The organism is Agrococcus sp. Marseille-P2731, from assembly GCF_900117395.1.
Lineage (GTDB): Bacteria > Actinomycetota > Actinomycetes > Actinomycetales > Microbacteriaceae > Agrococcus.
On the sequence record NZ_FPEG01000003.1, the window covers coordinates 561,926 to 619,596 of the forward strand.

Sequence of the window (57,671 nt, forward strand, 5' to 3'; positions counted from 1 at the left end):
CGACCAGGTGCTGCAGTCGAAGGGCGAGAGCTTCGAGGGCAAGCGGGTCGTGGTCTCGGGCTCGGGCAACGTCGCGATCTACGCCATCGAGAAGGTGCAGCAGCTCGGCGGCACGGTGATCGCGGCGAGCGACTCCGCCGGCTACGTGGTCGACGAGCGGGGCATCGACCTCGAGCTGCTGAAGGAGATCAAGGAGGTGCGGCGCGGCCGCATCTCGGAGTACGTCGACGCCCGCCCCCACGCCTCCTTCTCGTCGAGCGGCACCATCTGGTCGGTGCCGTGCGACATCGCGGTGCCCTGCGCGACGCAGAACGAGCTCGACGAGGATGACGCGGTCGCGCTCGTCGAGCACGGCGTCACGGTCGTCGGCGAGGGCGCCAACATGCCGGCGACGCAGGCGGCAGCGCGCGTCTTCGCGAGCGCGGGCGTCGCCTTCGTGCCAGGCAAGGCCGCGAACGCGGGCGGCGTCGCCACGAGCGCACTCGAGATGCAGCAGAACGCCTCGCGGGACAGCTGGTCCTTCGAGCACACGGATGCGCGCCTGCACGAGATCATGAAGGGCATCCACGACCGCTGCGCAGAGACGGCGGATGAGTACGGCCGGCCGGGTGACTACGTGGCCGGTGCGAACATCGCGGGCTTCAACCGCGTCGCCGACGCGATGCTCGCGCTCGGCGTCATCTGACCGGCTCCCCCGCCGGCTCGCCCACCGCATCCCGCCACCCGAACGCGATCGCGGTGGCGGCGATGACGATGAACGGCGCGGCGAGCTCCGGGCGCCCGGCGCTCAGCACCGCGACCGCGATCGCGACGCCGGCGGCGATGAGCTCGGGCGCGCGGCGGCGCACGACGACGGATGCGCGGCGCTCGGCCCGCTCCTTCGGCGTGATGCGGAAGCGGGCGCGGCCCGAGATCGCGACGGCGACCACTGCCCGTGCTGCGACGATCCCGATGGAGGCGTAGAGCATCGAGGCACGCGCTGTGAAGGCGAGGCCCCGGATGATGCCGCTGGTGCGGGCGCGGTGCAGCGCCTCCGGCAGCAGGGGCACGAGGCTCAGCGCCGCGAGCGGCAGCCCGAGCTGCCAGGGGAACGCCTCGACGCCGGTGGCCGCGCCGACGACCGAGTAGCCGAAGACGGCGAGCGGCACGACCGCGGCGAGCACGGGCACGAGCAGCTCGAGCGCCACGTCGACCCGCCGCCGCACGCGCAAGCGGGTGTCGAACATGCTGCGGCTCGAGCGTGCCAGCAGCTGCACCGCTCCTTCTGCGAACTTGCCGAACTGCACCGCGAAGGCGGTGTGGTCGACCGGGGTGTCCTCGACCGAGACGAGCTCGGGTGCCGCGACCACGGCTTGCCCGTGCCGCTCGAGCTCGACGGTGAGCGCGGTGTCCTCCATGACGACCTCCGGGAACCCTCCCGCGTCGCGCAGCGCGGCGACGTCGAGCATCGCTCCCCTGCCGCAGAAGTCGACGACGCCGAGCGCCGAGCGCGCCGCGAGCTTCGTGTCTGCGTGGCGGGTGAACAGGCCGGAGAAGTCGCGCGCGAAGGAGGTCTCGCCCGATCGCGATCGGATCCTGCCCTGCACGACCGCGGCCTCGGGGTGTGCGGCGAAGCGCGCCAGCGCCCCCGAGACGAAGCCGTCGCCCACCTCCTGGTCGGCGTCGAGCACGACGACGTAGTCGACCTCGTCGCCGTGCGCGTCGAGCCATGCGTTGAGGTTGCCGGCCTTGGCGCCGGTGCGGTCACCGCGGCGATGCACCTCGATCCCGCCGCTCCGCGCCAGCGCGCCGACGCGCTCGCGCGTCTCGGGCAGGGAGGAGTCGTCGAGCACGACGGTGCGGGTGTGCGGATGCGTCTGCCGCGCGCTGCGCTGGATCACGTCGGCGCGGAAGTCGTCGGCCGTCGGGTAGAGCAGCGCCACGCGCGCGCCGGCTGCAGGCAGCAGGCGTGGTGCAGGCGGTGCACGATGGACCTGCGCGGCGATGAGCAGCAGGAGCTGGCGGAGGCCGGCGAGGAGAGCGAGGCCCACGAGCGCGGCGGTGACGACGAGCGCGCCCCAGCCGAGCGCACCGGCCGGTGGGGCCAGCAGCGCGAGGAGCACGCCCGCGCCGACGGCGAGCGAGGACCACGCGGTCAGGAGCACGAGCACCGGGGCGACCGCGGCGAGCGGGCGCGCTCGCGCACGGCTCGTCGCAGCGGTTCCGACGCGGGTCACGGTCGCTTCCTCGAGGGAGCGGCGGGGGCGAGGCGCATGCTCGGAGGCTAGCGAGCGCACCTCCACGCGGAGTACAGATCTCCTGCGAGGCGCAGCGGCGCAGGCCTTCCCGTTCCATGTGAACGGTGTTAACATCGCCGCATGCTGCGCATCGATGCGACCACCCCGGCCCCGCAGGTCGTCGACAGGGAGGCGTGGATGCGAGCGCGCCTGGCACTGCTCGACCGAGAGAAGGCGCACACGCGCGAGGGAGACGCGATCGCGGCGGCTCGCCGCCGGCTGCCGATGACCGAGGTGCCGAACGTCACGCTCGTCGGCGAGCGCGGGCCGACGCCGCTGCTCGAGCTCTTCGAAGACCGCCCGCAGCTGGTCGTGTACAAGCACATGTGGCACGACGGCCAGCCCATCGAGGGCCAGTGCGAGGGCTGCACCGCGACGCTCTGGGATGTGCACGACGCCTCCTACCTCAACGCCCGCAGCATCTCGTTCGCCGTGCTGAGCCGAGGCGCGTGGAGCGAGCTCGCGCCCTTCCGTGCCTTCATGGGCTCCGCGCATCCGTGGTTCTCGAACCGCGAGGTCGACGACGCGATGCTGGGGCCCGAGACCGAGGGCGCGTACCTCGCGCTGCTGCGACGGGGTGACCGGATCTTCGCGACGAACTGGATCACGGGGCGCGGCGTCGAGGCCATGATGAGCCAGATGGCGGTCGCCGATATGACGGCCTACGGTCGCGGCGAGGAGTGGGAGGATTCGCCGGACGGCTGGCCGCAGGAGGCCACGTTCAGCGCCTGGCGCGTCGACGGGCGACCCACGGCGCAGTGGAGCCGGCCCGACGCGACGCCCGTGGACGCATCCGCGCAGCACCACCACTGACCGCAGCACGCACGCTGCCGACGAGAGGCACGACCATGACAGCGATGTCGATCTACATCTGGTTCCCGGGGACCGCGCGGGAGGCGCTCACCTTCTACCAGGGCGTGTTCGGCGGCGAGCTCGCACTGCACACGCTCGCCGACATGGGGCGCACCGACGGCCCGGCGGATGCCATCGGTCACGGGATGCTCGTCGGGCCCGTCTCCTTCTACGGCACCGACGCCGTCGGCGACGACGAGCCGCTCGACATGCGGGGCGCGAGCGTCGCGCTGCTCGGCACCGCCGACCCCGAGACCCTCGCGCGCTGGTTCGACGCGCTCAGCGAGGGCGGCACGGTGCTGGATGCGCTGCAGGAGCGCCCGTGGGGAGCGAGCGACGGGCAGGTGGTCGACCGCTACGGCATCCGCTGGCTCATCGGGTTCGAGCACGCCGGAGCCTGATCGCCCGACTCATCTCGGGGTACATCGCTCAGCCTCTCGGAGTAGCGTGCTCACACGCGCTCCGCGCCCGGGGCGACGAGCGAGAGGACACCCGGTGACGACGAGAGACCCGATCGACGCGACGCTCGACGCTGCCGACGCGCCAGCACCCGACCACGGGGCGAAGCCCGACGACCCGCCCAAGCTCGAGGGCGCCAGCTGGAAGTACGCGTTCAAGCGCGCCATCAAGGAGTTCAGCAGCGACGGCGGCACCGATCTCGCCGCGATGCTCACCTACTACATGGTGCTGTCGCTCGCGCCCGGCCTGCTGGCCGTCTTCTCCATCATCGCGCTGGTGTTCGCGAACAACGCGCAGACGGTGACGACCCTCGTCGACGACGTCGTGCAGCAGTACGTCCCCGCAGACGCGCAGCCGATCGTCGTGAACCTCGTCACGACCATGACGGAGTCCGCGACCGGCGGTGTCATCGCCCTCATCATCGGCATCGCGACCGCCGTGTGGTCGGCATCCGCCTACGTCAAGGCCTTCTCGCGCTGCATGAACATCGTGTACGGCATCGAGGAGGGGCGCGGCTTCATCAAGCAGACCGCCACGATGCTGCTGATCACCATCTCGGTGCTCGTCGGCATCGTGCTGATCCTCGTGTCGATCGCCGTCAACGACGCACTGGTGACCGGTGTCCTCGGTCCCATCGCCGAGCCGCTCGGGCTCAGCGACTTCCTCGCCTTCATGACGCAGACCTTCCTGCCCATCTGGGCGTGGGTGAAGTGGCCCGTCATCCTCGGCCTCGTCGTCCTGATGATCGCGCTGCTCTACTACCTGGCTCCCAACCTGCAGCAGCCCAAGTTCACGTGGGTGAGCATCGGCTCGATCGTCGCGATCGTGGGCATCGCGGTCGCCGCCGTCGCCCTGTCGATCTACTTCGCCTTCTCCTCCGGGTACGGCGCCTACGGCGCGATCGGTGGCGTCATGGCGCTGCTGTTCGCCCTGTGGATCTTCAACATCGTCCTGCTGCTCGGCGCCGAGGTCGACGCCGAGGTCGAGCGCGCCCGCGAGCTGCAGGCCGGCATCGAGGCGGAGTCGGCGATCCAGCTGCCGCCGCGCGGCACGAAGAAGGTCGAGAAGATGGCCGAGGCGCGCGACAAGCTCGAGGCCGAGGGTCGCGAGCTGCGCGAGGCGCACGCCGACGACGCGCCGGCTGAGGACGACGACTCGGACGACCACGACCACGACCGCGGCCGCGAACGCGCGAGCAGCCGTGGCCGGGACAGCGGCGACGGCGGCAGCGACGATCAGCACGCGCAGGCCGACGCGAAGGCCGGCCGCAAGGCGAGCCAGCGCGCCGTCCGCGCCCAGCACATCAGCGTGGTCGCCGCGACGCGCCAGCACGTCGAGCTCGGGCAGACCGGTCAGCCAGCGCAGCGCCCCCGCCGCTGGCCGTGGCAGCGCAAGGGCCGCTGACCCCGGCACCGAACACATACGAACTCACGGCCACGCCGAGCGCCGGCCGAGCGCCGCCGCGGCGAGGTCAGTCGATGAGGTCGTGCACCTGCACGATGGCCTCCCGGTCGGCGCCGACGCCGATGGCCGAGATGCGCGAGCCCGAGCGCTCCTCCAGGAAGCGCACGTAGGCCCGCGCGTTCGCCGGCAGGTCCGAGAGCTGACGAGCGCCGGTGATGTCCTCACTCCAGCCCGGCAGCGTCTCGTAGATCGGCGTGGCGTGGTGGAAGTCGGACTGCGAGATGGGCATCTCGTCGAAGCGCTGCCCGTCGACGTCGTAGGCGACGCAGACCGGGATCTGCTCGATGCCCGTCAGCACGTCGAGCTTCGTCAGCACGATGTCGGTGAGGCCGTTGATGCGCGAGGCGTAGCGCGTGATGACCGTGTCGTTCCAGCCGCAGCGGCGCGGCCGGCCCGTGGTGGTGCCGAACTCGAAGCCATTCTTGCGCAGCAGCTCGCCCCACTCGTCGAACAGCTCGGTCGGGAAGGGGCCGGCGCCGACGCGCGTCGTGTAGGCCTTGACGATGCCGATGACGCGGTCGAGGCGGCCCGGCGCGATGCCTGAGCCGAGCGCCGCCCCGGCGGCGGTCGCGGTGGAAGAGGTCACGAAGGGGTAGGTGCCGTGGTCGATGTCGAGCATGGTCGCCTGACCGGCCTCGAACACGACCGTCCTGCCCGCATCCATCGCCTGCGACAGCTCGAGCCCGGTATCGGCGACCATCGGGCGCAGCCGCTCGACGTAGGAGACGAGGTCGTCGAAGACCTCGTCGCTCGTGACCGCTCGGCGGTTGTAGACCTTCGTCAGCAGGTGGTTCTTGTTGTCGAGCGCGCCGTCGATCTTCTGGCGCAGGATCGACTCGTCGAACAGGTCCTGCACGCGGATGCCGACGCGGTTGATCTTGTCCGCGTACGCCGGACCGATGCCTCGGCCGGTGGTGCCGATGGAGCGCTTGCCGAGGAAGCGCTCGGTCACCTTGTCGAGGGTGCGGTGGTAGTCGGTGATGATGTGCGCGTTCGCCGAGACGCGCAGCTTCGAGACGTCCACACCGCGCGCGGAGAGCGCCTCGAGCTCGTCGAAGAGCACCTCGAGGTCGATGACGACCCCGTTGCCGATCACGGGCGTGACGCCGGGGGTCAGGATGCCCGACGGCAGCAGGTGCAGCGCATACTTCTCATCGCCGACCACGACGGTGTGGCCCGCGTTGTTGCCGCCGTTGAACTTGACGACGTAGTCGGTGCGGCTGCCGAGCAGGTCGGTGGCCTTGCCCTTGCCCTCGTCGCCCCACTGGGCGCCGACGATGACGATTCCTGGCATGGGAGCTTCCCTTCGACGGGTTCGCGTACACCCCACCCTATCGAGCGCCGGACGCCCTCCGACGCGGGTGCGTAGGCTGGCGGGGTGAGCTTCGCAGCAGCGACGCCCTCGAGGCGTGAGGAGGTCGTCGGCGGCACCCCCGCCGGCGGCAGGTAGTCGCCGCACCCGGTCCGCCTGCGTGGCAGACCGGCACGCGGCACCGCGACGGCCCGGCCGGGCCCGCGTCGCTGTGCCCTCCTCCACCATCCATCGCCGGCCCCCTGCGCCGGCTCTCGAGAGGCGATCCCTCATGCTGCCCATCACCGCCACCGACCTCCGCGCCACCTTCGTGAACGCGAGCCGCAAGGAGGCCACCAGCATCACGCTGCCCGACTGGTTCGACGACACCGACTGGGGTGCGCTCGACTACCTCGGGTGGCGCGATCCGAAGATCGCTCGGCGCGCCTACGTGATCGCGCCCTCCCTCGACGGTGCGCCGGTCGGCATCCTGCTGCGGCGCGCCGACGCCGCGCCTCGCGCCAGGGCTCAGTGCTCGTGGTGCCAGGACGTGCGCCTGCCGAACGACGTCGTCTTCTACAGCGCGAAGCTCGCGGGCCCCGCAGGCCGCAACGGGAACACCGTCGGCACGCTCGTGTGCGAGGAGTTCGAGTGCTCGCGCAACGTGCGCAGGCTGCCGCCGCTGGCCTATGAGGGCTACGACCTCGAGGCAGCGCGGCTGCGCCGCATCGACGAGCTGCGGATGCGCGCGGCTGGCTTCGCGGACGCGGTCGCGCGGCAGCGCTGACGGCTGGGACGCCGACCGTCCCGCCACGGCGCGCTCCCTGGCGGCTTCCCCTCCCGCCCCCTGGACCGCTCGGCACCGAGCGGCTCCTCCGAGCGTCGAGTGGCGCCTCCCGCCATCGAGTGGCGGCTCCCGCGATCCAGTGGCGGCTCCCGCGATCCAGTGGCGGCTCCCGCGATCGAGAGGCGGCTTCCAGCATCCAGTGGCGGCTCCCGCGATCCAGTGGCGGCTCCCGCGATCCAGAGGCGGCTTCCAGCATCCAGTGGCGGCGCGCGCGGCCGACGGCTGGCAACGACACCTGACGCCGCGGCTGGGCATCGCGACTCGATGGCGGTGGGTGCCGATCGAGGCTGGAGGGCGCCACTCGACGCTGGGAGGCGCCACTCAACGCCGGAAGGCGCCACTCAACGCCGGAAGGCGCCACTCGATCGCGGGAGGCGCCACTCAACGCCGGGAGGCGCCACTCGACGCTGGGAGGCGCCACTCAGGGCCGGAAGGCGCCACTCAGGGCCGGGAGGCGCCACTCGATGTTGGAGGGCGCCACTCGGAGCGTCGGCGGCAGGGGCCTGGGCGGCGGGCGGGGCGTGGGCGTGGGCGGCGGGCGGGGTCAGCGCTGGACCGGGTCGCCTCCGTCGAGCAGTCGGGCGATCGCGGCACGGTCCGGCGCCGCCTCCCAGTCCCCAGGTGCGGTGCACGCCAGCGCCCCGCATGCAGCGGCGGTGCGCAGCCGCTCAGCGACCGGCGAGCCTGCGAGCAGCTCGCAGAGGTAGCCGGCGACGAACGCGTCGCCCGCCCCGACGGTGTCGACCGCCTGCACCGGGAAGGCGCTCTGCTCGGCCAGCTCGCCGTCGACCAGCGCGATCGCCCCCTCGGCGCCGCGCTTGATGACGACCTGGCCGGCGCCGAGCGCCGCGATCGCCGCAGCCTGCTGCCGGGGGTCGCGCTCCCCCGTCACCAGCTCGGCCTCGTCCTCACCTGCGAAGACGACGTCGGCGCGCGCGACGAGCGCGCGATAGGCGGGCACCGCCTCCGCTGCGCCCCACAGCCGCGAGCGGTGGTTGACGTCGAACGAGACGACCGTCCCGGCCTCCTGCGCCGCATCGAGCGCCGCGTCGAGCGCCGCGCGCGGCGCGTCGCCGAGCGCAGCAGAGATGCCGGTGACGTGGAGCACGCGCGCACCGCGGATGCGCTCGAGGTCGAGGTGCTCGGGCGCGAGCCGCGAGCCGGCGCTCCCCGCCCGGTAGTAGCTCACCGAGCTCGCGCCCGCGGCGGGCCGCTCCTTCAGCATGAGCGCGGTGGGCGCCTGCTCATCGAGCGTGACGGAGGTCGTCACGCCCTCCGCCCGCAGCTGCCGCACGATGAGCCGGCCTAGCGCGTCGTCGCCGAGCCTGCCCATCCAAGTCACGGGCGTACCCAGCCGGGCGAGGCCGACGGCCACGTTGCTCTCGGCGCCGCCGAAGCCGAGGTCCATGCTCGGCACGAGCTCGAGCCTCCCGATGCGCCCGGCGACGAGCAGCCCGAGGGACTCGCCGATCGTGACGACGCTCACGGCTGCGCCTCGACGATCGCGACGGCCTCGCGGGCCGCTGCGGCGATCGCCTCGGGGCCTGCCGCGACGCGGTCGGCCGAGGCGATCCATGAGCCGCTGGCTGCGAACACCGACGGATGCGCGAGGTAGTCGGCGAGGTTGGCGGGCTTCACGCCGCCGGAGGGCATGAAGCGCACCTTCGGGAAGACCGGCGCGAAGGCGTCGATGAGCCCCAGGCCGCCCACGGCCGCCGCGGGGAAGAGCTTCAGCCGGTCGAGGCCGAGCCGCAGCCCGCGCTGCACCTCGCTCGCCGTCTGCACGCCCGGCAGCACGGGGACGCCTGCCGCGAGCGCCGCCTCGACGATCTCCTCGTCGAGCCCGGGCGAGACGATGAAGCGCGCCCCCGCGTCGAGGCTGCGCTGCAGCTGCCCGACCGTCAGCACGGTGCCGGCGCCGACCACCACGTCGCCGCGGGCGGCGATGCGCGCGATGCCCGCGAGCCCGAAGTCGTTGCGCAGCGCCACCTCGATGACGGGCAGACCACCGGCGACGAGGCCCTCGGCGATGGCGTCGGCGGCGGCCTCCCCCTCGACGGTCGCGAGCGGGACGACGCCGCTCAGGTCGATCGCCACCGCGCTCATCGCGCCATCCAACCACCGTCGACCGGCAGCGTCACGCCCGTGACGTACGCCGCCGCGGGGCTCGCGAGGAACACCGTGGCGCCCTGCAGATCCTCGGGCCTGCCCCAGCGCCCGGCCGGGATGCGCTCGAGGATCGCCCGCGAGCGGTCCTCGTCCTCGCGCAGCGCAGCGGTGTTGTCGGTGGCGATGTAGCCGGGCGCGATGGCGTTGACGGTGACACCGCGAGCCGACCACTCGTTGCTCAGCGCCTTCACGAGACCGGCGATGCCGGACTTCGCGGCGGTGTAGCCGGGCACGTTGATGCCGCCCTGGAAGCTCAGCAGGCTGGCGGTGAAGATGACCCGGCCGTGACCGCGCTCGAGCATGCCGGCGCCGATGGCCTGGGTCAGCACGAACTGGTTGCGCAGGTTGACGTCGAGCACCTCATCCCACCACTCGAGCGGATGCTCGGCGGCCGGTGACCGACGGATGGTGCCGGCGTTGTTGACGAGGATGTCCGCGCGGCCCTGCACCGCCTGTCCGAAGGCGAGCACCGCCTCCCGGTCGGTGAAGTCGACGCGGTGGCCCTCGAACGCGCGGCCGAGCTCGCGCACGCGCGCGCCGATGGCGCCGCCGTCGGCCTCCTGGCTCGCGCTTGCGGCGATGATGTCGGCACCCGCTGCTGCGAGGCCCTCGGCCATCGCGAAGCCGATGCCGCGCCGTGCCCCGGTGACGACGGCGGTGAGGCCGGTGAGGTCGAAGCTGATGGTCATCGGTCTGCTCCCTGCACGTCGACGAGGATCTTCATGGCTGCGGCCGAGAGCAGCGCGTCGAACGCCGCCATCGTGTCGTCGAGCTGCACGACCCGGCTGATCAGGGCGGCCGCAGGCACGGCGCCCTGGTCGAGCAGCACGATCGCGCGCTCGAAGTCCTCGCGCTCGTAGACGCGGGCGCCGAGCACCTCGAGCTCGCGCCAGAAGATGCGGTGCAGGTCGACGGGCACGGGCTCCGGGTGAATGGCGACGAACACGACGCGACCACGGGTGCGTGCGTGCCGGGTGGCGTCCAGCGCGGTGCCCTTCGTGCCGGCGACCTCGAAGACGACGTCGGCGCCGGCGCCGCCGGTGCGCTCCTCGACGATCGCCGCGAGATCCTCGCTGATCGGGTCGACCGCGATCGAGCCCTGCGCAGCGGCGAAGGCACGGCGCTCGGCGTCGGGCTCGGCGACGATGACGGTCGCGCCCGCTGCCCTGGCGACCACGGCGATCAGCTGGCCGATGGGGCCGCCACCGATGACGACCGCCGTCTCACCCGCGGTCAGCCGTGAGCGCCGCACGTCGTGCACGGCGACCGCGAGCGGCTCGACCAGCGCCGCGTGCTGCAGCGGGAGGCCCTCCGGCAGCGGCACGACGATCGAGGCAGGCACGGTCCACAGCTCCTGCAGCGCTCCGGGTGAGTCGATGCCGACGAAGTCGAGGCGCTGGCAGATGTGGGTGTGACCGGCGGCGCAGGAGGCGCACTCGCCGCACCAGCGCAGCGGCATCACCGTGACCGGCTGCCCCACCGTCAGCGAGTCGACCCCGCCACCGATCGCGTCGATGACCCCGCTCATCTCGTGGCCGATGACGGCGGGCGCGTCGACTCGCGCATCCATGTGCCCCTGCACGATGTGCAGGTCGGTGCCGCAGATGCCGTTGTAGGCGACGCGGATGGTCACCTCGTCGTCCGCCGGGGTGCGGGGCTCGGCGGTGCCGACCTCCATGCGACCGCTGCCGGTGTATCTCGCTGCTCGCAACGCCATCTCCTCTTCGAGGTCGTGCAGCGCGCCGATGAAACTTGCTTCCATTTGGAGTTCCGTCTGGCGCAACTGAGTTCTATCTGGTTAGAGTAGCCCCTGACCCCGCCACGGGCGCAAGCCCGAATGCCACATGGCTCTCAACGAGGAGGAACTCATGCAGGGACGACGAATGCTGGGCGCGCTGAGCGTCGCAGCGGTCATGACGATCGGTCTGGCCTCGTGCTCAGGCGCCGGAGGGGACGGCGAGCAGCCGGCGACCACCTTCCGCGTCGCCTTCAACCAGGATGCCGAGCACCCGCAGGCGCAGGCGCTCGCGCAGCTCTCCGAGGAGCTCGAGTCGCGCACCGACGGCCAGTACTCGCTCGAGCTCTACACCGACGAGACGCTCGGCGACCAGGCCGAGACGATCGAGCAGGTGCAGTCGGGCACGATCGACTTCGCCATCGTCGCCGGCAGCCTGCTCGAGAACTTCGAGCCGGACATGTCGGTCGTGAACCTGCCCTACCTCTACGAGTCGCCCGAGCACCAGATGAGCGTGCTCAACGACCGCGAGATCGTCGGCGAGCTCTACGACGCGCTGCTCGACGACAACATCCAGGTCATGACCGCCTACCACGGCGGCGTGCGCAACGTGTACTCGAGCGTCGGCCCGGTGCAGTCGCCCGCTGACCTCGGCGGCCAGAAGATCCGTGTCATCGGCTCGGACACGAACGTGCGGATGATGGAGCTCATGGGTGGCGTCGGCACGCCGATGGCCCAGGGCGAGGTCTACACGGCCATCCAGTCGGGCGTGCTCGACGGCGCCGAGAACAACGAGCTCATCTTCTCGACGCTGTCGCACGACGAGATCGCGCCGTACTACTCGCGCACGCAGCACCTCATGATGCCCGACTACCTGATCGCGAGCCCCGCGGTCTGGAGCGGCCTCGACGAGGAGACGCAGAGCATCTTCCAGGAGCTGCTCACCGCATCCACCGACTCCGAGCTCGAGCTCTTCAGCACGGCGGTCGACGAGGCCGTCGCCGCTGCAGAGGAGGCCGGTGCCGAGTTCAACGACGTCGACGTCGAGGCGTTCCGCGAGGCCGTGCTGCCGCTCCACGAGGAGCGCGTCACGACCGAGATGACGCAGTCGATCTACGACGCCATCGAGGCGGCGCGCGGCTGATGGCTGCCAGGAAGCTCATGACGACGGCCAGGACCTGGCTGGACACGACGCTGCGCACGCTGTGCGTCGGCCTCTTCGCCCTGCTCGTGGGGCTGGTCGCCTGGCAGGTCTTCACCCGGCTCGTGCTCGGCGCACCGAGCGCGTGGTCGGAGGAGGCCGCACGGTTCACCTTCGTCTGGGTGAGCCTCATCGGGATCGCGATCGCGGTCGGCGAGAAGGCCGACGTCGTCATGGACTTCCTCGTCGAGAAGCTCCCCCTCCGGCTGCAGCGGGTCGCCGACATCCTCGCCTACCTCGCGACGCTCGCGTTCGTGCTGTACGTGATGGTGTTCGGCGGCCTGCAGCAGTCGATGATGGCGTGGGGCCAGACCAACCCGCTGCTGCCTCTGTCGCAGGGCCAGCTCTACCTGGCGCTGCCCATCTCGGGCGCGCTCCTCACCGTCTACCTGCTCATCCACCTCGCCGGGACCTTCACGAGCCGCTACGTCGGCCACGTGGGTGACCCCGACGAAGACCTCGAGGCGGCGGCACTGTGATCGACCCCGGCACCATCAGCGCCATCCTCATCGGCGGCCTCGTGCTGCTGCTGGCGATCGGCGCGCCCGTCTCCATCTCGATCGCGCTGCCCAGCGCGCTCTGCATGCTCCTGATCGTCGACTTCGACCGCGGCGCCATCACGGCGGCGCAGCAGATGTTCGGTGGCGCGAACTCCTTCGCCCTGCTGGCGATCCCCTTCTTCATCCTCGCCGGGGTGATCATGAGCAACGGCGGCATCGCCGAGCGGCTCATCAACCTCGCCAGGGTGCTCGTCGGACGCACGCCCGCGCCCTACGTGCAGACGAACGTGATCGCGAACACGATCTTCGGAGCGGTCTCGGGCTCCGCCGTCGCGACCGCCGCGGCGGTCGGCGCCACGATGTCGCCCATGCAGCGGAAGGCAGGCTACGACCGGGCCTTCAGCGCAGCGGCGAACATCGCCTCCGCACCGGCAGGCATGCTCATCCCGCCGAGCAACACGCTCATCGTCTACTCGCTCGCCGCGGGCGGCACCTCGGTCGGCGCGCTCTTCATCGCCGGCTATGTGCCCGGCGTGCTATGGGCGCTCGCGTGCGCCGCGGTCGTCTTCGTCTACGCGCGCCGCCACCCGGAGCTGAAGGGCGAGCCGTGGCCGCCGCTGCGCGTCGTGCTGACGACCTTCTGGCGCGCCGTGCCGTCGCTGGGCCTCATCGTCGTCGCCATCGGCGGCATCGTCGCCGGCTTCTTCACCCCCACCGAGGGCTCGGCGATCGCGGTCATCTACGCGCTCGTGCTCTCCTTCATCTACCGCACCATCTCGGTCAAGGACCTGCCGCGCATCCTCTACGAGGCGTGCCGCACGAGCTCGATCGTGATCTTCCTGATCGCGGTCTCGACGATCATGTCCTACGTCATGACCTACGCTCGGCTCCCGCAGCTCATCGCCGAGTCGCTGTTCGGCTGGACCGACTCGAAGGTCGTCGTGCTGCTGATCATGATGATCGTGCTGCTGCTCATCGGCATCCCGCTCGACCCGACCCCGGCCATCCTGATCTTCACGCCGATCTTCCTGCCGATCGCCGTCTCCTACGGCATCGACCCCGTGCACTTCGGCATCATGATGGTCTTCAACCTGTCGATCGCGGTCATCTCACCGCCCTCGGCGCCCGTGCTGTTCGTCGGCGCGCAGGTGGCGAAGGTCAGGCTGGAGCCCGTGATCGTGAAGCTCGTGCCGTTCCTGCTGGTGCTCATCGCCATGCTGTTCGTCATCGTCTTCGTCCCGCAGCTCTCGCTGTGGCTGCCCGGCCTCCTCGGCCTCCTCTGATCCCTCGTCGAAAGGACCTCATCATGACCGCGATCTTCGGACCCACGTCGCCCGAGCAGGTGCCCGGCGCCTCGCAGCAGCAGCTGCGCGACCGCTACCTCGTCGAGGACCTCTTCACGCCGGGCGCCGTGCGCACGGTCGTCACCCACTACGACCGGGTGGTCGCCGTCGGCGCTGTGCCGACGGATGCGCCGCTCGCGCTCGAGGCGGTGCCGGAGATCCGCTCGGAGCGGTTCCTCGACCACCGCGAGATCGGCATCGTCAACATCGGCGCCGCCGGCACGGTGGTCGCCGACGGCGAGCACTTCGCGATGGCGAACGGCGCGTGCCTGTACCTCGGTCGAGGTGTCGGCGACGTGACCTTCGAGAGCGACGACGCCGCGCATCCGGCCCGGTTCTACGGCTTCTCCGCGCCCGCCCACACCACCTACCCGACCGCCCTCGTCGAGCCCGGCCAGGGTACGGTGCGCGAGCTCGGCGATCCGCTGACCTCGAACCGCCGCACGCTCAACCAGTACATCCACGAGAACGGCGTGCGCTCCTGCCAGGTCGTCATGGGCGTCACGCAGCTGCACCCGGGCAGCATGTGGAACACGATGCCGGCGCACACGCACGACCGGCGGACCGAGTTCTACGTCTACTTCGACGTCGCAGAGGACGCGCGCGTCGTGCACCTGATGGGCGAGCCGCAGGAGACGCGGCACCTGCTCGTCGGCGACGGCGGCCTCGTGCTCTCGCCCTCGTGGTCCATCCACTCGGGCGTGGGAACATCGAACTACTCGTTCGTGTGGGCGATGGCCGGTGAGAACCAGTCCTTCGACGACATGGACGGCGTCGCGATCGTCGACATGAGATGAGGCAGACCATGACTGCTGAGGCGAAGGTGCTCGACACGAGCGCAGCCCCCTCCGGGGGTGCGAGCGAGAAGACGCTGCGCGTGCTCGAGGCCGCGATCCTCCACGACCGGTTCACCGACATCGTGGAGGAGTCCGGGCTCGCGAAGGCGACCGTGCACCGGATCCTCGCGACCCTCGTCGAGCAGGAGTTCATCACCGGCGACGCCGAGCGCGGCTACCAGCCAGGGGCCCGCTTCCTGCGGATCGCGGGGCGTGCCGTCTCGCACATCGACATCTCGGCGATCGCCGGCCCGATCGTCGATCGGCTCGTCGCAGAGGTCGACTGCACCATCCACGTGGGCATCGCGAACGGGTTCGAGATGGTCTACGTGGTCCGCAAGGACTCCTCGAAGCCCTACCGGATGGCCTCGCGCGTGGGGCTGTCGATGCCGATGCACTGCTCGGGCATGGGCAAGGCGGTGCTCGCGGGGTGGCCCGCCGAGCGCGTCGACCAGCTGATCGCTTCGGTGGGGCTGCCCGCCCGCACCGAGGACACCATCACCGAGCCGGCGCTGCTGCACGAGGAGCTCGCGCGCGTGCGCGAGCGGGGCTACGCGCTCGACCTGGGCGAGAACGAGCGCGGCACCGTCTGCGTGTCCGCTCCGATTCGCGACCACCTGGGCCGCACGACCTACGGCATCTCGATCTCGTCGATCGCGCTCGAGCACCCGGGTTCCAGCATCGAGCAGCTCGCGCCGCAGGCGATCGCCGCAGCGGACGCGATCTCGCGCGCGCTCGGGGCGCCGACCGCCTGAGCCGGGCTGGATCCGGCGGCCTACCGGCCGGCTTCCCGCTGCCTGCCGAGCTGGTGCCGCAGCGCATCCTCCAGTCGCGGTCGGCGGAAGCGGTGGCCGATCGCCGCGAGCACCTCCGGCACCACGTGCTGGTTCGCGAGCGCCAGCTCCTGCATGCCCTGCTGCCCGAGCAGGATGCGCGGCCCGAGCGCAGGCGTCGGCAGCAGCGCCGGGCGATGCAGCACCGATGCCAGCACCGACGCGAACTCCTCCTGCCGCACCGGCTCGGGAGCGACCGCGTTCACCGGCCCCTCGAGATGCGCGTCGACGAGCGCGCGCACGTAGATGTCGACGAGGTCGTCGAGGTCGATCCACGACTGCCAGTGGGCGCCACCCGCGAGCGGCCCGCCGAGCCCCGCCTGGTAGATCGGGCGCAGCACCTGCAGGATGCCGCCGCGGGGCGAGAGCACCAGCCCGGTGCGCACCTGCACGCTGCGCATCCCGTGCCCGGCCCGGGACTCCGCCTCCCAATCGGCGACGACCTCCGCGAGGAAGCCCTGCCCGCCGCCGCTCGTCTCGGCGAGCGTCGACTCGCCGCGATCGCTGCCGTACCAGCCGATGCCGGATGCGCTGACGAAGGTGCGCACGCCGCTCGCGGCCGCGAGCTCGGCGAGCCGGCGCGTCGGGCCGACGCGGCTGCTGCGGATGCTGTCTCGGTGCCCCGCGTCGAAGCGGCCGAAGATCGAGGCACCGGCGAGGTGCACCACCGCGTCGACACCGTCGAGCAGATCGTCGGCCGGCGCAGCCGGATCCCAGCGCCGCTCCCCCGGCCCGGCCTCGCGCCGCACGAGACGGATCACGGTGTGCCCACCCGTGGTGAGGAACGCGCGGAGCGCGGTGCCGATGAGACCGCCGCCGCCCGTGACCGCGACGGTGAGCGGCTCCATCCCGAGCTCCCGGTGCCGTCGGATGTCGTCGGCGAGCTGCTGGTGGCGGTAGGCGAACATCGGCCGCAGCACCTGCGAGCCGACGGGGGTGTCGACGATGTCGTGCATCCGGGTGCCGACGCCCGCGGGCAGGTCGACCGCCTCGAAGCGATGCTCGTGATGCCAGCGCACGGGCGACAGCGCAGCAGAGGTCACGCCCTCGTCGATGCGCTCGTCGACGAACGCACGACCGGCCACGTAGCCCTCGGGGTCGTGCTGCGCCACCCAGATCTGCCCGCCGGGGAGCGCGAGCTCTGCCCGGCCGTCGGCGAGCGATTCGGCCTCACGACGAACCCGCCCCGGCAGCCACGGCGGCATGAGCCGCTGCAGCGCACCGGGGCGGGTGTGCCAGTCGAAGACCTCGTCGAGCGGTGCGGCGATCGTGCTCCAGTGCTGGATGCCCATGGCGGCACCGTACTCGCTGCGCCTCTGCGCTCCCTCGGTCTTCGGGAGTCGACCGGGGCTAGTGCCCGGTGCTGTCGGCCGGGCGCTCGATGTCGCCCTCCCAGCCCGAGTTCGCCGCGTGCTCCGCGGGCGCCTGCTCGGCGAGCTCCTTGAAGGTGCGCAGATCCTTGCCGATCTGCAGGTCATCGATCTGCAGCAGCGCGCCGGCCTTCTCGACGATGCCCTGCGGCTTCCAGTCGAGCTGCAGCGAGACGCGCGTCTGGTCGTCGTCGATGCGGTGGAAGGTCACGACGCCGGCGTGGGTCTCGCCGTCGGTCGAGGTCCAGGCGACGCGCTCGTCCAGGTGCTGCTCGGTGATCTCGGCGTCGAACTCGCGCTCGACCCCCGCGATCGAGACGACCCAGTGGAGGCGCTTGTCGTCCAGCTGCGTGATGGATTCCACGCCGCCCATGAACTTCGGGAAGTCCTCGAACTGGGTCCAGAGCGCGTAGACGGCGCTGATGGGTGCGTTGACATCGATGGAGTCGGTGAGCTTGGGCATGTCTGCATTCCTCTCGGTCGGACGATGGATCAGGCGCGGGCAGCGCGATCCGCGAGGACCGCGTGCCCGACGTTCAGGCGGCTTGGGCCGGCAGCGCCGCGGCCGCTCGCGCCTCGGCGAGCGCGCGGAACCGCTGGAGGTCGCAGCGGATGGTGAGCTCGTCGAGCTCAGGGGCTCCGGCAGGCGAGCGGTCGTCGCCCCTCGGCGCCCAGATCACCCGGACGGTCATGAGGGTCCGATCGGCGCCGAGGTCAGCGAGCTCGACCCACCACCCCATGGTGGTCAGGTCGACGCTCTGCCAGGCGATGCGCTCGTCGGGGACGCGCTCGGTGACCAGTGCGTAGAACGACGGCTCGACGCCGTCGATGGCGACTCGCCACCGCAGTCGCACCGCGGTCTCGGCGAAGACGGACTCCACGCCGGTCATGAAGTGCGGGAACTCGTCGAACGCGCTCCAGAGGCGGAAGACCTCCGCTCGCGGAGCCGCCACCTCGATCCGTTCGTCGACCTGCATCGCCCGTCTCCCCTGCGCCGTGCCCCTGCCCGGATACCGGGCCGGGATACGCAATCTGTACCCCGTTACCTCAGCGTGACATACGCCCCAAGGGCCAACAATGGGCGGACTCCCAGGTTGCCCGCCAGCCGCTTCGGCCACCGGAATCAGGCCCGCGCATCCGGAATAGGATTGAGGCATGTCCAAGGTCCTCTCCTCACTCCCCGTCGGCGAGCGCGTCGGCATCGCCTTCTCGGGCGGGCTCGACACGTCGTGCGCCGTCGCGTGGATGCGGCACAACGGCGCCGTGCCCTTCACCTACACCGCCGACATCGGGCAGTACGACGAGCCCGACATCGACGCGGTCCCTGGGCGCGCCACCGAGTACGGCGCAGAGGGCTCGCGACTCGTCGACGCCAAGGCCGCGCTCGTCGAGGAGGGCCTCGTCGCCCTCGCGACCGGCGCCTTCCACATCCGCTCCGGCGGTCGCACCTACTTCAACACCACGCCGCTCGGCCGCGCCGTCACCGGCATGCTGCTCGTGCGCGCCATGAAGGAGGACGGCGTCGAGATCTGGGGCGACGGCTCGACCTACAAGGGCAACGACATCGAGCGGTTCTACCGCTACGGGCTCATGGCGAACCCGGGGCTGCGGATCTACAAGCCCTGGCTCGACGCGCGCTTCGTGACAGAGCTCGGCGGCCGCAAGGAGATGTCGGAGTGGCTCGTCGAGCACGGCTACCCCTACCGCGACGCGACCGAGAAGGCCTACTCGACCGACGCCAACATCTGGGGCGCGACGCACGAGGCCAAGACGCTCGAGCACCTGGACGAGTCGATGGAGGTCGTCGAGCCCATCATGGGCGTCAAGTTCTGGGACGAGTCGGTCGCGATCCCGACGGAGGACGTCGCGATCCGTTTCGAGGCCGGTCGCCCCGTGGCGATCAACGGCACGACGTTCCCGGATGCGGTGGCGCTCGTCATGGAGGCGAACACGATCGGCGGCCGCCACGGCCTGGGCATGAGCGACCAGATCGAGAACCGCATCATCGAGGCGAAGAGCCGCGGCATCTACGAGGCGCCGGGCATGGCGCTGCTGCACATCGCGTACGAGCGCCTGCTGAACGCGATCCACAACGAGGACACCATCGCGACCTACCACGAGCAGGGCCGCCGACTCGGGCGCCTGATGTACGAGGGCCGCTGGCTCGACCCGCAGTCGCTGATGCTGCGCGAGTCGATCCAGCGCTGGGTGGGCTCGTCGGTCACCGGCGAGGTCGTGCTGCGACTGCGTCGCGGCGAGGACTACTCGATCATCGACACCCGCGGCGAGGGCTTCTCGTACCACCCCGACAAGCTCTCGATGGAGCGCGTCGGCGATGCCGCCTTCGGACCGGAGGACCGCATCGGCCAGCTGACGATGCGCAACCTCGACATCGCCGACTCGCGCTCCCGCCTGGAGGGCTACGCGGCGGCAGGCCTCGTCGAGGGCGAGACGGCGAAGCTGCTCGGTGCCCTCGAGGCAGGTCGCGCGGCCGAGATCATGGTCTCGCCCGATGCCGACCCCGAGGCGGTCGAGCAGTGGAACGACCGCGCGGCGATGGATCTGGGCACCGACTAGGCACCGCACGCCGCCTCGACGGCGGCTGGCCCGGCTACGGCTGGCCCAGCGCGGCGAGGTAGGAGGCGAAGCCGCCCTCCACGCGGCTGCGCGTGCGCGCTGAGGTGCGCACGGGAGGCCGCTGCCGGTCATCGATCACGGCGCCCGCCGCGCGCATCCGGGCGACCAGATCGACATCCTCGTGCAGGCGCATCGGCGCGATCCCGCCCACGACCTCGAGCGCCGAGGCGCGCACCCCGAGGTTCGCGCCGTGCACCGCGGCACCGACAGGGAGCCGGTCGTGCGCGGCGTGCCACGCCGCGAGCACGGGCGCGCGCAACGGCCCGTGCGGCACCACGCGCCCGACGAGCAGGTCGCATCCGCCGTCGGCCGCAGCCAGGTGGTCGAGCAGCCACGAGTGCGGCACAACGCTGTCGGCATCGGTGGTCGCCACCCAGGTCGCCGCGAGCGCGTCGGCCGCCGGCCAGCGGGCGAGCCCGTGCGCGATGCCCTCGCGCCGCGCTGCGCCGACCGAGGCGGCATCGATCTCGAGCACCTCGGCGCCCGCGCTGCGCGCGACGCCCGCGGTGCCGTCGACGCAGGCGTCGGCGACGACCAGCAGCCGCGCCTCGACGTGCGGCGAGCGAGCGGTGAGTCGGTCGAGCGCTGCCGCGACGCTCTCGACGCACGCGCCGACGCTCGCGGCCTCGTCGCGGGCGGGCACGACCACGAGCACGCGCTCGATCGGCACGCTGCTCATCCCCGCGCTCACGACGGCCGCGCTCACGACGGCACCAGCACATCGAGCAGGAACGCCGCGTCGCGGTGCTCGACCACGCGCCGCATGCCGGTGGTGCCAGCCGCGAGCGCATGCACCTGCTCGGCGGAGGCGAGGAGATCCTCGCCCTCGCCACGCCAGTGGCAGAGCACGACCTGCGCACCGGCGTCGCGCGCCTCGTGCAGGATGCCGCGGAGCGCATCCGCCTCGACGTAGGAACCGATCTCGCTGAGCACGATCAGGTCGACATCGGCTCGCGGCAGGCCGTCGTGGACGGCTCGGTGCTCGACCCACGCGTTCGTGCGCCCGGCGATCGTGCGCCGCGCCTCGGCGAGCGCCGGCAGCGAGGCGTCCACTCCGAGCGCGGCATCGCAGCGCGTCGCGAGCTCAGCCGTGAGCATCGCGGTGCCGCAGCCCACTTCGACCGCGAGCCGGTAGTGCTGCTCTGGCAGGGCGGCGAGCACGAGTGCGCGCTTGCGTCGCTCGTACCAGGCGGTGCGCGTCGACCAGGGGTCGCCCTCGTCGGCGTAGCGCTCGTCGAAGGGCATCGGTCGGGCGGGCGGCGCGAGCACCAGCCACTCGTCACCGGCAAATCGGGCGAGCATCGAGGGACTGAGCACGGCGCGATCGGCAGGATCCGGCGACAGCGCCGCGATCTGCGAGCGGTGGGCCGCGATCGCGCGCGCCTTGACCTCGCGGGCGTCGGCGTCGAGCGGCAAGCGGTGCAGCGCGACGTCGTCGAGCAGGCCGGGCTCACCCCAGAGCCACGCCCAGATGGGCGCCCATGCGCACTCGCGGCCCGCTTCTCGCGCGATGGCCGCGACCGCGTCGCCGACGAGCTCGTGATCGGGGTGCCCGTCGCGCGCCCAGGGCGCGATCACGCGCGCGTCGCTCGGCAGCGCGGCGATGAGCGGCGCGATGGCTGCCACCAGCTCGCGGCGGTGGCGCCGCAGCGCTCCGTCGGGAAGCCCGAGTCGGAGGATGTGTGCCCCGGTGCCCGCGAGCGCCGCCTCCTGCTCGGTGCGACGCTGCTGCGCGAGCGCTGCCTGCGACAGCGTCGGCGAGCCGGGGTGCGAGCCCTCGCCGTCGCTCGCGACCACGACGGTGACGGGGATGCCGCGCCGGGCAGCCTCGTGGATCGAGCCGAAGGCGCCGAGCACCTCGTCATCGGGGTGCGCGGCGACGACGAGCAAGGCGCCCGGCTGGCGATCGAGCACGGGCGCGGCGCGCAGCGCTGCGCTCTCGAGCCAGGCCTCGTGCGGCGTGCCGGCGTCGTCGCCCTCGAAGCGGGGCGCGCTCACCACTGCTGCGATCCGGCCGCCGCGCGAGCGGCGATCGCGGCACCGAGGGATGCCTGGTCGCGCTCGGCGTGGTGCTGGCGCACATAGAGCTGCAGGTCGGCGACGCGGCGCGCGTGCTCGGCTTCGAGCGCGAGCGGCGCGGGGCCGAGCGCTCGGCCGACGCGCTCGAGCACCTCGTCGACGGCTCGCGCGACGATGCCGCGCGTGCGGAGCGCGAGCGTGGCGGGATCCACCGAGGCATCACCCGCGTCGATGCGCCGGGCGGCGTCGGCGAGCGCGAGGCGGGATGCGGTGAGCGCCTCGTCGACGGCGCCCAGGTGCGCCAGTCGCAGCGGCGCATCCGCCGTCGCTCGCAGCAGTCGGCGCGCGATCGCCACGGCGCCGCCGTGCCAGCACGCCGCGACCCCGATGCCGCCCCACGCGAAGCCGGGGCGTCGCAGGTACCAGCCGGGCTCGCCGACCGGCTCGGCGGCCGCGCGGTCGAAGCGCACCGGGCCGGACGGGATGCCGGCGAGGCCCCGCGCATGCCACGCATCCGCCATGACCTCGACGCCCGACTGGCGCAGGTCGACGTCGACGAGCACGCGCTCCTCGCCCGACCACGCGGAGACCAGGGCGCGATCGAGCCGGTCGGCGAGCGAGCACCACGGCTTCTCGCCCACCAGCCGCCCCTCGCGCAGCTCGAGCCGCGCGCCGGGCCCCTCTGCCGCGAAGACGCCGTATGCGCCGGGGGCGGGCTGGATCCCCGCCTCGGCCAGGATCGCCACCGCGTCGAGGTGCGGCTCGATCGCCCGCGCGACCTCGAGATCGCGCGCGCCGAGGGTCGCGAGCGCCTCGAACCGCGCTGCGGTGCGGCCGGCGGCCGGGAGCGATGTGCTGGCCGCGAGCGCGGGGGCCGCGGCGAGCGCATCAGCGACGCTCGCGGGCAGCGATCCGAGCGCGGTCAGCAGCGCCTGTGCGCCCGTCCCGTCCTCGATCGTCACTGCCCCGGCCTCGATCGGTGTTGTGGCGGGCACGGGCTCTGGCATTGCTCCATTCTCCACCGGCTGTCCCCCAAGGCTGCTGTGCTGTACTGAGCGGATGAGCGATGGGCTCGAGCAGTTCTCCCCCGCGACCCGAGCGTGGTTCGCGGGAGCGTTCCGTGCTCCGACGGCGGCACAGGCCCAGGCGTGGGCCGCCATCTCGCGCGGCGAGCACACGCTCGTGGTCGCGCCGACCGGCTCCGGCAAGACGCTCGCCGCGTTCCTCTGGTCGCTCGACAAGCTGCAGCGCGAGGATGCGGAGCCGCACGAGGTGCGCGAGCCGGGCGTGCGCGTCCTCTACGTCTCGCCGCTGAAGGCGCTGGCCGTCGACGTCGACCGCAACCTGCGTGCACCGCTGGCCGGCATCGCCGCACGCGGCCGCGCCGACGGCGCAGAGCCACCTCAGATCAGGATCGGCCTCCGCACCGGCGACACGCCCCAGGAGGAGCGTCGAGCGCAGGCGAAGCATCCGCCCGACATCCTCATCACCACGCCCGAGTCGCTCTTCCTGCTGCTGACGAGCAAGGCTCGGGAGACGCTCCGCACCGTCGAGACCGTCATCATCGACGAGGTGCACGCAGTCGTGCCCACCAAGCGCGGCTCGCACCTGGCGCTGAGCCTCGAGCGGCTCGACGCACAGCTGGCGAAGCCGGCGCAGCGCATCGGCCTGTCGGCGACGGTGCGCCCGGCGGAGGAGGTCGCCGCCTTCCTCGGCGGGCCGGCGCCGGTGACCGTGGTGGCGCCGCCGAGCGAGAAGCGCATCGAGCTCACGATCACCGTGCCGGTCGACGACATGACCGACCTGCGCGGGCCAGCGCGCGAGGAGGCGGCGCCCACCGGCAGCGCGTTCGGGTCGACGAAGCCCGACCAGCCGTCGATCTGGCCGCACATCGAGCGCGAGCTGCTCGAGCTCGTCGACCGGCACCGCTCGACCATCGTGTTCGTGAACGCCAGGCGAGCGGCCGAACGGCTGACGGCGCGGCTCAACGAGCTCGATCAGGAGCGGTTGGATGAGGCGGAGGGGTCTCGTGACGCGAGCGCCTCCGGCGCGCGCTCCTCGACCAGCGGCGGTGACGCGAGCGCCTCCGGCGCGCGCGCCTCGACCAGCGGCGGCGACGACGGCGGCAGCCGCGTGATCCTGCGCGACGTGTCGGAGCACATCCGCCTGCGCCTCGCAGAGCGCGCCGCGGCGCGCGAGGCGGCGGGCACCGACGAGGCCGAGGTGCCGCCGCTCGCGCGCGCGCACCACGGCTCGGTGTCGAAGGAGCAGCGCGCCGAGATCGAGGATCAGCTGAAGTCGGGGCGGCTGCGCTGCGTGGTCGCGACCTCGAGCCTCGAGCTCGGCATCGACATGGGCGAGGTCGACCTGGTCGTGCAGGTCGAGGCACCCCCGAGCACCGCGAGCGGCCTGCAGCGCGTCGGCCGTGCGGGACACAACGTGGGTGACGCCTCCCGCGGTGTCATCATCCCGAAGCACCGCGCCGACCTGCTGCACGCGACGGTGGTCGCCGATCGCATGGCGCGCGGCGAGCTGGAGCCGATCCGCATGCCCCGGCACCCGCTCGACGTGCTCGCCCAGCAGACCGTCGCGGCCGCCGCGATGGATGAGCTGGTCGTCGACGAGTGGTTCCAGACCGTGCGGCGCGCTGCGCCCTTCGCGCAGCTCTCGCGCGGCGCCTTCGACGCGACCCTCGACCTCGTGGCGGGCGTCTACCCGAGCGACGAGTTCGCCGAGCTGCGACCGCGCGTGATCTGGGACCGCGACGCAGGCACCATCGCCGGCCGCCCGAGCGCCCAGCGCATCGCCGTCTCGAGCGGCGGCACCATCCCCGACCGCGGGCTGTTCGGCGTCTTCCTCTCTGGGCAGGAGGGCAAGCCGGGCGCGCGCGTGGGCGAGCTCGACGAGGAGATGGTCTACGAGACGCGCAACGGCGACGTCTTCGCGCTCGGTGCCACGAGCTGGCGGGTCGTCGACATCACGCACGACCGCGTGCTCGTCGTGCCCGCGTTCGGCGAGGTGGGCAAGCTGCCCTTCTGGCACGGCGACAACGAGGGCAGGCCCGCCGACCTCGGCGCCTCCATCGGCCGCGCCACCGCGGAGCTCGCCGCCGGGCTGAGCGATGGCAAGGCCGTCGACCTCCCGCACTCCGACGAGCGGGCGCGCCGCAACCTCGAGGCCTACGTGCGCGACCAGCTGGCCGCCACCGGCGCCGTGCCCACCGACCAGCAGCTCGTCGTCGAGCGCTCCCGCGACGAGCTCGGCGACTGGCGCCTCATCGTCCACTCCCCCTTCGGCCGACGCGTGCATGCGCCGTGGGCGCTCGCGATCGACCGGCGGCTGCGCGAGGACAAGGACATGGGGGCCGCGGCCATGGCCTCCGACGACGGCATCGTGATCCGCATCCCCGATTCTGACGCCGATCCGCCCGGTGCCGACCTCATCCGCTTCGAGCCCGAGGAGCTCGAGCGCGTCGTCGAGACGGAGGCGGGTGGCACCGCGCTGTTCGCGAGCCGGTTCCGCGAGTGCGCGGCGCGAGCGCTGCTGCTGCCCAAGCGTGACCCCGCCCGGCGCGCGCCGCTCTGGCAGCAGCGGCAGCGCGCGGCGCAGCTGCTCGACGTCGCCAAGCGCTACCCCGACTTCCCGATCGTGCTCGAGGCGCTGCGCGAGGTGCTGCAGGACGCCTACGACCTGCCGGCGCTGCGCTCCATCGCCGAGCGGCTGCAGCACGGCGACCTTCGCGTCGTCGAGGTCGAGACGCCGAGCCCCTCGCCCTTCGCCCACCACCTGCTGTTCGGCTACGTGGGCGCCTTCCTCTACGAGGGCGATGCACCGCTGGCCGAGCGGCGGGCCGCTGCCCTCACGCTCGACCCCACGCTGCTCGCCGAGGTGCTCGGCACGACGGCGCTGCGCGAGCTGCTGGACCCGCTCATCGTGGACCGGATCGAGCTCGAGCTGCAGCGGCTCGCCCCCGACCGTCGCGCGCGCGGTGTCGAGGGGGCCGCCGACCTGCTGCGGCTGCTCGGCCCGCTCACCGTCGACGAGCTCGCCGCCCGCATCGAGGGCGCCGACGACGCCGCGCTCGATCGCGATGGCGCGGCGGCGATCGCCGAGCAGCTCGTCGATGCCCGGCGCGCGGTGCGGGTGCGCGTCGCCGACGAGGAGCGCATCGCCGCGATCGAGGACGTCGCCAGGCTGCGGGATGCGCTCGGTGTGCCCCCGCCGCCCGGGGTGCCGTCAGCGCTCCTCGACACGGTGCTCGACCCGATCGGCGACGTCGTGGCTCGCCACGCCAGGACCCATGGCCCCTTCACCGTCGAGGACGTCGGGGCGCGCCTCGGCCTCGCGCCGGCCGTCGCGCGGTCGGCGCTGCGCGCGCTCGAGGCGCAGGGCCGCGTGCTCTCCGGCGCCTACCGGCCCGGCGGCTCCGGCGAGGAGTGGATCGACGCCCAGGTCCTGACGAAGCTCAAGCGTCGCAGCCTGCAAGCGCTGCGCAGCGACGTCGAACCGGTGGACCATGCCGTCTTCGCCGACCACCTGCTCGCGCACCAGCACGTCACGCGGCCACTGACCGGCGCGGACGGCCTGCTCGAGGCGCTCGACGGCCTCGATGGCCTGCCGCTGCCCCTCAGCGCGCTCGAGACGCTCATCCTGCCCTCGCGCGTGAAGGGCTACCGCCCCTCGATGCTCGATGAGCTCACCGCGAGCGGCCTCATCAGCTGGGTCGGCGCCGGTGCGCTCGCCGGCAAGGACGGGCGGATCGTGCTGCGCGCGGCCGACACCGTCGCGCAGCGACGCGACCTCGACCACGACGACCCGGAGGCTGCGGCGATCCTCGCGGCGCTCGGCGAGGGCGGTGCGCTCTTCGCCCGCCAGCTCGGCGACATGGTCGCGCTCGATCCGGCGCGGCTGGCGGATGTGCTGTGGCCGCTGGTGTGGGCCGGGCGCGTGACCAACGACACGATCGCGCCGATGCGCGCGCACCTGCTGGGCGTGCGGGCGCGCACGGCACCCGCGCCCAGCCGACGCTCGGCACCGGCGAGTCGCCGCCGCATCGGGCTCGCCCGCCCCTCCCGCACCGACGCGATGCCGCTGCTCGCGGGCCGCTGGCTGCTGGCGTCGAGGCCGGCGGGCGCCCCGACCGAGCTGGCCGCCGCCACCGCCGACGCGCTGCTCGCGCGCTACGGCGTCGTCACGCGCGGCAGCGTCGTCGCCGAGGACGTGCCGGGAGGGTTCCACGGTGTCTACCAGGTGCTCAAGGCCTTCGAGGAGGCCGGGCACACGCGCCGCGGGTACTTCGTCGACGGGCTGGGCGCCGCGCAGTTCGCGGACTCCCCGGTGGTGGATGCGCTGCGGGCCCGGCAGTCGAGCGGCCCCAGCGACGCGATCGCGACGGTCTCGGCCGTCGATCCCGCGAACCCCTTCGGCGCTGCGCTGCCGTGGCCCGAGGCGCGCGGCGACCACCGTCCCACCCGACGGGTCGGGTCGCTGACGACCATCGCCTCCGGGCGGCCGGTGCTGCACCTCGAGCGCGGCGGCAAGTCGCTGTTGACCTTCGCCGAGGACGACGACCTGCTGGTGCGAGCGCTCGAGAGCCTCGCGGATGCGGTGGCGCGGCTCGGAGGCCGTCGGCGCGTGCTCGAGCAGGTCGACGGTCGCTCCTCGCTGGAGGCCGACCTGGCGCCCATCTTCGAACGGGCAGGCCTGCGCCGCACGCCCCGCGGCTACCGGATCGGGCCGTGATGCGCTGCGCGATCGCGGCGGCACGCTGATGCCCGAGGGAGACACGATCTACCGCGCCGCCGTGCGCCTGGGCGCGGCGATGGCCGGGCGCGAGCTGCTGCGGAGCGACTTCCGGGTGCCCTCGCTCGCCACCGCCGACCTCGCCGGGGAGCGCATCGACGAGGTGCGAGCGGTCGGCAAGCACCTGCTCATGCGCGGCGAGCGCTTCACGATCCACTCCCACGCCGGCATGGACGGGCTGTGGCACGTGCTCGAGCCCGGTCGCCGCGCGCCCGTCGCGACCCACACCATCCGCGTCGTGCTCGCCACCGACCAGCACGAGATCGTCGGGTCGAGCCTGCCGGTGCTCGAGCTGCTGCCGCGCGCGGGCGACCTCGAGACGCTCGGCTACCTCGGCCCCGACCTGCTCGACGAGGGATGGGACGAGGAGATGGCCGCGGAGGCCGCGCGGAGGCTGCGCGCGACCGGGGCGCCGGTGGGCGTCGCGCTGCTCGACCAGCACGCCGTCGCCGGGCTCGGCAACGTGTACCGCGGCGAGCTGTGCTTCCTGCGCGGCGTGCACCCGGCGACGCCCGTGGGCGAGGTCGATGTGGAGCGGCTCGTCGCGCTCGCGAGGCGGCTGATGGTCGCCAATCGCGAGCGCACCGAGCGCACGTTCACGGGCGACACGCGCAACGGCCGGCGGACGTGGGTCTATGGGCGCGGCGGCCAGCCGTGCAGGCGGTGCGGCACGCGCATCAGGGATGCGCAGCTCGGGCTCGAGGACGGGATGCTGCGGCAGGTGCAGTGGTGCCCCAGGTGCCAGCCGGAGCCGGCAGCCGCGTAGCGGCTCTGTCCCGCGGCGCGCCCTCCCGACGGCCGTCCGCACAACGCAAGCCCGGCGACGAGGAACAGCGGGCTGCGGGGGCCAGAAGCGGCGTTCGCCCCGCGAGAGGGCTGCGGTGCTTGCGTTGTGCTCGGGCGGAGCGGGGCGGGGCGGGGCGGGGGCTTCGAGACGGCTGTGGGCTGCGCCCGCGGCCTCCTCAGCCAGCGGAGGCGGGAGGGACGGCGGCGTGCGCGCGGATCCACTCGTGCATCACGATGGCGGCTGCCGCTGCGGCGTTGATCGAGCGGGTCGAGCCGAACTGGCGGATCGCGACGTGCGCATCCGCGGCCGCGACCGCCGCCTCGGTCAGCCCCGGCCCCTCCTGGCCGAACAGCAGCACGCAGCGCTCCGGCAGCGGCGCCGCGTCGACGGGCACGCTGCCCTCGGTGTTGTCGACGGCCACGACGGTCAGGCCCGCACCGCGCGCCCACGCGGTGAACGCATCCGTCGTCTCGTGGTGCAGCACGTGCTGGTAGCGGTCGGTGACCATGGCGCCGCGGCGGTTCCACCGGCGCTTGCCGATGATGTGCACGGCGGATGCGGTGAACGCGTTGGCGGTGCGCACGATCGACCCGATGTTGAGGTCGTGCTGCCAGTTCTCGATCGCGACGTGGAAGGGGTGCCGGCGCGTGTCGAGGTCGGCCACGATCGCCTCGTGCCGCCAGTAGCGGTAGCGGTCGACGACGTTGCGCCGATCGCCATGCTCGAGCAGCTCGGGGTCGAGGCGCTCGTCGCTCGGCCACTCGCCCGCGAACGGCCCGACGCCGACGGCCAGCTGGGGCTCGTCGGCGTCGGGGCGTGTCACCGGTGGCTGCATGCCTCCAGGCTACGGGCGGCGACTACAGGAGCGGCTCCTGGTCGTCGCGCGCCCGCCGCGAGCGCCACACGAGCAGCCCACCGAGGAGCAGCAGCAGCGCGGCACCGCCCGCGATCAGCGGGATCGGCACCTCCATGCCCGTCTGCGGCAGGCCCGTGCCCGGGTGCTCGGGGCTCGGCACGTCGACCGTCGCGGAGGCGCCGTCCGTCGGCGGCTCCATGCCGGTCGGCGGCGTGCCCGTCGCCGTCGCGTCGTTCACGACCGTGTCGCCCTCGATGTCGGCCGCGGTCAGCGCATAGGTCGCCGTCGCCGCGACCGTCTCGCCCGGCAGCAGCACGCCCGCCTGGCCCGGCCAGGTGTAGGCGATCTCGGACAGGCCCGGCATCGCATCCGCGATCGACACCTCGGTCAGCGTCGTGCTGCCCGTGTTCGAGACCTCGAACGCGTAGGTGATGCGGTCGCCGACCTCGCCGATCGCGCCCTCCTCCACCGCGCCGACCTTGGTCAGCTCGATGCCGGTGGTGCGCGGCAGCTCGGTCGTGGTCTCGTCGCCCGGCGTCAGCGGCGCGGGGACCGGCGCCCCCGGTGCCGTGGGCGGCGTCGCCGTGCCGGTGGCCGCGTTGTGCACGGCGCCTGCGTCGAGGTCGGCCTGCGTCAGCGCATACGTCGCCGTCGCCGTCGCGACCTCGCCCGGCAGCAGCACGCCGGGGCGCGCCTCGTCAGGCCAGGCGTACTCGATGGTCGACAGGCCCGCGAGCTCGTCGATCACCGCGACACCCGTGAGCGTCGTCGTGCCAGCGTTCTCGAGCCGGAAGCCGTAGGAGATCGTGTCGCCCACCGAGGCCGGCGCGCCGAACAGCGGCGCCGCGTAGCCCGCGGTCTTCTCGAACAGCAGCTCGGAGCGCTGCTGCAGCGGCGTCGTCGTCTCACCCGGCTCATCGGGCCCGTCGGTCGATGCGAGTGCGGCGTTGCGCACGAAGCCCGCATCGATGTCGGCCTGCGTCACCGCATACGTCGCCGTCGCGGTCACCGTCTCGCCCGGCGCCAGGACGCCGGCCTCGCCCGGCCACGCGTAGGCGAGCTCCGACAGTCCCGCCATGGGGTCGTCGATGCCGACGCCGGAGAGCGTGCGGGTGCCGTCGTTCGTCACCACGAAGGCGTAGGTGATGACATCGCCGGGCTGCGCGTCGCCCTCAGCGTCGAGCGTGCCCGACTTGGTGAACGTCAGCGAGCCGAAGCCGGGCGTCGGGGTCGTCACGGAGTCCTCGTGCTCGACGGGCCCGCCGCCGGGCACCTGGCCACGGACGACGACCGAGTTCTCGACCGATCCGCGATCGAGATCGGCCTGGGCGATCGCGTAGGTCGCGGTCGCCGTCACCGTCTCGCCGGGCGCCAGCACACCGGCCGCACCGGGCCAGTCGTAGGCGATGTCGCCCAGCCCCTCGAGCTCGTCGCTCAGCGCCACCCCGGTCAGGGTCACGGTGCCCGTGTTGGTCGCCGAGAACGCGTAGGCGATCTCGTCGCCCACGAGCCCGGCACCGGTCACGGTCGACGACTTCTCGACGTCGAGGGCGCCGCGCTGCTGCGTGCCGACCTCTGCCGAATCGCCGTCGGTGACCGTCTCGCCCGTGGGCGAGGCGGCGGATGCGGTGGCGTCGTTCACGACGCGGCCCGCGTCGATGTGGGCCTGCGTGAGCACTGCGCTCGCGCTCGCCGTGACGGCCTGCCCCGGCGCCAGCACGCCGGACTCGCCCGGCCAGGCGCCGAAGGCGATGTCGCTCAGCCCCGGCAGGGGGTCGTCGATGGCCACGCCCGTGAGCGTGACGTCACCGGTGTTGACCACCTCGAAGGCGTAGTCGACGCGGTCGCCCGCGACGCCGGCGGCGCCGGGCGCGAGCGTGCCGAGCTTCGCGAGCCGCAGCGACGGGTGCCGGTCGATCTCGACCTGCTCGGTCGCGCTCGGCTCGAGGGTGTCGCCGTCGGGCGTCGTGCCCGTCGCGGTCGCCGTGTTGTCGACCGTGCCGGCGTCGACGTCGCCCTGCGTGATCCCGTAGGTCGCGGTCGCGGTGACCGTCTCCCCCGGCGCGAGCACGCCGACCTCACCCGGCCAGGAGTACTCGAGCGGGCTCAGCCCCTCCATCGCGTCGTCGATGGCGACGCCGCGCAGGGTGGTGTTGCCGGTGTTGGTGACCTCGAAGGTGTACGTGACGGTCTCGCCCAGCGCGGGCGCGGCATCCGTCGACGCGGTCTTCGTGAACGCCATGCTCGGCGACTGCACGATCGTGACCACCGCCGTCGCGTCGTCGTCGACGGGGCCCACGGGCGAGCTGCCGCTGGCGACCGCCGTGTTGTCGACGCGCCCTGCGTCGACGTCGGCCTGCGTGAGCACGTGCGTCGCGGTGACCGTGAGCGTCTCGCCGGGGGCGAGGCTGCCCTCGGTCGTGGCGCCGCTCCAGTCGTAGGCGAGCGCGTCGGCGGCGAACATCGGGTCGTCGACCGTGACGTCGTCGACCGTGACGGTGCCGTCGTTGACGACGACGATCGTGTAGTCGACCGCCTCGCCGACCGCACCGGTCGAGCCTTCGGGCAGCTGGGCGCCCTTGTCGGTGGTGAGGCTCGGCAGCTGCGGCAGCGGCAGCGTGCTCGAGTCGCCGGCCTCGATCGGCTCGCCGCCGTCGGGGGTGGCGGATGCGGTGGCCTCGTTCACGACGGAGCCCGCGTCGACGTGGGCCTGCGTGAGCGTGAGCGTGGCGGTCGCGGTGACCGTCTCGCCCGGCGCCAGCTCGCCCTCGACGGCCGCGGTCGACCAGTCGATCACGGGCGCCGAGACGCCCTCGAGCGCGTCGACGAGCGCGATGTCGCGCAGCGTCACCGTGCCCTCGTTCGCGAGCTCGAAGCGGTACTCGACCGCCTCGCCCACGGCGTCGGCGTCGTTGACGACGCGCTTGTCGAGCGTCAGCAGCGGCGTGCCCTCGAGCGCGACGGTCGCGGAGTCGCCCGCCTCGACGGGGTTGCCTCGCAGATCGGCGGCCGCGACGGTCGCCGTGTTCTCCACCAGCCCGGCGTCGACGTCGGCCTGCGTGAGCGTGTAGTCGGCGGTGGCGATGACCTGCTCGCCGGGGGCGAGCTGCCCCTCGATGGCGGCGGTCGACCAGTCGATCACGGGCGCGCTGAGGCCCGGCAGCGGGTCGCTCAGCACGATGGAGGTGAGCGTGCGCGAGCCCTCGTTGGCGATCACGAGCTCGTAGGCGACGGTGTCGCCCGCGACGCTCGCGGCGCCGGCGGAGGCCACAGCCGACTTGTCGAGCGAGATGCCGATGGTGCCGGGCGTCAGCAGCCGCTCGTCGTCGTCGACCGCGATGCGGTCGCCCGACGGCGGCTGTGCGGAGGCGGTCGCCGTGTTGTCGACGAAGCCAGCGTCGACGTCGGCCTGCGTGAGCGCGTAGGTCGCCGTCGCCGTGACCTGCTCGCCGGGCGCCAGCTGCCCCGCGGTGCCGGGCCACTCGCCGAACGCGATGTCGCTGAGCCCCGCCAAGGGGTCGGTGAGCTCGATCGTGGTGAGCGTGACGTCGCCGTCGTTCCGCACCACGAGCGTGTAGGTGACCTCGTCGCCCGCGACGCCGGCCGCACCGTCCTCGAGCGTCGCGGCCTTGTCGAGCACGAGCGCGGGCTGCGTGGTGATCGGCACCGTCACCTCGTCGGTCGGCCGCACGGGCTCGCCGACGGGCGGCGCGCCGACAGCGGCCGCGCTGTTGGTGACACCGCCGGCATCCACGTCGGCCTGCGTGATCGTGTAGGTGGCGGTCGCCGTGGCGATCTCGCCCGGCAGCAGCACCCCGGCGTCGCCGGGCCAGCTGTAGTCGAGCTCCGAGAGGCCAGGCAGCGGGTCGCTGACCGCGACGCCCGAGAGCGTCACGTTGCCGGTGTTCTCGAGCTCGAAGCCGTAGGTGACGACCGAGCCGAGCGCCGGCGCGTCGACCTGCGCCTCCTTCGCGAAGCGCAGCGAGGGCGAGGCCTCGAGCGTGTCCGTGACGGATGCGTCGTCGCGGGCCACGACGCCGGCGGCGGCGCCGCTCGGCGCGGTGCCGACGGCGGTCGCCTCGTTCGCGATCGAGCCGCGGTCGACGTCCGCCTGCGTGAGCACGTACCGGGCCGTGGCGGTGACGACGTCACCGGGAGCGAGGACGCCCTCGGTGCCCGGCCACTCGCCGAAGACGATGTCGCCGAGGCCCTCGAGCTCGTCGCTCAGCGCGACGTCGGTGAGCGTCACCGTGCCGGTGTTCTCGAGCGTGAAGGCGTAGTCGACGCCGTCGCCGGCGCTGGAGCCCCCGAGGACCGAGGTCTTCTCGAGCGAGATCGACGGCAGCTGTGCGAAGGGCACCGTGTCGGTGACCGTCTCGCGCAGCGGCTCGCCGGCGGGCGGCGTCGCGGCCACGACGGCCTCGTTGACGACGCTGCCGGCGTCGACGTGCGTCTGCGTCACGACGAGGTTCGCGGTCATGACGACCGACTCGCCCGGCAGCAGCACGCCCTCGGCGCCATCCCAGGTGGTGCCGGTGATCTCGAGCCCGTCGAGGGCATCCGTCACCTCGACCTCGCGCAGCGTGACGTGGCCGTCGTTCGTGGCGACGATCGTGTAGGGCACGGTCTCGCCGACCACGAAGGCCGAGCCCTCGTGCGACTTCTCGATCGTGATCGAGGGCGCCGCGCCGAGCGGTTGCGTGTGCGCGGCCTCGTCGGCGACCGGGCCCGCTGTCGCCGTCGTGCCCGTGACGGATGCCTCGTTGACGACGGCGCCCGCGTCGGCGTCGGCCTGCGTCAGCACGTAGGCGGCGCTCGCCTGGACGGACTCGCCCGGCGCCAGCGCACCCGGCTCGCCCGGCCACTCGCCGAAGGCGATGTCGCCGAGACCCTCGAGCTCGTCGCTCAGCTCGATGCCCGAGACCGTGACGGTGCCGTCGTTCGTGATCGTGAACGCGTAGTCGATCGTGTCGCCCGTGACGCCGAGCGCGCCATCGCGCAGCTCGCCCGTCTTCTCGAGCGCGATGCTCGCGCGCTGCAGCAGCGGCACGCGGTCGTCGTCGGTCGTCACCGGCGGCGTGATGCCGTCGCGCGGCGGGGCGCCGGTGACGCTCGCCTCGTTCAGGATCTCGCCGGCGTCGACGTGCGCCTGCGTCACCGCGAGCGTCGCGGTCGCCGTGACCGACTGGCCAGGCAGCAGCGTGCCGGCGGTGCCGGACTCCCACTCGCCGTAGGCGATGTCGCCGAGGCCCGTGAGCGCATCCGACACCGTCACGTCGGTGAGCGTGAGGCCGCCGACGTTCTCGACCAGGAATGTGTAGGTCACGTCGTCGCCGACCGCGAGCGGGCTCGCGGGCGCTTCGTGCGACTTCGTGAGCTCGAGCAGCGCAGTCGCGCCCAGGCCCTGCGTGTGCGCGGCCTGGTCGTCGACGGGGCCGGCGGGCGTGGTGCCCGAGGCGGATGCGTCGTTGACGACGGTGCCGGCGTCGGCATCCGCCTGGGTCACGACGTAGACCGCTGTCGCCTCGACGGACTCGCCGGGCAGCAGCGTGCCCGACTCGGCCGGCCAGTCGCCGAAGGCGATCTCGCCGATGCCGGGCAGCGCGTCCTCGAGCTCGATGCCCGAGACGGTGACGTTGCCGTCGTTCGTGATCGTGAAGGTGTACGTGAGCGCGTCACCGGCATCGCCGATGCCCGCGAGCTCGCCGGTCTTCAGCAGCTCGATGCTGGCGATGCGCTCGAGGGCGACGCGATCGGTGTCGCTGTCGCTCGGGTCGTCGCCGCGAGGAGCGGTCGCCGTCGCGGATGCCTCGTTCAGGATCTCGCCGGCATCCACGTGGGCCTGCGTGACCGTGAGCGTCGCGGTCGCCGTGACCGACTCGCCGGGCAGCAGCACGCCCTCGGCGGCCGGCCACTCGCCGTAGGCGATGTCGCCCAGGCCCGGCAGCTCGTCGGCCACGGAGACGTCCGCGAGCGTGAGCCCACCGGTGTTCGTGACGAGGAAGGCGTACTCCACCTCGTCGCCGACCGCGAAGGTGCCGGCGGTGTGCGACTTGTCGATCTCGATGGCCGAGACCGAGCGCAGCTCCTGCGTGTGCTCGTCTGCGTCGGAGACCGGCTGGCGCGTGGGCGTGAGCCCCGACGCGGTCGCCTCGTTGTCGATGGAGCCGCGATCGGCGTCCGCCTGCGTCACCGCATACGTCGCGGTGGCCGTGACCGACTCACCGGGAGCGAGCACGCCGTCGATGCCGGGGAACGGGCCGAAGGCGATGTCGCTGAGGCCCTCGAGGTCGTCGGCGAGCGCGATCGCCGCGATCGTGACGTTGCCCTCGTTCTCGATCTCGAAGGTGTAGGTCACCGTGTCGCCCGCGTTGCCGACGCCGCTCGTCAGCGCGCCCGTCTTCGTGAGCGTCAGGCGCGGGGTCGGCTCGAACGGCACCGTGTCGGTGTCGTCGTCGGAGACCTCGGTGTCCTGCGGTGTCGTGCCGACGACCGAGGCGGTGTTGTCGATGGCACCGGCGTCGATGTGCGCCTGCGTCACGACGAGCGTCGCCGTCGCGGTGACCGACTGCGTCGGTGCGAGCACGCCGGCCTCGCCCGGCCAGGTGCGGTAGGCCAGATCCGACAGGCCCTCGAGCTCGTCGCTCGCCTCGACGCCCGTGAGGGTGAGGTCACCGGTGTTGGTGACCACGAACGAGTACTCGACGGTGTCGCCGACCGCATAGTCGCCCGCGGGGTGCGTCTTGTCGATCGACAGCGCGCCGACGGCGGGCAGCGGCTCGACGTGCCGCGCGCTGTCGCCGACGTCGCCGGCGGTCGCGGTCGTGCCGGTGGCGGATGCCTCGTTCACGACCTCGAGCGCGTCGGCGTCGGCCTGGGTCAGGACGAGCGAGGCGGTCGCGGTGACCGCCTCGTCGGGCGCGAGGACGCCGGGCACGCCCGGCCACGTGCCGAAGGCGATGTCCGTGATCCCCGCGAGCTCGTCGCTCAGCGCGATGTCCGAGACCGTCACGTCACCGTCGTTCGTGATCGTGAAGGTGTAGTCGATGCGGTCGCCGGCGACGCCGTCGACGAGGTCGACGAGCGAGCCCTCCTTGACGAGCGACAGGCTCGGCGACTGCGCGAGCACGACCGTGTCGTCGTCAGTGACCGACGGCGTCGGCAGCGTCGCGCGCGGCGGCGTGCCGGTCGCGGTGGCCTCGTTCTCGATGAGCCCGGCGTCGAGGTGCGCCTGCGTCACCGCGAGCGTCGCGGTCGCGGTGACCGACTGGCCCGGCAGCAGCGTGCCCTCGGTGCCCGACTCCCACTCGCCGTAGGCGATGTCGCCGAGGCCCGGCAGCGCATCCGCCACCGTCACGTCGGTGAGCGTGACGTCACCCGTGTTGGTCACCAGGAAGCCGTAGGGCACGACGTCGCCGACGCCGAAGCCTGCGCCGGTGTGGGACTTGGCGATCGAGAGGCCGGGCGCGGCGCCGAGCGCCACGGTGGCGTCGTCTGCATCGGCCACGGGGCCGGCGGTCGCGGTGTCACCCGTGACGTCTGCGGTGTTGTCGACCAGGCCCGCGTCGGCGTCGGCCTGCGTGACCGCGTAGGTCGCGGTGGCCGTGACGACATCGCCAGGTGCGAGGGTGCCGGGCTCGCCCGGCCAGAGCGCGAAGACGGGCTCGCTGAGGCCGTCGAGCTCGTCGGTCAGCTCGACACCGGTGACGGTGACGTTGCCGTCGTTGCGGATGCTGAACGCGTAGGTGATCACGTCGCCCGCGACTCCGGTCGCGCCCTCGGTGAGCGCGCCGGTCTTGACGAGCGTCAGCACGGGATCCTGCAGCAGCGCGACCGTGTCGGTGTCGGTGCCGCTCGGGGCCGGGCCGCGGGGCGCGGTGGCCGAGGCGGTCGCGACGTTCACGATCTCGCCCGCGTCGAGGTGCGCCTGCGTCACGGTGAGCTGCGCGGTCGCGGTGACCGTCTCTCCGGGCAGGAGCACGCCATCGGCAGCGGGCCACTCGCCGTAGGCGATGGCGGTGAGGCCCGGCAGCGCGTCGGCGATCGAGACGTCGCTGAGCGTGAGGCCGCCGGTGTTCTCGACCACGAAGGAGTAGTCGACGACGTCGCCCACGGCGAGGCCGTCAGCCGTGTGCGTCTTGTCGATCGTCAGCGCGCCGACCGAGGCGAGCGGCTGCTCGTCGGTGTCGGTCGCCTCGACCTCGCCGTTCTCCTGCGTCGAGCCCGTGGCGGTCGCCGAGTTGTCGACCGTGCCGGCATCGGCATCGGCCTGCGTCACCGCGTAGCTGGCGGTCGCCTCGACCGACCCGCCCGGCGGCAGCTCGCCCTCGGTGCCCGGCCAGGTGCCGAAGGCGATGTCGCTGAGCCCCTCGAGCTCATCGGCGAGCGCGATGTCGCGCACGGTGACGGTGCCGGTGTTCGTGATCGTGAACGTGTAGTCGATGGTGTCGCCGGGGTTGCCGACGCCGCTGAGCGCGCCGTCCTTGACGAGCGTCAGGCTCGCCGTGCCGGGCAGCGGCACGGTCGCGTCGTCGGTGTCGCTGACCGGCTCTGCGTCGTTCGGCGGGGTGGCGGATGCGGTGGCCTCGTTCACGACGCCGTTGGCGTCGAGGTCGGCCTGCGTCAGTGCGCGCTCGGCGCTCGCCGTGACCTGCTGGCCGGGCGCGAGCGTGCCGGGCGCGGCAGCGTCGGGCCAGGCGCCGAAGGCGACGCCGGCCGGGAACATCGGGTCGTCGATCGAGACACCGGTGACGGTGACGTCGCCGGCGTTGCGCACGACGAAGTCGAACTCGACCACGTCGCCGACCGCGCCGGTGCTGCCCGTCGCGAGCGACGCATCCTTCGTGAGGACGATCGATGCGTCGGTCGAGAGCTGCACGTCGCCGTCGGCGCTGTCGGAGACCGGCTCGCCGCGAGCCGGGGTGCCGGAGGCGGCGGCGGTGTTCTCGACCACGCCGCGGTCGACATCGGCCTGCGTCACCGTGTACGTCGGGCTGGCGGTGACGCGCTGGCCCGGCTGCAGGGTGCCGGGAGTGCCCGGCCACGTCAGCGTGAAGCCCGTGAGGCCCGCGAGGTCGTCGGTGAGCGTGACCCCGGTGAGCGCGACGTTGCCGGTGTTCTCGGCGACGATCGCGTAGCTGATGGTCGCTCCTGCGACGCCCTCGCCCGAGAGCGTCGGGGTCTTGGTGACCGTGATGCCCGGCGCGGCGGGCAGCTCGACGCGCTGCTCGTCGGAGTCGCTCGTGCTCTCGCCCTCGAGCGAGGATGCGAAGACGGTCGCGGCGTTGTCGACGAAGCCGCGCTCGATGTCGGCCTGCGTGAGGACGTAGGTCGCGGTCGCGGAGACCGACGCTCCCGGAGCGAGCGTCGCGGGCTGCTCGGGGTCGGGCCAGGCGCCGTACTCGATGGCGCTGATGCCCGGGAGCGCGTCGACCAGGACGACGCCGGAGAGCGTGAGCGGGCCGTCGTTGACGATGTCGAAGCCGTAGGAGATCGTGCTGCCCACGACGGCGCCGCCCGTGAGCGCGCCCGTCTTCGTGAGGGCGATGCTGGGCTCGACGACGATCGGGAGCGAGTAGTCGTCGATGACGCTGGTGCTGGCACCATCCGGCGTCGTGCCGGAGACGATCGCGGTGTTCTCGCGCGTCAGCGCGTCGACGTCGGCCTGCGTGAGCGTGTAGGTCGCGGTGAGCTCGACCGACTGGCCGGGCAGCAGCACGCCTTCTTCTGCAGGCCACGCCTGGGCGGTGGGCGTCGAGAGGCCGGGCAGCGGGTCCTCGACGGTGACGTCGGTGAGCGTCGTGTTGCCGGTGTTCTCGACCACGAAGGTGTAGACGACCTCATCGCCCGCGATGCCCTGCGCGCCGTCTGCGAGGGTGCCCGTCTTCTCGAGCGAGAAGCGGGACGTCTGCGGAACGAGCACGCGGTCGTCGTCGGTCGTCACGGGGTTCTCGCCTCGCGGCGAGGTCGCGGATGCGATTGCGACGTTGTCGACGAAGCCCCCGTCGATGTCGGCCTGGGTGAGGGTGTACTGCGCCGTGCCAGTCGCCGACTGGCCGGGGAGGAGCGTGCCGGCGGCCGCGGGCCACGTGATCGCGACCGGTCCGTCGACGAGGTCATCGGCGATCGCGACAGCGGTGAGCGTGACGTTGCCGGTGTTGGTGACCGTGAAGTCGTAGGCGACGGTGTCGCCCTCGAGGCGCATGCCCTCGGCGAGCGAGCCCGACTTGTCGAGCGTGAGCGCGGGGCGGGAGACGATCGGCACGATCGCCGTGTCGTCGTCCTCGACCGCAGCGCCCTCTGGCGAGGTGCCGCTGACGACGGCCGTGTTCTCTGCGCGACCCGCGTCGCGCTGCGCCTGCGTGACCGACCAGGTCGCGGTCGCGGTCGCCGTCTGTCCGGGTGTGAGCGTGCCCGCGTCGCCGGGCCAGGTGTAGCTGATCGTCGCGCCGCCGAGGTCGGCGTCGTCGAGCGCGACCTCCGTCAGCGTGACGTTGCCGCTGTTGACGATGGTGAAGGTGTAGTCGATCCGGTCGTCGGCCACGCCCGGTCCGCCGAGCACGAGCGTGCCGGCCTTCGCGAGCTCGACGCCGGGCTCCTGCTCCAGCGAGATCGTGAAGGAGTCGGTGTCGGTGGCATCGGCGAGCCCGCCGGGCGGGGTGCCCGAGACGTTCGCGGTGTTGTCGAGTCGGCCCGCGTCGACCTCGTCCTGCGTCAGCAGGTGCGTCGCCCGGAAGGTCATCGACTGGCCTGCCAGCAGCGTGCCGGCGTCGCCGGGCCACTCGCCGACGACCTGGAGCTCGTCGGCGGCGAACAGCGGGTCGCTGACCGTCACGCCCGTGAGGGTGGTGTTGCCGTTGTTCGTGACGACGAGGTCGTAGACGGCCGGGTCGCCCGCGACGCTGCCGCCGGTGAGGGTGCCGCGCTTCTCGATGTCGATCGAGGGCTCGCGCTCGACGACGACGCGGGTGCCGCCCTCGTCGCTGATCTGGGGGCCGGTCGGCGGCGTGCCGACGACCGTCGCGGTGTTGCGCGCCTCGCCCGCATCCGCCTGCGCCTGCGTCAGCGCGGCGGTCGCCGTGGCGGTGACGGTCTGGCCGGGGGCCAGCTGACCGGGCGTGCCGGGCCAGGTGTACGAGAGCGCGCCGAGGCCCGGCATCGGGTCGCTGATCGCGACGCCGGTGAGCGGCACGTTGCCCGTGTTGCGCGCGGAGAAGGTGTAGACGATCGGGTCGCCCGGCATGCCCTCGGCGAGCACGCCCGACTTCAGCAGCTCGAGCGCAGGGAGGCTCGGGATCGGGTGCGTCGCACCGTCGAGCGCTGCGACCCGGTTGCCGGAGGCATCGGAGCCCTCGACGCGGGCGTTGGCGTTCACGACCGAGCCGCGGTTCACGTCGGCCTGCGTCAGCACGTAGGTGGCGCGAGCGATGACGGTCTCGCCTGCCGCGAGGGTGCCGGAGGGGCTGGCGGGGTTGCTCGACGTCGCCCAGTCGATGGCGAGGCCCTGGAGGCCCGCCATGTCGTCGGTGAGCACGATGCTCGTGAGCGGGCTCGTGCCGGCGTTGCGCACGACGAAGGCGTACTCGAGCGTGTCGCCCGCGCGCGCGGTGTAGTCGGCGCCGGGCGAGACGCGCTTGTCGAGCTCGATGTCGGTGTACTGGATCACCGAGGGGTCACCCGCATCGCGCACGGCGACGCCGCCCGAGGTCTCGGCGCTCACGGTCGCGACGTTGGTGTAGCCCTCGAAGACGGGCGGCCCGACGCACTCGTAGGAGATGGACTGGCCGATGGCGAGGTTGCCGATGACGCGGTCGCAGGCGGTCGCCCACGGGTCGCTCACCCGCACGTTCCGCAGCGGCGCGGAACCCGTGTTGCTCACCACGATCGTGAAGGTCGGGATCTCTCCCTCGACGAGCTGCTGCAGGTCGTCAGCACCGTTGACGCTCTTGTCGACGGTGACGGCACCCACGGGCACCGAGAGCGCGACCGACTGCAGCATGTAGGAGTCGCCGGTCGTGCCGAGGACCAGCTCTGGCTGCACCTGCCCCGTGCCGATCGCGGTGAGCGGCGCGTCCACCACCGTCATGCTCGCGTTGTAGAAGCTGCCGGTCGACGTGCCCTGGTACCGCACCGACGACGCGGTCGAGCCCGTGCCGATGTTGTCTGTCACGCCTGTCGGTGAGGTGATGCGCGTTCGCGCTCCGCTGGGACCGTTGCGGTACTCCGCGTAATCGCCCACGATCGCGGCGTCTCCCTCGCCGATGGAGAAGCTGGCGCGCGTGCCGGGGGCGACGGAGTTGAACGTGCCGAACGGGACAGTCAGCGGGACGTCCGATGATGCGAGACGCGCGTGGCCGTCAGAGAGGATGACGTTGCGCGCAACCGTGCCCGGGTCGTTGGCGCTGTAGCTGCCGAAGTCGTACACGAGCGACATCGACCAGCCGCCGAAGCAGCCGTGTCCTTGCGCGAGCCACAGGTCTCCGACGCTCACCAGCTGCTGCGATCCAGCAGGAAGGCCCGCGAGCAGCGACGTCACGTCGGCTCGGCCCGAGTAGTAGTAGGACTCGTTCGTGTTGACGGTCGGCTCCGTCGTGAACGTCGCGCCAGAGACGACCTGCACCGGGCCCGTGCCGATACGGACGCGCGGCATGCGGTCGCGGTACGAGCCAGTGGGCACCGAGCCGGTCACGCCGGCGTTGGCCGAGCATCGCGCGCCCGTTTGGCCCTGGACGACTCCCGTGTTGCCCATCCAGTACAGCTCGGCGTGCACGACCTTCGCGCCGGCAGGGATGCTGACTCGTGCCTGGCTCGAGTTCGAGCCCATCGCCGCGGAAGCCCCGACGTTCACCATGTTCAGGTAGTCGTTGTAGTTCACGCGGGAGGTGCCGGTACCGCTGACGGTGCCGTTGTGCAGGCCCGTCGGGGAATCGCTGCGCTGAGAGAGCACAGGGGTGGAGGCGACGAGGTTGCCGTTGCCGATCATCACGTAGTCGCCGTTGACGATCTCGTCGTAGCTCGACGTGACCGGCTTGATCACGGCCGCCTCGGCCGCCACCGCTGGCGTGAAGACCACGGCGGTCGCTGCGAGGAGCATCGTCAGGCCCGCCGCGATCGGCTTGGTGATGGAGCGGCGGTGCGTGCGGGCGCGAGGGTGCATCGAGTCAGCAATCTTCGTTGGGGAGAGAGCACGCACGGCGGCGACAGCACGCGGCGGGCATAACGACTCGACAGTAGTTCACACTTGAGGAAACGTAAAGAACATTTTCGGTAACTGTTCTATAACAGACGCGATCCCGCGTCCGGGTGGGGGCCCCGACCCGGGCAACATCTCCGTCATCCGCCTGCAACCCGCACGCCGTAGCCTCAGGGCATGCGAACGCGCGAGGACATCGAATGCTGGCTCACCGACATGGACGGCGTGCTCGTCCACGAGAACCGCCCGCTCCGGGGCGCCAAGGAGCTGCTGCGGCAGTGGCAGGACGCGGGCACGGAGTTCCTCGTGCTCACGAACAACTCGATCTTCACGCCGCGCGATCTCGCGGCGCGGCTGCGCGCATCCGGTCTCGACGTGCCGGAGGCGCGGATCTGGACGAGCGCGCTCGCCACCGCCGACTTCCTGCACGACCAGGCGCCCGGCGGCTCTGCCTACGTGATCGGAGAGGCGGGCATCATCACGGCGCTGCATGAGATCGGATTCACGATGACGGACTCGGATCCGGACTTCGTGGTGATCGGCGAGACGCGCTCCTACTCGTTCGAGGCGATCACGAAGGCCATCCGCCTGATCGCCGGCGGTGCCCGCTTCATCTCCACGAACCCCGATGCGACAGGCCCCAGCGCCGACGGCATCCTGCCGGCGACCGGCGCCATCAACGCGCTGATCACGACGGCGACGGGGCGCACGCCCTACATCGTGGGCAAGCCGAACCCGATGATGTTCCGCTCGGCGCTCAACAAGATCGGCGCCCACAGCGAGGTCACCGGCATGATCGGCGACCGCATGGACACCGACATCATCGCCGGCATGGAGGCCGGGCTGCACACCGTGCTCGTGATGACCGGCATCTCGACCCGCTCGCTCGTCGACACCTACCCGTTCCGGCCGGACGAGATGCTCGAGGGCGTGTTCGAGCTCGTGGACGCGGCGCCGGTGGAGTCAGAGGTCGAGTCGCCGCGCGACGACATCTAGGCGCTGCGCTCGCAAGCCCAGAGTTTCCTCAAGGGTGCGCGACGTTGCTCAGCGGTGGTCGAGCATGCCCTTGTCGATTTGCGCTCCATAACGTCGTTCGCGCAGACTTGCGCAGGCCGCGCCATCGCCGGCCGACGCACGACCTGAGTGAGATCGATGTTCGCACCCGCACCTCCTGCTGATCAGACCACGGCCCAGGGCCTCCGCGCCCGCAAGAAGCAGATGACCTACCGCACGATCGCCGACGCCGCACTCACCCTCACGACCGAGCGCGGCCTCCCGAACGTGACGATCGATCAGATCGCCGAGCGCGCGTTCGTCTCTCCCAGGACGGTGTCCAACTACTTCGCCTCCAAGGAGGCGGCGCTGCTCGCTGCGTTCGACAGCGGGCCGAACGACCTCCTCGACGGTCTCGCCGCCCGCCCCGCCCACGAGCATCCGCTGCGCTCGGTGCTCACCGTGCTGCTGGAGGACGTGCGCGGCTGGGATGAGGAGCGGCTGCAGCTGCTGCGCGACAAGGAGGCGCTGCTCGAGGAGAACCCCTCGCTCGTGCCGCATCGCCTGGCGCAGCTCGAGCAGTTCGACGGCGCCGTGCGAGCGATGATCGCCGCCCGCACGGAGAGCGACCCCGCGAGCGACCTGCTCGCGCAGCTCACGGCGGGAGCGGCCACGGCCGCCCTCAAGACGGCCATCCGCACCTGGTCGGCGACCGACGGCGACGCGAACGACCTCGCGGCACTGCTCGAGTGCGCGTTCGACGCCTTCTCGAGCGGGCTGCAGCCCGACCTCCGCTAGCAGCGTCCGGTCAGCCGAGCCGTCCGCGGTCGTCCATCCGGCGGCCGTTGGCGCGGATGCGCTGCTCGACACCGCGCGGCGTGACACCGAGCAGGGCCGCGAGATCCTGCACGGCCATGCCTGCCTGCACCAGGTTGCGCAGCGCCGCCGAGCGCTCGCGCATCGCGGCCTCCATCTGATCCATCGCCTCGCGGTAGCGAGCGCAGGCCTCGGCGACCCGCGGGTCGCTGCCCGCCTCGTCGAGGGCGGGCGCCTCACCGGCGTCGAGCAGGTCGCTCAGGCGCTTTGCCACCACCCGCTCGCCATCGATGTCGCGCCGCCAACGGCTGCCGTCGAAGCCGACCTGCACCGGCACGGCGGCGCGCTTCGAGGGCGTGCGCGGCGCATCGATCGCGTGCCGGTCGGCACCGATGGCCTCGACCACCTCGGCCTGCGGCACGCCGAGCGCGCTCGCGATGGCTGCGCTGCTCGCGAGGCTGGGCTGCGACCGGCCGTTGAGCCAGCGGCTCACCTGGGACTGCCCGATGAGCCCGTTCGAGGCGCGTGCGACGTCGATGCCGCGCAGCCCCTGCTCGCGCATCTGATCGCGCAGCCACGAGGAGAACGCGGGCCGGTCACCGGCGGATGCACTGGGCTCGACGTCGGTCGGCTCGGGCCTGAGATCACGCATCGCACGTGTCCTTTCCATCGGTGGCAGCTGACGACGATGGGCATCCAGTGTCCGCGGCACGGCGGCGGCTGGGCGGTTAAGGACGAAGGTCATGGCATTCGCTCCGATCTGCGGTTCCTGATGAGTGTTCGCGCGAGCAGCGCGAGTCCGGTGAGCAGCAGCAGCGCTGCGATGCTGGCGAGCACGGGCGGCAGCAGCTGCAGCGCCGGCGGTGCTGCCTGCGCGCTCGAGAGCGGCGGGGCATCGCCCGCGCCCGGATCCCGCTCTGCTGCCTCGTCGACCGGCACGCAGTCGATGCGCTCCGATCCGGCCTCGCCGACGCGCTCGCAGATGGCGGTGCCGCCCCCGAACTGCACGGCTGCCGACTCGCCGTCCGCGAGCGCACCGAGCGAGACCGGCTGACCGGTCAACGGATCGATCACGACGATGTCCTGGCCGTCCGCTGCACCGCTCGAGATCTCGAAGCGCCAGACCACCGATGTCGCGCCCACCGTTCGCGCGGGCCGGGTGGGCGACTGCGCGCTCGGCGGCGCCGGCGCCGGGGCGGGCGCGGCGACCGCCGGCGGCACGGGCGGATCGACGACGACGGGCGGGCGCGGCGCGTCACCGCGACCGGGGAACGGGATCGAGCTCACGGGGGGCTGCGGCGGGCGAGCGGGCGGGTCGACCACGACGGGCGGGCGGCCCGGGCTCGGTGGCCCCGTCTCCGCGCCGCCGCCCGGGGGCGGCCCTGGCGCGGGTCCGACGCGCGGAGGGGCCTCGCCGACGTACCACGACGCATCCGTCGCAGCGCTCGGCTGCGCCTCGAGCGGCCGGCCGCGCGGGTCGACCGCGGTCGCGCGCGCCACCGTCGTGCCCTCGTAGGCCCCCTCGATGACGATCGCGCTCGAGGTGAAGCGACGCGTCTCGCCGGGGGCCAAGGCGCCCAGCTCGTCGCTCGTGGCCGGGCGCAGGCCCGAGCTGTCATCACCTGCGACGAACCGCTCTGCCACCTCGAGCGCATCGAGCATCGCGTTGCCCGTGTTCGTCACGACGTGGCTCCACCGCACGGTGTCGCCCGCACGCAGGCGCGGGCCGGGCGCGGCGCCGTCGGGCCATCCCTCCACCGCGCTCTCCACGCGCAGCGCGGGCGCCGCGACCGGCGTCACGCTCGCGCGCGTCGAGGTGAAGGACTCGGCGGCGCCCCCGGAGCTGCCCGAGGCAGTCGCGTCGTTGACCGCGCGGGCACCAGCGAGCGCGTCGCTCGGCATGCGGCTCGCGAGCTCGAGGTCCACCGTCGCACCCGGTGCCACCGTCCCGAGCGCCGCGCGGAACGCGACCGCACCGGCGGGGTCGCTCGACCAGGAGCCCGTGTCGGCGGACGTCGCATCCCGCGAGTACTCCACGGTCGCGCCTGCTGGCACCTCGATCGCTCCCGCGAGCGCCAGCGAGAGCTCGCTGCCGCGCTCGTCGCCGACGGCGGGCAGGCGGTCGAACACCACGACGTCGTGGATGGGGCGCGGCAGCTCGTTGCGCACCTGCACCCGCCAGCGCGCGAGCTCACCCGCCCGAACGGTGGCCGAGCTCGCCCAGGCACCGCCTTCAGCAGCCGCGCTCGCCTCCAGCCGCACGTCCCCGGCGCCGGTCACGACGCTGGAAGCCGACAGGTGCGCGATCGCGTCGCGCGCAGGGTCGAAGTCGTGCACGTCGGCGCTCACGTGCGGGGCGTAGAAGCCGAGGGGCACCTCGGTGCGGGCCGCGTCGCTCGTCGACGCCCACGCCTCGAACTCGACCGGAGCCCCGGAGTCGAGTGCCGCGGGACGCGCGGCGACGGGGATCGCGTAGCGATAGCCGTCCGAGAGCTCGAAGCGGTGGCGTGGCTCACCCGCCGCGCGCACGGACGCGACCTCGTCGAGGAGCAGCACCACCACCTGGCGATCCCCGAGGGTCTCGGTCGCGACGCGCACGCCGTCGCCGATGTCGGGCACCGCGCGGCCGGTCAGCGTCTGAGCCGCCGCGCGCGAGACTCCCGTCTCTGCGTCGTAGACGACGCCCCGTGGCAGCACCACCCGCACGAACGCGTCGGTGATCGGCCGCCCCGCCGGGTCGGTGTTGACGACGGTCGCCGTGATCGGCGCGCTCGTGCCGAGCCCGATCGTCGTCGGCGCCTCGACGTTCGTCGTGAGGTTGACGCGGTCGGCGATCGTCACGCCCACGGCGTCGCGGTCGGCCAGCCGCTCGCCGCCGATCGTCGTCCCCGCAGCGGTGACGGCTGCGCTGAGGTCGCCGGAGGGCGGTGCCCCGGTCGTGAAGGAGGGCAGGCTCGCGACGACGTCCGCTCTCACGTGGACCTCGGCGCGGCCGGGCACCCGCGTCGCGGCGTCCGGCGAGACCGTCACGCGCCAGCTCGTGAGCCGCTCGCCCGCGGCGAGCTCGAGCGCCTGGTCGAAGCCGCTCTCGAGCCAGCCGCTCGAGCCTGCCGGCTGCACCGCGATGCGCGCATCGCTCGCCGTGGTGGAGTCGGTCGGGACGAAGCGCTGCCAGCCCGCGCCCGCATCCGTCGTGTACTCGACGGCGTAGGGCACGGCCGCGCGCGCGAGCTGCGGCGAGAAGTCGATGCGCATGCGGTAGACGTCGAGGTGGTCGGCCGCCGGATCGGCGCGGTGCGTGCGCGCGTCGCGGCCAACCGCATCCGTCACCACCAGCGACTCGAGGCCGCCACCGGTGTAGGAGGTGATGGCGGAGAGCTGCTCGTGCCACCGCCCACTCTCGAGCGCGAGGGTCTCCGCGCCGGCGTTCAGCTCGGTCGAGATGCGCTCCGTCGCGTCGCCTCCGGGCGCGGGGTCCGGTGCGTCATCGGTGCGCTGCGCCTGCCATGCGCCAGCGGCATCCGTCGGAGCGGCGGCAGCGGCATCGGGCAACGAGGACGTGGCGAGCGCGACGGCAGGGATGAGCGCCAGGATGAGCGCTCGTGCGCGCCGCAGCGTCTGACTTCGCCTGATCCATGCATTGCTCGCGTGCATTCCGCCCTCGACCTCGATACCGCGGCGCAATTTCGCGCCTAACCGCAAGACGGGCTCGGCGCGAAATCGTGACAGCGGGCGAGCGACGCGCCGCGCGGGCGGGGTGAGGCGGGTGGAGCGGCGCTACTGCACCGAGATCGAGCCCTCGGCGGTGCCGATCACCGCGAGTGATCCGGAGGCGGCCGTGACCGCCACCGAGTAGGTGCCGGAGGCCGGAGCGCCGTCGAGCGTCTCGACCGACAGCTCGCCGGCCACCGCGCCCACCGGCAGCTCGCAGGTGCTGCCCCCCGGTGCGTGCGAGCACGTCCAGTCCGCGGGGCCGCTCGCGACCTGCATCGAGTCGGGCAGCTCGAGCGTCACGGTGACCGGCCCGTCGACCTCGCCCCGCGGCTCGACGGCGACGGCGACATCCGTCGCGCCGGCGCGCTCGGTCGTCGAGACCTCCATCGCGATGGGGCTCTCCACCACTGCCGGCTCGCGCTGGGCGAGCCACACGCCGCCCGCGGCGAGCGCGACGATCGTGCCGCCGCCGAGCAGCAGCGCGGTCGTGCGACCGACCTCACCCGCGAGGAGGCCCTTGGCCGGGGCGGCGTGCGCTGCACCGGCCACGGCCGCAGCACCCGCAGCGCCGGCGGCCGCGCCCTTGACCGCAGCCGTGGTGATCGCTCCGCCTCCGGCGAGGATGAGCGGCAGGGCGGTGAGCACCGCCGGGATGGCCTTGAAGCTCTCGAGCGCCCGCGTGCACCGACCGCATGCGTCGAGGTGCGCGCGAGCCTCGGGGGACTTCGCGAGGCCGTCGCGCGAGAGCTCGTCCCGGAATGGCTCGCAGCCCTCGGCGCCGAGCCGAGCGAGCATGACGGCCCGCAGCTCGATCGCGAGCGCTACGCGCGCCCGCGAGGCCTTCGCAGCGATCGTGTTCGCGCTCTGGCCCTGCTCGCCGGCGATGTCGGCGGGCTTGCGGCCGTCGACGGCGGTCTCGTGCAGCACCTTGCGCTGCTCGGGCTTCAGCCGCGCGAACGCGGCGCGCACGGCCGAGCGCTCGATCAGCAGCTCGATCGAGGGATGGTCCTGCGGCGAGACCTCGAGCCGGTGCTCCCCCACGGACGCATCGAGGGACACGTTGGCGGTCTCGCGCAGCTTGCTGTGGTCGGTCGCGAGGTTGCGGATGGAGGTCGTGAGGTAGGCACCGGGATTGCTGGTGGGGCCACCGCCCTTGGCGAGCGACTCGATGAAGCGCAGCGTCGCGGTCGCCACGAGGTCGTCCGCCGGCATGGTGGGCGATGCGCGCTGGTGCGCGACGTGGAACATCAGCGGCCGCAGCGCCTCCAGCAGCTCGCCGACTGCGTCATTGTCGCCGCGGCGGGCTCGCTGGAGCAGCCGCTCGAGTCGCTGGGCGGTGGCGCGCTCGGTGACCGCAGCGGCTCGGGGAGCCTTCATCTGCATCCGGATTCCCTTCTTCTGGGACGTCGCAGTGCCCGCACAGCGTCGTCGCTGCCTCGCGGCCGGGGCCGCGGGGGCTACAGCCTACGTCGAACCTGCGAGTCGACCGTCACGCGGGCAGCACCGCTGCGAGCAGCGATGCCGGTGACCGCTGCTACCACGAGCGCTCGGCGAGAGCGGATCCCGCGAGCCGCGGCCGGCCGAACACCTCCTCGACGAGCAGGTCCACCATCTCCGGTGCGGCCTCCGAGTGCGCGCCGAACCGGGCGTCGACGTCGAGGACCACCGGCATACCGTCGTGCATGCGACGGATGTCGAGGTCGACCGGACCGATGAGGCCGAGCGACTCGACCGCGCGTGCGGCCAGCCGCTCGACGTCGGGCACCTCGCCGGGCTCGCAGCGCCGGATCGGGGCCGCATCGCCGAACCGAGCCTCCCGCACCTCGGTCCTCTCGAGCACGACGACGTCGGTCCTGCCCGTCTCCCACGAGCGGAACACCTGGGGGCAGTACGCAGCGCCCGACGCGAACGCCTGCACGATCGAGCCCGCCGGCAGCGACGACCACTCGAGCCCGTCGCCCGCGCGGATGACCTGCACGCCGCGCGCGCCGCGCGACCCGCGCGGCTTCACGACGATCGGGCCGTGGAACCGCTCGAGGGCGGCCTCGGCGCTCGAGAGCTGCTCCGCCGGCGCGTAGTCCGGCACGTGCACCGCCGCGCGATCCAGCGCCCACATCGTGTGGAGCGTGTCGGCGGCGAGCGCGGTCGGCCCGGGCGGCGAGATGACGACCGGCGGCGAGACCCAGGGCGCGATCTGCGCGATGTTCGACCACTCGCCGTCGACACCGGCCATGGGGCTGAGGTCGGCGCCGATGAGGTCGGCGAGCACTGCGACGATGGGCAGCTCCTCCGGCACGGTCGGGATGATGAGGTCGGCTCGCACGATCCCGATGAGGTGCTGCAGCGCCGGCGTGTAGGCAGGATCGAGCGCTGCCGGCAGCCGGGCGCTCAGGCTGAGACGCGGGTCGTCGAGCGTCGCCGTGTCGGCGCCGATGAGCACGACCTCCTCGCCGTCGATGCGCCTGCCGTGCAGCTGGGCGATGAGCGCGCGGCCTGCGGGGCCGCCGGCTCCGGTGATGAGGATGTTCTTCAACGTTCCACCTCCGTGAGGTCGAGTGAGGCGCGCTCGGGCTCGAGGCCCTCGGCGGCGACGAGCGGCGCCTGCCTGCCGATCGGCCGCATGGCATCGGGCACTGCGGGGTCTTCCAATGTCTGCTTGCTCCCTGTATTCGGCGCAGGCGGCGGCACTCCACCTGCGGGGCGGACTCGATGGGGCGCTGCGGATGGAGCGGCGTGACACGCATTCGGATCCGGAGGCGTCCGTCAGTGTGCTCGCTTGTTCCTGGGACTTCTTCTCTTGCATTGCTGCAAGGCATCGAGGCCGGGACCATCGGCGGCTTGCAGAGATGCAATGCACTCGAGTGCGGCCACCGTGAGGAGCTGCTCGCAACGGCGAACCTGCTCGCATCCACGAGGCATGCCCGTGCTCCGGAGCGATGCGTGCGCGACGCACGACGAGCTGCCGGCTCTGATGGAGCGATTGCCGTGATGCAACCGTTCTCACCGACCGGCCGGCCGATGCGATCGACCGCGCTGTGCCGACCCATAGGGTCGGAGGCGTGATCCCCGCCGACTGGATGCCGCACCGCCGCGCGGACGGCGAGGTCGTCGGCTTCGTGCGCACCGTCGATACGGGCTTCCAGCCGATGGACCTGTTCGGGCGGCCGCTGGCCGAGGCCGGCGACTGGCTGCAGGCGGAGGAGCTGCTCGACGAGCACTCGATCGCCTGGATCGACCAGCCGTGGCTGCTGGAAGAGGATGGCGCGCAGGTGCGCGTGCGGGTCGTCGAGGTGACGCCCTCGCGCATCCGCGTGAAGCTCGACGACTTCGGCGATGTCACGGCGAGCGCGCGCTCCTGGGAGGTGCCGGTGCCCGAGACCGGTCGGCTGCAGCCGGCGCCGCCCGTCACGGAGTGGCCCGCTCGCGGCTGAGCGGCGCAGCGCGCGTCAGCGCGGCGCTAGGCCGGCTTCAGCAGCCAGGCGATCAGCAGCATCACCGGCAGCGACGTCACGGTCGTCAGCAGCACGATGTCGCGCGTGATCACGGTCGCGCGGTCGTAGCGCAGCGCGTACTGGTACATGTTCTGCGCGCTCGGCAGCGCCGCCATGACGGTGCAGGCGTAGACGAGCTCGTCGTCCATGCCGAACGCGAGCTTCGCCAGCAGGAACGCGGCGACCGGCATCGCGAGGTTCTTCAGCACCACTGCGAGCGCCACCTCACGACGCCCGGAGCCCGGCTGCAGCGGCCGGTCGCCGCCGAGCGAGATGCCGAAGGCGAGCAGCATGAGCGGCACCGCCGCCCCACCGAGGATCTCCAGCGGCGCGAGCACGGGCTCTGGCAGCTCGATGTCGAGCGCCGCGACGACGGCTCCGAGCATCGCGCCGATGAGCATCGGGTTGCGCAATGGCTGCGTGATGATGCCGACGAAGGATGCGCGACCGGCAGTGAGGATGTCGAGGGTCGCGAGCAGCACGGGGGCGATGAGCAGCAGCTGCAGCAGCAGCATGGGCCCGACGAAGCTCGCATCGCCGATCACGTAGATCGCGACGGGCAGGCCGATGTTGTTGACGTTGCTGTAACCGGATGCGGTGGCACCGAGCGCGATGCGGCTCGGGTCCTTCGTGAACCAGACCCGGGCGACGACGGCGTAGACGAGCGCGACCGCGACGAAGGCGATGAGCGCGACGGCGAGCACGCCGGAGAAGAGCAGGCCGACGTCGGCGCCGGCCAGCACGGTGAACAGCAGCGCAGGGCTCGCGGCGAAGAACGAGGTGCGGTTGAGCACCAGCCGGCCCTCTTGCGAGACGATGCCGAAGCGGGCGAGCAGCCAGCCGACGAGGATGACGAAGCCGATGATGGCGAAGCCGATCAGCACGCCGCCCACGTGACCTCCCGCATCCGCTTGTCAGACAGCCAGTCTGCCACCTGCGGGGCGGCCGCCCCGCCCACCCAGGCGACGCTCAACCGGTCAGCTGGTCGGCCGAAGCCCTGACAGCGCTGGCCGGCCAGTCAGCCGGTTGAGATCTGCCTACTGGGGCGTGAGGCCCAGGTCGTCGAGCCTGATCGCCGCGCGGTACTCGACGCCCGCAGCCTCGATCGCCGCCTGCGCGCCCGTCGCGCGGTCGACGATCACCGCGACCGCCACCACCTCGGCGCCGACCTTGCGCAGCGCCTCGATCGCCGCGATCGGGCTGCCGCCGGTCGTCGACGTGTCCTCGAGCACGACCACGCGCTTGCCCGCGAGCTCCGGCCCCTCGACCTGACGCCCGCGGCCGTGGTCCTTCGGCTGCTTGCGCACGACGAACGCGTCGACGGCGAGGTCGCGCGCGAGCCCGCGGTGCAGCACCGCGTTCGCGAGCGGGTCGGCGCCCATCGTCAGACCGCCGACCGCCGCGACATCCGGGATGTCGGCGATCAGGTCGAGCAGCACGTCGCCGATGAGCGGCGCCGCCCGGTGGTCGAGCGAGAGCTTGCGCAGATCGATGTAGTAGCTGGCGCGCTTGCCGCTGGTGAGCACGAAGTCGCCGTGGAAGACGGCTTCGTCACGGATGAGCTGGATGAGCTGGTCGCGCGCGGTCACGCCCCCAGGCTACTTCGGTCGGGCTCAGCCCGCGTCCGTCGGCGCGCTGGGGGCGCTCGCGACGCTCGGGGTCGCCGGATGGTCGGGCATCGGCACGTAGGCGACGCGCGGCACGCGGCCCGACCAGGCGGCGAAGCGCTCGGAGCGCGTCGCATCCGCCGGCGGCTCGACCGCCGCCTGGAAGATGCCCGGCCCGCGGATCGAGCCCTCATCGGCACGCTCGCGGTACTGCTCCATCCACTCGAGCCACCCGGCGGGGAACTCGAGGTTCGCGGCGAGCCCGACGCGCACCGCGCCCCACCGGATGTCCCACGCGTGCATCACCATGTCGAGCCCCGCGAGCGAGAGCGACGAGAAGTCGGCTTCGGTCGCGTCGTGCGCGGCGCGGCGCAGCTTGGTCGCGAGCTGCTCCCACGCCTCGACCGCCTCCCAGTCGCTCGAGCCCGTCGTCACCGACTGATGGTCGGCGGTCAGGCCGTTCTCACCGAGCGCCCGACCCAGCAGCACCGCCCCGCCGTACTCGGCCTGCACGCCCGTGACGTGGCGCACGACATCAGCGATCGACCACTCGCTGCACGCGGATGGGAGCCCGAGCCGGTCGGCCGCGGCTCGCGTCTCCGCCGAGAACAGGTCGAGAGCCTGGAGGTAGCGTTCGCGCGCGTTGCTCATGGAGCAATAGTGCATCACCTGCGCTTCACCCGCGCATCACCGCCCGGCCAATAGGCTCGATCCATGCGCATCGCCACCTGGAACGTCAACTCCGTGCGAGCGCGCGCGGGCCGCGTCGTCGACTGGCTCGAGCGCAGCGACGTCGATGTGCTGGCGATGCAGGAGATCAAGTGCAAGACCGAGCAGTTCCCCTACGCCGCCTTCGAGGCCGCCGGCTATGAGGTGCAGGCCCACGGCCACAGCCAGTGGAACGGCGTCGCCATCGCCTCGCGCCTGCCGATGACCGAGGTCGAGCGCGACTTCCCCGGCCAGCCCGGCTACGCGAACACGGGCGACCCGGTCGTCGAGGCGCGCGCCATGGCGGCGACGGTCGAGGGCGTGCGGCTCTGGAGCCTCTACGTGCCCAACGGCCGCGAGCTCACGCACGCGCACTACGGCTACAAGCTCGAGTGGCTGCGCGTGCTGACGGGCCTGCTCGACGAGTGGCGGGGCCAGCCCCTCGCGCTCATGGGCGACTTCAACATCGCGCCGCTCGACACCGATGTCTGGGATGTGCGCGCCTTCGAGGGTTCGACGCACGTCTCCAAGCCCGAGCGGGATGCGTTCAGCGCACTGCTCGAGGCTGGGCTCGTCGACGTGGTGCGCGACCGGGCGCCGGGCTACACCTACTGGGACTACAAGGCCGGTCGCTGGAACAAGGGCGAGGGCATGCGGATCGACTTCGTGCTCGGCTCCCCCGAGCTCGCAGAGCTCGTCGCTCGCGCCTCCATCGACCGCGACGAGCGCTCGGGCGACGCCCCGAGCGACCACGTGCCCGTGGTGGTCGACCTCGACCTCGAGACCGAGCTCGACGACGACCGGCCGATGATCTTCTGATGGCGGATGCATCGGGGGCGCCGGGAGGCGCGGCCCACGAGGAGTGGGAGGAGCTCGAGCCGCACCGCGAGTGGAGCGGCGCCGATCGGTGGCGGCTCGCCGCGTGGGGCTTCGTGTTCGCGAACATCCTGGCGCTGCTGATGCTGGCGCCCGTCGGCGACGCCGCGGTCGTCGAGGCAGCGGATGCGGCGGGCACCGACGCGGAGCCGGCCAGGCTGACGTACTGGGTCGCGGTCATGGCGTGCACGCTCGTCGGCAACGCCGTGGGCGCTGCGGCTGCTGCGACGAAGCGCCGCTGGGCGATCGTCGCGCCGCTGCTCGCGGCGGTCGGCTGCTGGGCGGGCTTCGGCGTCGCCCTCGCGATGGTCTAAACGGCGGCCGCGACGCTCGCCCGCGCGTGGCGGAGGCGCCGCTCGCTCGCGGCGACCGCGACCACCCCGGCGCAGCCGGCGAGCAGCCACGCGGCGATCGCGATGCCCGTCGCCTGCACGGGCACCTCCAGCACGATGAGCGGCACCGCGGCCGCGAACGCGACGATCGCGACGATGATCGCGGACATCGCGAAGTAGGTGCCCTCCGCTCGCCGCCGGGATGCCGCGCGGACGAGCACGAAGCCGCCCCAGACGACGGCGGGGGCGATGGCCGTCTGCGTCCACAGCAGCCAGTACTGGCTGACGAGGGTGGTGCTCGGCCACCCCCAGACGCCCGTCTCCCCGATCACCGGATCGATCGCCCACACGAGCACCGCCAGCAGCGCGGCGTGAAGGGCGACGGCCGCGAGCACGCGACCCGCGGAGACGACGACGGGGCGGCTCGCTGCGGCGAGGGTGCGCTGCGGAGCGGTCGATGCGGTCACAGGGCAGACGCTACGGCTCGGCGCCGCCCAGCACCAGAGCGTTCTTGGGCGCCTCCGAATCTGCCCTCGCGCAAGGGAGTTGCGGTTGACGAGCGCATCGCGCGCTGCGCCAGGAACGGGCGCGAGACGCGGGCCGAGGCGCAACAAACGTGCGCAAGGGCTTCCGTACGCTGGAAACACGCGCATCAAGAGCGTCCGACCCCTGGGTCCCGAGGACCGTGCGCGTCGCATCCCGCCCCACCACCGCATCCGGCCCCCGCGCCGACAGACCCGCCAGGAGGCCCCCATGACGATGACCCAGGCCACCGCCGCCGACCTCCGCCAGCACCCCGCCTGGCTCCGCATCAAGGCGGCCGCGACCGCGCTGCAGCCGCTGCAGTCGAAGAGCGGCGCCATCGACGACGCCGCGCACCACGACGCAGCCGCCACCCACGTGAGCGCGCTCGCGCAGGGCATCCGCGAGCTCGCCCCCGAGTTCCCCCACGACGCCGCCTACCTCGCGCAGGCAGCGATCGACTTCGAGCGCTGGGCGGAGGCCGACTTCGGCGAGCCCGACTTCTTCGACGCGCTCATGCAGTTCCAGCCGCAGGAGCACCGCGTCGACGGCCTGCAGCACCTCGTCGTCTTCCCCATGTACACGCAGAACGGCTCGTCGAACCGCCTCGTCGAGGCCGTGCTCGTCGAGGTCATCTGGCCCGAGTTCATCGCCGACCTCGAGGCCGGCGACTACTCCAACAAGCTCTTCGTGCCGCTGCGCTTCATCGACTTCACCGCCGGCTACGACACCAACTCGGCCGTGCTGTTCCCCGAGACGGTCGCGATGCGCGAGATCCCGTCGTTCACGTGGGGCGCGATCTTCCAGGACCGCGAGGCCGCGCGCTTCCGACGCGTCGTCGAGGCCGCCTGCGAGGTCACGAAGCTCGAGCTGCCGGCCGATGCCGCGGAGATGCTGCACGACCAGCGCCTCGCCGAGGAGACCTTCGTCATGTGGGATCTCATCCACGACCGCACCCACATGCGCGGCGATCTGCCCTTCGACCCGTTCATGATCAAGCAGCGCATGCCCTTCTTCCTCTACTCGCTCGAGGAGCTGCGCTGCGACCTGACGGCGTTCCGCGAGTCGGTCGCGATCGAGCGGCGCATCGCGGCGGACGACAAGGCGACGGATGCGGATCTCGCGCTCGCGAAGCACGCCAAGCACGTGCAGTACGCCGTCATCTTCGACCGCATCTTCCGCTTCTCGATCACCGGCTCGCGCACTCGCAACTACGACGGCCTCGGCGGCCAGCTGCTGTTCGCGTGGCTGCACCAGCACCGCGTGCTGCACTGGACGGACACGCAGCTCGCCTTCGACTGGGACGAGGTGCCGGATGTCGTCAACAAGCTCGGCGCCGCGATCGAGGAGCTCTACTGGCGCTCGATCGACCGCCCGAAGGTCGCGCACTGGCTGGCCGCCTACGACCTCGTGTCGTCGGTCGTCGAGCCGCACCCGGCGTCGAAGTGGAAGGCGCGCGAGCTGCCGCTCGACGGCACGCCGCGCCAGCTCACCGACCTGGTGATGGACGACGAGTTCCCGCTCTCGATGTTCTTCGAGGCCTTCGAGAAGAAGATGCGCGACGTCATCGCCTCGACGGCGGGCATCACGGCCGAGTCGGCCTGACCTCAGGCCGCTGGGCCACGGGCCGGGTGCGCACCAGCGCGCCCGGCCCTTCGCGTCCGCCGCGAGGCATCCGCGGCTGCGTCGTCGCCACGCGTCGTGTCCGCCCAAAGGATGACGCGACGATCCCGCGTGCAGGGTTACAGTGACCGCAGGGGCACTCATGCAGCGTTGCGGCCCCCGTCAGGAGTCACGCCATGGCGACGATCGCGGCCTACACGAGCCCGGCCCTCGGCCACGTGCTGCCCTTCGCGGGCGTGCTCCGAGAGCTGCGGCGGCGCGGGCACAGCATCCGGCTGCGCACGCTGACGAGCGAGGCCGGGCGAATGCGCGACCTCGGCTTCGACGCGGACGGCGTGGACGAGCGGGTGGAGGCGATCGCGCTCGACGACGGGGACGGCCGCCGCGTGCGCGACAGCATGCGGGGCATGAGCGAGGCGCACTGCCTGCGCGCCACGCACGAGGCGACCGACCTGCAGACGATGATCGACGACGCGCGACCCGATCTGGTGCTCACCGACATCAGCGCCTGGGGTGCGGC

At 72.6% G+C, this 57,671-nt stretch carries 42 protein-coding genes (2 of these 42 running past the window's edge); 20 read left to right on the forward strand and 22 right to left on the reverse strand.

Going from position 1 to position 57,671, the window contains the following annotated elements; all coding sequences use genetic code 11:
• Nucleotides 1–685, forward strand: partial view of an NADP-specific glutamate dehydrogenase gene (gdhA, locus tag BQ6202_RS10855; RefSeq protein ID WP_072314466.1) — the 3' portion only. Its footprint begins 662 nt before the window's first position; 685 of the gene's 1,347 nt are visible here — the last part of the coding sequence; the start codon falls outside the window, past its left edge; its stop codon occupies nt 683–685.
• Here the strand turns inward: gdhA and BQ6202_RS10860 are convergent.
• A complete protein-coding gene (locus tag BQ6202_RS10860) occupies nt 678–2,216 on the reverse strand; it encodes a glycosyltransferase family 2 protein (RefSeq protein WP_072314467.1) in 1,539 nt (512 codons plus the stop codon). The genes gdhA and BQ6202_RS10860 overlap by 8 nt on opposite strands.
• Nucleotides 2,217–2,357: 141 nt before the next feature.
• On the opposite strand from BQ6202_RS10860, the gene BQ6202_RS10865 reads away from it, so the two are divergent.
• The 3 genes from BQ6202_RS10865 to BQ6202_RS10875 all read left to right on the forward strand — a co-directional run bounded on the left by BQ6202_RS10865 (nt 2,358) and on the right by BQ6202_RS10875 (nt 4,991).
• Complete coding sequence (locus BQ6202_RS10865) at nt 2,358–3,089, forward strand: DUF899 family protein (protein ID WP_072314468.1); 732 nt, start codon at nt 2,358–2,360, stop codon at nt 3,087–3,089.
• Between the two features lie 35 nt (nt 3,090–3,124).
• Complete coding sequence (locus BQ6202_RS10870; RefSeq protein WP_072314469.1) at nt 3,125–3,529, forward strand: VOC family protein; 405 nt, start codon at nt 3,125–3,127, stop codon at nt 3,527–3,529.
• 94 nt (nt 3,530–3,623) lie between these two features.
• Complete coding sequence (locus tag BQ6202_RS10875) at nt 3,624–4,991, forward strand: YihY/virulence factor BrkB family protein (RefSeq protein ID WP_234946196.1); 1,368 nt, start codon at nt 3,624–3,626, stop codon at nt 4,989–4,991.
• A gap of 67 nt (nt 4,992–5,058) precedes the next feature.
• Here the strand turns inward: BQ6202_RS10875 and BQ6202_RS10880 are convergent, their stop codons facing one another.
• Nucleotides 5,059–6,345 carry an adenylosuccinate synthase gene (locus BQ6202_RS10880; RefSeq protein WP_072314470.1) on the reverse strand — a complete coding sequence of 429 codons (1,287 nt, stop codon included), beginning with the start codon at nt 6,343–6,345 and terminating at the stop codon, nt 5,059–5,061.
• Nucleotides 6,346–6,634: 289 nt separating this feature from the next.
• Here BQ6202_RS10880 and BQ6202_RS10885 point away from each other — a divergent pair, with 289 nt between their 5' ends.
• Nucleotides 6,635–7,129, forward strand: a complete 495-nt coding sequence (locus BQ6202_RS10885) for an FBP domain-containing protein (RefSeq protein ID WP_072314471.1) — start codon at nt 6,635–6,637, stop codon at nt 7,127–7,129.
• 604 nt (nt 7,130–7,733) lie between these two features.
• On the opposite strand, the gene BQ6202_RS10890 is transcribed toward BQ6202_RS10885, so the two are convergent.
• From BQ6202_RS10890 to BQ6202_RS10905, 4 genes are read right to left on the reverse strand one after another with little or no spacing between them, the layout of a single operon-like run.
• Entirely contained in the window at nt 7,734–8,675 is a 942-nt protein-coding gene (locus BQ6202_RS10890) for a sugar kinase (protein ID WP_072314472.1), read from the reverse strand.
• The gene (eda, locus tag BQ6202_RS10895; protein WP_072314473.1) at nt 8,672–9,295 is read right to left on the reverse strand and encodes a bifunctional 4-hydroxy-2-oxoglutarate aldolase/2-dehydro-3-deoxy-phosphogluconate aldolase; all 624 of its coding nucleotides are present in this window, start codon (nt 9,293–9,295) and stop codon (nt 8,672–8,674) included. The genes BQ6202_RS10890 and eda overlap by 4 nt, the downstream gene beginning before the upstream one ends.
• On the reverse strand, nt 9,292–10,047 hold the full coding sequence (locus tag BQ6202_RS10900) for an SDR family oxidoreductase (protein WP_072314474.1): 756 nt from the start codon (nt 10,045–10,047) through the stop codon (nt 9,292–9,294). Before BQ6202_RS10900 ends, eda begins: the two co-directional genes overlap by 4 nt.
• A complete protein-coding gene (locus BQ6202_RS10905) occupies nt 10,044–11,120 on the reverse strand; it encodes a zinc-dependent alcohol dehydrogenase (protein ID WP_234946197.1) in 1,077 nt (358 codons plus the stop codon). The genes BQ6202_RS10900 and BQ6202_RS10905 overlap by 4 nt, the downstream gene beginning before the upstream one ends.
• 106 nt (nt 11,121–11,226) lie before the next feature.
• Here BQ6202_RS10905 and BQ6202_RS10910 point away from each other — a divergent pair, with 106 nt between their 5' ends.
• From BQ6202_RS10910 to BQ6202_RS10930, 5 genes are read left to right on the forward strand one after another with little or no spacing between them, the layout of a single operon-like run.
• The gene (locus BQ6202_RS10910; protein WP_072314475.1) at nt 11,227–12,237 is read left to right on the forward strand and encodes a TRAP transporter substrate-binding protein; all 1,011 of its coding nucleotides are present in this window, start codon (nt 11,227–11,229) and stop codon (nt 12,235–12,237) included.
• Nucleotides 12,237–12,773, forward strand: a complete 537-nt coding sequence (locus BQ6202_RS10915; RefSeq protein ID WP_083587212.1) for a TRAP transporter small permease — start codon at nt 12,237–12,239, stop codon at nt 12,771–12,773. Before BQ6202_RS10910 ends, BQ6202_RS10915 begins: the two co-directional genes overlap by 1 nt.
• Nucleotides 12,770–14,077, forward strand: coding sequence for a TRAP transporter large permease (locus tag BQ6202_RS10920; RefSeq protein ID WP_072314477.1), 1,308 nt, complete (start codon nt 12,770–12,772; stop codon nt 14,075–14,077). Before BQ6202_RS10915 ends, BQ6202_RS10920 begins: the two co-directional genes overlap by 4 nt.
• A 23-nt stretch (nt 14,078–14,100) precedes the next feature.
• On the forward strand, nt 14,101–14,934 hold the full coding sequence (kduI, locus tag BQ6202_RS10925; protein WP_072314478.1) for a 5-dehydro-4-deoxy-D-glucuronate isomerase: 834 nt from the start codon (nt 14,101–14,103) through the stop codon (nt 14,932–14,934).
• An 8-nt stretch (nt 14,935–14,942) separates the two neighbouring features.
• Nucleotides 14,943–15,728, forward strand: a complete 786-nt coding sequence (locus BQ6202_RS10930; protein ID WP_072314479.1) for an IclR family transcriptional regulator — start codon at nt 14,943–14,945, stop codon at nt 15,726–15,728.
• 20 nt (nt 15,729–15,748) lie between these two features.
• On the opposite strand, the gene BQ6202_RS10935 is transcribed toward BQ6202_RS10930, so the two are convergent.
• The 3 genes from BQ6202_RS10935 to BQ6202_RS10945 all read right to left on the reverse strand — a co-directional run bounded on the left by BQ6202_RS10935 (nt 15,749) and on the right by BQ6202_RS10945 (nt 18,153).
• On the reverse strand, nt 15,749–17,098 hold the full coding sequence (locus BQ6202_RS10935; protein ID WP_072314480.1) for a TIGR01777 family oxidoreductase: 1,350 nt from the start codon (nt 17,096–17,098) through the stop codon (nt 15,749–15,751).
• Nucleotides 17,099–17,156: 58 nt separating this feature from the next.
• Nucleotides 17,157–17,639 (reverse strand): SRPBCC family protein, encoded by a 483-nt coding sequence (locus tag BQ6202_RS10940; protein WP_072314481.1) that lies wholly within the window; start codon nt 17,637–17,639, stop codon nt 17,157–17,159.
• A 73-nt stretch (nt 17,640–17,712) separates the two neighbouring features.
• Complete coding sequence (locus BQ6202_RS10945) at nt 17,713–18,153, reverse strand: SRPBCC family protein (protein ID WP_072314482.1); 441 nt, start codon at nt 18,151–18,153, stop codon at nt 17,713–17,715.
• Between the two features lie 178 nt (nt 18,154–18,331).
• Between BQ6202_RS10945 and argG the strand changes: the two genes are divergently transcribed.
• Nucleotides 18,332–19,753: an argininosuccinate synthase gene (gene argG, locus BQ6202_RS10950; protein WP_072314483.1), complete on the forward strand. Its 1,422-nt coding sequence runs from the start codon at nt 18,332–18,334 to the stop codon at nt 19,751–19,753.
• Nucleotides 19,754–19,787: 34 nt separating this feature from the next.
• On the opposite strand, the gene BQ6202_RS10955 is transcribed toward argG, so the two are convergent.
• The 3 genes from BQ6202_RS10955 to BQ6202_RS10965 are packed head-to-tail and all read right to left on the reverse strand — an operon-like array spanning nt 19,788 to nt 22,839.
• A complete protein-coding gene (locus BQ6202_RS10955) occupies nt 19,788–20,483 on the reverse strand; it encodes a glycosyltransferase family 2 protein (RefSeq protein ID WP_159433641.1) in 696 nt (231 codons plus the stop codon).
• A 32-nt stretch (nt 20,484–20,515) separates the two neighbouring features.
• A complete protein-coding gene (locus BQ6202_RS10960; protein WP_072315117.1) occupies nt 20,516–21,811 on the reverse strand; it encodes a PIG-L family deacetylase in 1,296 nt (431 codons plus the stop codon).
• The gene (locus BQ6202_RS10965; RefSeq protein ID WP_083587217.1) at nt 21,808–22,839 is read right to left on the reverse strand and encodes a hypothetical protein; all 1,032 of its coding nucleotides are present in this window, start codon (nt 22,837–22,839) and stop codon (nt 21,808–21,810) included. The genes BQ6202_RS10960 and BQ6202_RS10965 overlap by 4 nt, the downstream gene beginning before the upstream one ends.
• 52 nt (nt 22,840–22,891) lie before the next feature.
• On the opposite strand from BQ6202_RS10965, the gene BQ6202_RS10970 reads away from it, so the two are divergent.
• Together BQ6202_RS10970 and BQ6202_RS10975 are read left to right on the forward strand one after the other, a co-directional pair.
• Nucleotides 22,892–27,574, forward strand: coding sequence for an Lhr family helicase (locus BQ6202_RS10970; RefSeq protein WP_072314484.1), 4,683 nt, complete (start codon nt 22,892–22,894; stop codon nt 27,572–27,574).
• Nucleotides 27,575–27,602: 28 nt separating this feature from the next.
• Nucleotides 27,603–28,400 (forward strand): DNA-formamidopyrimidine glycosylase family protein, encoded by a 798-nt coding sequence (locus tag BQ6202_RS10975; protein WP_072315119.1) that lies wholly within the window; start codon nt 27,603–27,605, stop codon nt 28,398–28,400.
• Nucleotides 28,401–28,596: 196 nt separating this feature from the next.
• Here the strand turns inward: BQ6202_RS10975 and BQ6202_RS10980 are convergent, their stop codons facing one another.
• On the reverse strand, nt 28,597–29,256 hold the full coding sequence (locus tag BQ6202_RS10980; RefSeq protein ID WP_072314485.1) for a TrmH family RNA methyltransferase: 660 nt from the start codon (nt 29,254–29,256) through the stop codon (nt 28,597–28,599).
• A 22-nt stretch (nt 29,257–29,278) separates the two neighbouring features.
• Entirely contained in the window at nt 29,279–42,433 is a 13,155-nt protein-coding gene (locus BQ6202_RS10985; protein ID WP_072314486.1) for a DUF7507 domain-containing protein, read from the reverse strand.
• Nucleotides 42,434–42,646: 213 nt separating this feature from the next.
• On the opposite strand from BQ6202_RS10985, the gene BQ6202_RS10990 reads away from it, so the two are divergent.
• Both BQ6202_RS10990 and BQ6202_RS10995 read left to right on the forward strand, forming a co-directional pair.
• Nucleotides 42,647–43,465 carry an HAD-IIA family hydrolase gene (locus BQ6202_RS10990; protein ID WP_072314487.1) on the forward strand — a complete coding sequence of 273 codons (819 nt, stop codon included), beginning with the start codon at nt 42,647–42,649 and terminating at the stop codon, nt 43,463–43,465.
• A gap of 156 nt (nt 43,466–43,621) precedes the next feature.
• Complete coding sequence (locus BQ6202_RS10995; protein WP_083587218.1) at nt 43,622–44,260, forward strand: TetR/AcrR family transcriptional regulator; 639 nt, start codon at nt 43,622–43,624, stop codon at nt 44,258–44,260.
• A 10-nt stretch (nt 44,261–44,270) separates the two neighbouring features.
• Here BQ6202_RS10995 and BQ6202_RS11000 read toward each other — a convergent pair whose 3' ends face one another.
• The 4 genes from BQ6202_RS11000 to BQ6202_RS11015 form a co-directional block, all read right to left on the reverse strand.
• Entirely contained in the window at nt 44,271–44,930 is a 660-nt protein-coding gene (locus tag BQ6202_RS11000) for a helix-turn-helix domain-containing protein (protein ID WP_072314489.1), read from the reverse strand.
• An 89-nt stretch (nt 44,931–45,019) separates the two neighbouring features.
• Complete coding sequence (locus BQ6202_RS11005) at nt 45,020–47,932, reverse strand: DUF7507 domain-containing protein (RefSeq protein WP_072314490.1); 2,913 nt, start codon at nt 47,930–47,932, stop codon at nt 45,020–45,022.
• A 123-nt stretch (nt 47,933–48,055) separates the two neighbouring features.
• A complete protein-coding gene (locus BQ6202_RS11010; protein ID WP_072314491.1) occupies nt 48,056–49,375 on the reverse strand; it encodes an RNA polymerase sigma factor in 1,320 nt (439 codons plus the stop codon).
• A gap of 151 nt (nt 49,376–49,526) precedes the next feature.
• Nucleotides 49,527–50,525: an ATP-grasp domain-containing protein gene (locus tag BQ6202_RS11015; protein WP_072314492.1), complete on the reverse strand. Its 999-nt coding sequence runs from the start codon at nt 50,523–50,525 to the stop codon at nt 49,527–49,529.
• Between the two features lie 526 nt (nt 50,526–51,051).
• On the opposite strand from BQ6202_RS11015, the gene BQ6202_RS11020 reads away from it, so the two are divergent.
• Complete coding sequence (locus BQ6202_RS11020) at nt 51,052–51,423, forward strand: hypothetical protein (RefSeq protein WP_234946198.1); 372 nt, start codon at nt 51,052–51,054, stop codon at nt 51,421–51,423.
• Nucleotides 51,424–51,449: 26 nt separating this feature from the next.
• On the opposite strand, the gene BQ6202_RS11025 is transcribed toward BQ6202_RS11020, so the two are convergent.
• The 3 genes from BQ6202_RS11025 to BQ6202_RS11035 all read right to left on the reverse strand — a co-directional run bounded on the left by BQ6202_RS11025 (nt 51,450) and on the right by BQ6202_RS11035 (nt 53,741).
• Nucleotides 51,450–52,376, reverse strand: coding sequence for an AEC family transporter (locus BQ6202_RS11025; RefSeq protein ID WP_072314493.1), 927 nt, complete (start codon nt 52,374–52,376; stop codon nt 51,450–51,452).
• Between the two features lie 144 nt (nt 52,377–52,520).
• Nucleotides 52,521–53,072: an orotate phosphoribosyltransferase gene (gene pyrE, locus BQ6202_RS11030; protein WP_072314494.1), complete on the reverse strand. Its 552-nt coding sequence runs from the start codon at nt 53,070–53,072 to the stop codon at nt 52,521–52,523.
• A gap of 24 nt (nt 53,073–53,096) precedes the next feature.
• Nucleotides 53,097–53,741, reverse strand: a complete 645-nt coding sequence (locus BQ6202_RS11035; RefSeq protein WP_072314495.1) for a DinB family protein — start codon at nt 53,739–53,741, stop codon at nt 53,097–53,099.
• 63 nt (nt 53,742–53,804) lie between these two features.
• On the opposite strand from BQ6202_RS11035, the gene BQ6202_RS11040 reads away from it, so the two are divergent.
• Nucleotides 53,805–54,617: an exodeoxyribonuclease III gene (locus BQ6202_RS11040; protein WP_072314496.1), complete on the forward strand. Its 813-nt coding sequence runs from the start codon at nt 53,805–53,807 to the stop codon at nt 54,615–54,617.
• Nucleotides 54,617–54,988, forward strand: a complete 372-nt coding sequence (locus BQ6202_RS11045; RefSeq protein WP_072314497.1) for a hypothetical protein — start codon at nt 54,617–54,619, stop codon at nt 54,986–54,988. The genes BQ6202_RS11040 and BQ6202_RS11045 overlap by 1 nt, the downstream gene beginning before the upstream one ends.
• Here BQ6202_RS11045 and BQ6202_RS11050 read toward each other — a convergent pair.
• On the reverse strand, nt 54,985–55,473 hold the full coding sequence (locus BQ6202_RS11050; RefSeq protein ID WP_072314498.1) for a hypothetical protein: 489 nt from the start codon (nt 55,471–55,473) through the stop codon (nt 54,985–54,987). The two genes, BQ6202_RS11045 and BQ6202_RS11050, sit on opposite strands and share 4 nt — an antisense overlap.
• A 286-nt stretch (nt 55,474–55,759) precedes the next feature.
• On the opposite strand from BQ6202_RS11050, the gene BQ6202_RS11055 reads away from it, so the two are divergent.
• Together BQ6202_RS11055 and BQ6202_RS11060 are read left to right on the forward strand one after the other, a co-directional pair.
• Entirely contained in the window at nt 55,760–57,133 is a 1,374-nt protein-coding gene (locus tag BQ6202_RS11055; RefSeq protein WP_072314499.1) for a DUF6421 family protein, read from the forward strand.
• A 194-nt stretch (nt 57,134–57,327) separates the two neighbouring features.
• Nucleotides 57,328–57,671: the beginning of a glycosyltransferase gene (locus BQ6202_RS11060; protein ID WP_072314500.1), read on the forward strand. The gene runs 892 nt beyond the window's last position; the window shows 344 of its 1,236 coding nt (coding positions 1–344); it begins with the start codon at nt 57,328–57,330; its stop codon lies off the right edge, out of view.

What these genes read in the sequence shown, in the direction of transcription:
- BQ6202_RS10865 (WP_072314468.1), top strand. Translation starts at nt 2,358, where the DNA reads ATGCTGCGCATCGATGCGACCACCCCGGCCCCGCAGGTCGTCGACAGG.
- BQ6202_RS10870 (WP_072314469.1), top strand. Translation starts at nt 3,125, where the DNA reads ATGACAGCGATGTCGATCTACATCTGGTTCCCGGGGACCGCGCGGGAG.
- BQ6202_RS10880 (WP_072314470.1), bottom strand. Translation starts at nt 6,345, where the DNA reads ATGCCAGGAATCGTCATCGTCGGCGCCCAGTGGGGCGACGAGGGCAAG.
- BQ6202_RS10885 (WP_072314471.1), top strand. Translation starts at nt 6,635, where the DNA reads ATGCTGCCCATCACCGCCACCGACCTCCGCGCCACCTTCGTGAACGCG.
- eda (WP_072314473.1), bottom strand. Translation starts at nt 9,295, where the DNA reads ATGAGCGCGGTGGCGATCGACCTGAGCGGCGTCGTCCCGCTCGCGACC.
- BQ6202_RS10900 (WP_072314474.1), bottom strand. Translation starts at nt 10,047, where the DNA reads ATGACCATCAGCTTCGACCTCACCGGCCTCACCGCCGTCGTCACCGGG.
- BQ6202_RS10905 (WP_234946197.1), bottom strand. Translation starts at nt 11,120, where the DNA reads ATGGAAGCAAGTTTCATCGGCGCGCTGCACGACCTCGAAGAGGAGATG.
- BQ6202_RS10910 (WP_072314475.1), top strand. Translation starts at nt 11,227, where the DNA reads ATGCAGGGACGACGAATGCTGGGCGCGCTGAGCGTCGCAGCGGTCATG.
- BQ6202_RS10915 (WP_083587212.1), top strand. Translation starts at nt 12,237, where the DNA reads ATGGCTGCCAGGAAGCTCATGACGACGGCCAGGACCTGGCTGGACACG.
- kduI (WP_072314478.1), top strand. Translation starts at nt 14,101, where the DNA reads ATGACCGCGATCTTCGGACCCACGTCGCCCGAGCAGGTGCCCGGCGCC.
- BQ6202_RS10930 (WP_072314479.1), top strand. Translation starts at nt 14,943, where the DNA reads ATGACTGCTGAGGCGAAGGTGCTCGACACGAGCGCAGCCCCCTCCGGG.
- BQ6202_RS10935 (WP_072314480.1), bottom strand. Translation starts at nt 17,098, where the DNA reads ATGGGCATCCAGCACTGGAGCACGATCGCCGCACCGCTCGACGAGGTC.
- BQ6202_RS10940 (WP_072314481.1), bottom strand. Translation starts at nt 17,639, where the DNA reads ATGCCCAAGCTCACCGACTCCATCGATGTCAACGCACCCATCAGCGCC.
- BQ6202_RS10945 (WP_072314482.1), bottom strand. Translation starts at nt 18,153, where the DNA reads ATGCAGGTCGACGAACGGATCGAGGTGGCGGCTCCGCGAGCGGAGGTC.
- argG (WP_072314483.1), top strand. Translation starts at nt 18,332, where the DNA reads ATGTCCAAGGTCCTCTCCTCACTCCCCGTCGGCGAGCGCGTCGGCATC.
- BQ6202_RS10965 (WP_083587217.1), bottom strand. Translation starts at nt 22,839, where the DNA reads ATGCCAGAGCCCGTGCCCGCCACAACACCGATCGAGGCCGGGGCAGTG.
- BQ6202_RS10970 (WP_072314484.1), top strand. Translation starts at nt 22,892, where the DNA reads ATGAGCGATGGGCTCGAGCAGTTCTCCCCCGCGACCCGAGCGTGGTTC.
- BQ6202_RS10975 (WP_072315119.1), top strand. Translation starts at nt 27,603, where the DNA reads ATGCCCGAGGGAGACACGATCTACCGCGCCGCCGTGCGCCTGGGCGCG.
- BQ6202_RS10980 (WP_072314485.1), bottom strand. Translation starts at nt 29,256, where the DNA reads ATGCAGCCACCGGTGACACGCCCCGACGCCGACGAGCCCCAGCTGGCC.
- BQ6202_RS10985 (WP_072314486.1), bottom strand. Translation starts at nt 42,433, where the DNA reads ATGCACCCTCGCGCCCGCACGCACCGCCGCTCCATCACCAAGCCGATC.
- BQ6202_RS10990 (WP_072314487.1), top strand. Translation starts at nt 42,647, where the DNA reads ATGCGAACGCGCGAGGACATCGAATGCTGGCTCACCGACATGGACGGC.
- BQ6202_RS10995 (WP_083587218.1), top strand. Translation starts at nt 43,622, where the DNA reads ATGTTCGCACCCGCACCTCCTGCTGATCAGACCACGGCCCAGGGCCTC.
- BQ6202_RS11000 (WP_072314489.1), bottom strand. Translation starts at nt 44,930, where the DNA reads ATGCGTGATCTCAGGCCCGAGCCGACCGACGTCGAGCCCAGTGCATCC.
- BQ6202_RS11005 (WP_072314490.1), bottom strand. Translation starts at nt 47,932, where the DNA reads ATGCACGCGAGCAATGCATGGATCAGGCGAAGTCAGACGCTGCGGCGC.
- BQ6202_RS11010 (WP_072314491.1), bottom strand. Translation starts at nt 49,375, where the DNA reads ATGCAGATGAAGGCTCCCCGAGCCGCTGCGGTCACCGAGCGCGCCACC.
- BQ6202_RS11035 (WP_072314495.1), bottom strand. Translation starts at nt 53,741, where the DNA reads ATGAGCAACGCGCGCGAACGCTACCTCCAGGCTCTCGACCTGTTCTCG.
- BQ6202_RS11040 (WP_072314496.1), top strand. Translation starts at nt 53,805, where the DNA reads ATGCGCATCGCCACCTGGAACGTCAACTCCGTGCGAGCGCGCGCGGGC.
- BQ6202_RS11045 (WP_072314497.1), top strand. Translation starts at nt 54,617, where the DNA reads ATGGCGGATGCATCGGGGGCGCCGGGAGGCGCGGCCCACGAGGAGTGG.
- BQ6202_RS11055 (WP_072314499.1), top strand. Translation starts at nt 55,760, where the DNA reads ATGACGATGACCCAGGCCACCGCCGCCGACCTCCGCCAGCACCCCGCC.